The 56,297-nt window shown below is 72.9% G+C and carries 49 protein-coding genes, 1 rRNA gene, 2 pseudogenes and 1 riboswitch (1 of these 53 running past the window's edge); of the genes and pseudogenes, 15 read left to right on the top strand and 37 right to left on the bottom strand.

The annotated features are described in order from the left end of the window. The 5 genes from meaB to ACFPP6_RS34730 form a co-directional block, all read right to left on the bottom strand. Nucleotides 1-515, bottom strand: partial view of a methylmalonyl Co-A mutase-associated GTPase MeaB gene (meaB, locus tag ACFPP6_RS34750; RefSeq protein ID WP_382050744.1) — the 5' portion only. Its footprint begins 481 nt before the window's first position; only the first 515 of its 996 coding nucleotides appear in the window; it begins with the start codon at nt 513-515; the stop codon falls past the left edge of the window. Between the two features lie 16 nt (nt 516-531). Beyond that, nucleotides 532-2,745 (bottom strand): methylmalonyl-CoA mutase, encoded by a 2,214-nt coding sequence (gene scpA / locus ACFPP6_RS34745; protein WP_382050742.1) that lies wholly within the window; start codon nt 2,743-2,745, stop codon nt 532-534. After that, complete coding sequence (mutA, locus tag ACFPP6_RS34740; RefSeq protein ID WP_382050740.1) at nt 2,745-4,634, bottom strand: methylmalonyl-CoA mutase small subunit; 1,890 nt, start codon at nt 4,632-4,634, stop codon at nt 2,745-2,747. The genes scpA and mutA overlap by 1 nt, the downstream gene beginning before the upstream one ends. Nucleotides 4,635-4,772: 138 nt before the next feature. Continuing rightward, entirely contained in the window at nt 4,773-5,771 is a 999-nt protein-coding gene (locus ACFPP6_RS34735) for a CinY protein (protein ID WP_382050738.1), read from the bottom strand. 122 nt (nt 5,772-5,893) lie between these two features. Continuing rightward, nucleotides 5,894-8,005 (bottom strand): SpoIIE family protein phosphatase, encoded by a 2,112-nt coding sequence (locus tag ACFPP6_RS34730; RefSeq protein ID WP_382050736.1) that lies wholly within the window; start codon nt 8,003-8,005, stop codon nt 5,894-5,896. Between the two features lie 70 nt (nt 8,006-8,075). Here ACFPP6_RS34730 and ACFPP6_RS34725 point away from each other — a divergent pair, with 70 nt between their 5' ends. After that, the gene (locus ACFPP6_RS34725; protein ID WP_382050734.1) at nt 8,076-9,512 is read left to right on the top strand and encodes a lipase maturation factor family protein; all 1,437 of its coding nucleotides are present in this window, start codon (nt 8,076-8,078) and stop codon (nt 9,510-9,512) included. 88 nt (nt 9,513-9,600) lie between these two features. Here ACFPP6_RS34725 and ACFPP6_RS34720 read toward each other — a convergent pair whose 3' ends face one another. Further along, nucleotides 9,601-11,058: an FAD-dependent oxidoreductase gene (locus ACFPP6_RS34720; protein ID WP_382050732.1), complete on the bottom strand. Its 1,458-nt coding sequence runs from the start codon at nt 11,056-11,058 to the stop codon at nt 9,601-9,603. 143 nt (nt 11,059-11,201) lie between these two features. Between ACFPP6_RS34720 and ACFPP6_RS34715 the strand changes: the two genes are divergently transcribed. Together ACFPP6_RS34715 and ligD (ACFPP6_RS34710) are read left to right on the top strand one after the other, a co-directional pair. Then, nucleotides 11,202-12,218, top strand: a complete 1,017-nt coding sequence (locus ACFPP6_RS34715) for a PHP domain-containing protein (RefSeq protein WP_382050730.1) — start codon at nt 11,202-11,204, stop codon at nt 12,216-12,218. 10 nt (nt 12,219-12,228) lie between these two features. Then, nucleotides 12,229-13,203: a non-homologous end-joining DNA ligase gene (ligD, locus tag ACFPP6_RS34710; protein WP_382050728.1), complete on the top strand. Its 975-nt coding sequence runs from the start codon at nt 12,229-12,231 to the stop codon at nt 13,201-13,203. Between the two features lie 10 nt (nt 13,204-13,213). Here the strand turns inward: ligD (ACFPP6_RS34710) and ligD (ACFPP6_RS34705) are convergent, their stop codons facing one another. Next, nucleotides 13,214-14,119, bottom strand: coding sequence for a non-homologous end-joining DNA ligase (gene ligD / locus ACFPP6_RS34705; protein ID WP_382050726.1), 906 nt, complete (start codon nt 14,117-14,119; stop codon nt 13,214-13,216). 32 nt (nt 14,120-14,151) lie between these two features. Between ligD (ACFPP6_RS34705) and ku the strand changes: the two are divergent. Beyond that, nucleotides 14,152-14,847 (top strand): annotated as a pseudogene (ku, locus tag ACFPP6_RS34700) (non-homologous end joining protein Ku); the annotation flags it as partial. 333 nt (nt 14,848-15,180) lie between these two features. Here ku and ACFPP6_RS34695 read toward each other — a convergent pair. Further along, the gene (locus ACFPP6_RS34695) at nt 15,181-16,308 is read right to left on the bottom strand and encodes a terpene synthase family protein (protein ID WP_382050724.1); all 1,128 of its coding nucleotides are present in this window, start codon (nt 16,306-16,308) and stop codon (nt 15,181-15,183) included. Nucleotides 16,309-16,718: 410 nt separating this feature from the next. On the opposite strand from ACFPP6_RS34695, the gene lnt reads away from it, so the two are divergent. Next, on the top strand, nt 16,719-18,287 hold the full coding sequence (gene lnt / locus ACFPP6_RS34690) for an apolipoprotein N-acyltransferase (RefSeq protein ID WP_382050722.1): 1,569 nt from the start codon (nt 16,719-16,721) through the stop codon (nt 18,285-18,287). Here the strand turns inward: lnt and ACFPP6_RS34685 are convergent. After that, nucleotides 18,259-19,164, bottom strand: a complete 906-nt coding sequence (locus tag ACFPP6_RS34685) for a Gfo/Idh/MocA family protein (RefSeq protein WP_382050720.1) — start codon at nt 19,162-19,164, stop codon at nt 18,259-18,261. The genes lnt and ACFPP6_RS34685 overlap by 29 nt on opposite strands. Nucleotides 19,165-19,302: 138 nt before the next feature. On the opposite strand from ACFPP6_RS34685, the gene ACFPP6_RS34680 reads away from it, so the two are divergent. Continuing rightward, nucleotides 19,303-19,812, top strand: a complete 510-nt coding sequence (locus ACFPP6_RS34680; RefSeq protein WP_382050718.1) for a DinB family protein — start codon at nt 19,303-19,305, stop codon at nt 19,810-19,812. Between the two features lie 78 nt (nt 19,813-19,890). Further along, nucleotides 19,891-20,595 carry a hypothetical protein gene (locus ACFPP6_RS34675; RefSeq protein ID WP_382050716.1) on the top strand — a complete coding sequence of 235 codons (705 nt, stop codon included), beginning with the start codon at nt 19,891-19,893 and terminating at the stop codon, nt 20,593-20,595. Between the two features lie 79 nt (nt 20,596-20,674). Here the strand turns inward: ACFPP6_RS34675 and ACFPP6_RS34670 are convergent, their stop codons facing one another. The 7 genes from ACFPP6_RS34670 to ACFPP6_RS34640 form a co-directional block, all read right to left on the bottom strand. After that, a complete protein-coding gene (locus tag ACFPP6_RS34670; RefSeq protein ID WP_382050714.1) occupies nt 20,675-21,373 on the bottom strand; it encodes a uracil-DNA glycosylase in 699 nt (232 codons plus the stop codon). 99 nt (nt 21,374-21,472) lie between these two features. Further along, nucleotides 21,473-22,267 carry an SDR family oxidoreductase gene (locus ACFPP6_RS34665; RefSeq protein WP_382050712.1) on the bottom strand — a complete coding sequence of 265 codons (795 nt, stop codon included), beginning with the start codon at nt 22,265-22,267 and terminating at the stop codon, nt 21,473-21,475. A gap of 14 nt (nt 22,268-22,281) precedes the next feature. Next, nucleotides 22,282-23,043, bottom strand: a complete 762-nt coding sequence (gene fabG / locus ACFPP6_RS34660) for a 3-oxoacyl-ACP reductase FabG (protein WP_382050710.1) — start codon at nt 23,041-23,043, stop codon at nt 22,282-22,284. Between the two features lie 141 nt (nt 23,044-23,184). Then, the gene (locus ACFPP6_RS34655) at nt 23,185-23,580 is read right to left on the bottom strand and encodes a DUF3037 domain-containing protein (protein ID WP_058041356.1); all 396 of its coding nucleotides are present in this window, start codon (nt 23,578-23,580) and stop codon (nt 23,185-23,187) included. After that, the gene (locus ACFPP6_RS34650) at nt 23,577-24,401 is read right to left on the bottom strand and encodes a HipA family kinase (RefSeq protein WP_382050707.1); all 825 of its coding nucleotides are present in this window, start codon (nt 24,399-24,401) and stop codon (nt 23,577-23,579) included. Before ACFPP6_RS34650 ends, ACFPP6_RS34655 begins: the two co-directional genes overlap by 4 nt. A 172-nt stretch (nt 24,402-24,573) precedes the next feature. Further along, a complete protein-coding gene (locus tag ACFPP6_RS34645) occupies nt 24,574-25,416 on the bottom strand; it encodes a putative RNA methyltransferase (RefSeq protein ID WP_382050705.1) in 843 nt (280 codons plus the stop codon). Nucleotides 25,417-25,969: 553 nt separating this feature from the next. Further along, a complete protein-coding gene (locus tag ACFPP6_RS34640) occupies nt 25,970-26,575 on the bottom strand; it encodes a TetR/AcrR family transcriptional regulator (protein ID WP_382050703.1) in 606 nt (201 codons plus the stop codon). A 157-nt stretch (nt 26,576-26,732) separates the two neighbouring features. Here ACFPP6_RS34640 and ACFPP6_RS34635 point away from each other — a divergent pair, with 157 nt between their 5' ends. Further along, complete coding sequence (locus tag ACFPP6_RS34635; protein ID WP_382050701.1) at nt 26,733-27,236, top strand: Rieske (2Fe-2S) protein; 504 nt, start codon at nt 26,733-26,735, stop codon at nt 27,234-27,236. Nucleotides 27,237-27,260: 24 nt separating this feature from the next. Here the strand turns inward: ACFPP6_RS34635 and ACFPP6_RS34630 are convergent, their stop codons facing one another. Continuing rightward, nucleotides 27,261-27,905 carry a cysteine hydrolase family protein gene (locus tag ACFPP6_RS34630; RefSeq protein WP_382050699.1) on the bottom strand — a complete coding sequence of 215 codons (645 nt, stop codon included), beginning with the start codon at nt 27,903-27,905 and terminating at the stop codon, nt 27,261-27,263. A 140-nt stretch (nt 27,906-28,045) separates the two neighbouring features. On the opposite strand from ACFPP6_RS34630, the gene ACFPP6_RS34625 reads away from it, so the two are divergent. Next, on the top strand, nt 28,046-28,516 hold the full coding sequence (locus ACFPP6_RS34625) for a pyridoxamine 5'-phosphate oxidase family protein (RefSeq protein WP_382050697.1): 471 nt from the start codon (nt 28,046-28,048) through the stop codon (nt 28,514-28,516). A gap of 23 nt (nt 28,517-28,539) precedes the next feature. Here the strand turns inward: ACFPP6_RS34625 and ACFPP6_RS34620 are convergent, their stop codons facing one another. Then, the gene (locus ACFPP6_RS34620; protein ID WP_168092105.1) at nt 28,540-29,451 is read right to left on the bottom strand and encodes a LysR family transcriptional regulator; all 912 of its coding nucleotides are present in this window, start codon (nt 29,449-29,451) and stop codon (nt 28,540-28,542) included. Nucleotides 29,452-29,526: 75 nt separating this feature from the next. Between ACFPP6_RS34620 and ACFPP6_RS34615 the strand changes: the two genes are divergently transcribed. Then, entirely contained in the window at nt 29,527-30,582 is a 1,056-nt protein-coding gene (locus tag ACFPP6_RS34615; protein WP_382050694.1) for a DMT family transporter, read from the top strand. A gap of 23 nt (nt 30,583-30,605) precedes the next feature. Here the strand turns inward: ACFPP6_RS34615 and ACFPP6_RS34610 are convergent, their stop codons facing one another. Then, nucleotides 30,606-31,937 (bottom strand): aminotransferase class I/II-fold pyridoxal phosphate-dependent enzyme, encoded by a 1,332-nt coding sequence (locus tag ACFPP6_RS34610; protein ID WP_382050692.1) that lies wholly within the window; start codon nt 31,935-31,937, stop codon nt 30,606-30,608. 35 nt (nt 31,938-31,972) lie between these two features. Between ACFPP6_RS34610 and ACFPP6_RS34605 the strand changes: the two genes are divergently transcribed. Continuing rightward, nucleotides 31,973-32,644 (top strand): pyridoxamine 5'-phosphate oxidase family protein, encoded by a 672-nt coding sequence (locus ACFPP6_RS34605; protein WP_382050690.1) that lies wholly within the window; start codon nt 31,973-31,975, stop codon nt 32,642-32,644. Here the strand turns inward: ACFPP6_RS34605 and ACFPP6_RS34600 are convergent. The 4 genes from ACFPP6_RS34600 to ACFPP6_RS34585 form a co-directional block, all read right to left on the bottom strand. After that, nucleotides 32,631-33,629 (bottom strand): DMT family transporter, encoded by a 999-nt coding sequence (locus tag ACFPP6_RS34600; RefSeq protein WP_382050754.1) that lies wholly within the window; start codon nt 33,627-33,629, stop codon nt 32,631-32,633. The two genes, ACFPP6_RS34605 and ACFPP6_RS34600, sit on opposite strands and share 14 nt — an antisense overlap. 265 nt (nt 33,630-33,894) lie before the next feature. After that, entirely contained in the window at nt 33,895-34,905 is a 1,011-nt protein-coding gene (locus ACFPP6_RS34595; RefSeq protein WP_382050688.1) for an EamA family transporter, read from the bottom strand. Nucleotides 34,906-35,027: 122 nt separating this feature from the next. Beyond that, nucleotides 35,028-35,528: a Clp protease N-terminal domain-containing protein gene (locus ACFPP6_RS34590; protein ID WP_382050686.1), complete on the bottom strand. Its 501-nt coding sequence runs from the start codon at nt 35,526-35,528 to the stop codon at nt 35,028-35,030. A gap of 214 nt (nt 35,529-35,742) precedes the next feature. Then, nucleotides 35,743-36,342, bottom strand: a complete 600-nt coding sequence (locus ACFPP6_RS34585; RefSeq protein WP_382050684.1) for a PadR family transcriptional regulator — start codon at nt 36,340-36,342, stop codon at nt 35,743-35,745. Between the two features lie 203 nt (nt 36,343-36,545). Here ACFPP6_RS34585 and ACFPP6_RS34580 point away from each other — a divergent pair, with 203 nt between their 5' ends. Beyond that, nucleotides 36,546-37,364 carry a PhzF family phenazine biosynthesis protein gene (locus tag ACFPP6_RS34580; RefSeq protein ID WP_382050682.1) on the top strand — a complete coding sequence of 273 codons (819 nt, stop codon included), beginning with the start codon at nt 36,546-36,548 and terminating at the stop codon, nt 37,362-37,364. A gap of 43 nt (nt 37,365-37,407) precedes the next feature. Here ACFPP6_RS34580 and ACFPP6_RS34575 read toward each other — a convergent pair whose 3' ends face one another. Continuing rightward, nucleotides 37,408-38,205 (bottom strand): CPBP family intramembrane glutamic endopeptidase, encoded by a 798-nt coding sequence (locus tag ACFPP6_RS34575; protein WP_382050752.1) that lies wholly within the window; start codon nt 38,203-38,205, stop codon nt 37,408-37,410. A gap of 164 nt (nt 38,206-38,369) precedes the next feature. Beyond that, entirely contained in the window at nt 38,370-39,872 is a 1,503-nt protein-coding gene (locus ACFPP6_RS34570; RefSeq protein ID WP_382050680.1) for a glutamate-cysteine ligase family protein, read from the bottom strand. Nucleotides 39,873-40,389: 517 nt separating this feature from the next. On the opposite strand from ACFPP6_RS34570, the gene ACFPP6_RS34565 reads away from it, so the two are divergent. Both ACFPP6_RS34565 and ACFPP6_RS34560 read left to right on the top strand, forming a co-directional pair. Beyond that, on the top strand, nt 40,390-40,977 hold the full coding sequence (locus tag ACFPP6_RS34565; protein WP_382050679.1) for a hypothetical protein: 588 nt from the start codon (nt 40,390-40,392) through the stop codon (nt 40,975-40,977). 321 nt (nt 40,978-41,298) lie between these two features. Further along, nucleotides 41,299-41,505 carry a DUF5999 family protein gene (locus tag ACFPP6_RS34560; RefSeq protein ID WP_058041342.1) on the top strand — a complete coding sequence of 69 codons (207 nt, stop codon included), beginning with the start codon at nt 41,299-41,301 and terminating at the stop codon, nt 41,503-41,505. Between the two features lie 172 nt (nt 41,506-41,677). Here ACFPP6_RS34560 and gcvP read toward each other — a convergent pair whose 3' ends face one another. After that, nucleotides 41,678-44,563: an aminomethyl-transferring glycine dehydrogenase gene (gene gcvP / locus ACFPP6_RS34555; protein WP_382050676.1), complete on the bottom strand. Its 2,886-nt coding sequence runs from the start codon at nt 44,561-44,563 to the stop codon at nt 41,678-41,680. 187 nt (nt 44,564-44,750) lie between these two features. Then, nucleotides 44,751-44,861: riboswitch (glycine riboswitch) on the bottom strand. Nucleotides 44,862-44,948: 87 nt separating this feature from the next. Between gcvP and ACFPP6_RS34550 the strand changes: the two are divergent. Next, a pseudogene (locus ACFPP6_RS34550) lies at nt 44,949-45,083 on the top strand (PRC-barrel domain-containing protein); the annotation flags it as partial. Between the two features lie 179 nt (nt 45,084-45,262). Here ACFPP6_RS34550 and ACFPP6_RS34545 read toward each other — a convergent pair. From ACFPP6_RS34545 to rrf, 11 genes are all read right to left on the bottom strand, one after another. Then, nucleotides 45,263-47,035 carry a DNA polymerase IV gene (locus ACFPP6_RS34545; protein ID WP_382050674.1) on the bottom strand — a complete coding sequence of 591 codons (1,773 nt, stop codon included), beginning with the start codon at nt 47,033-47,035 and terminating at the stop codon, nt 45,263-45,265. A gap of 118 nt (nt 47,036-47,153) precedes the next feature. After that, nucleotides 47,154-47,759 (bottom strand): MerR family transcriptional regulator, encoded by a 606-nt coding sequence (locus tag ACFPP6_RS34540; RefSeq protein ID WP_382050750.1) that lies wholly within the window; start codon nt 47,757-47,759, stop codon nt 47,154-47,156. 187 nt (nt 47,760-47,946) lie between these two features. Continuing rightward, a complete protein-coding gene (locus ACFPP6_RS34535; RefSeq protein WP_014058684.1) occupies nt 47,947-48,420 on the bottom strand; it encodes a bifunctional nuclease family protein in 474 nt (157 codons plus the stop codon). Between the two features lie 52 nt (nt 48,421-48,472). Next, complete coding sequence (ftsR, locus tag ACFPP6_RS34530; RefSeq protein WP_382050671.1) at nt 48,473-49,282, bottom strand: transcriptional regulator FtsR; 810 nt, start codon at nt 49,280-49,282, stop codon at nt 48,473-48,475. A 42-nt stretch (nt 49,283-49,324) separates the two neighbouring features. Further along, the gene (locus ACFPP6_RS34525) at nt 49,325-50,188 is read right to left on the bottom strand and encodes an FHA domain-containing protein (RefSeq protein ID WP_382050669.1); all 864 of its coding nucleotides are present in this window, start codon (nt 50,186-50,188) and stop codon (nt 49,325-49,327) included. A 106-nt stretch (nt 50,189-50,294) separates the two neighbouring features. After that, complete coding sequence (locus ACFPP6_RS34520) at nt 50,295-51,173, bottom strand: DUF881 domain-containing protein (protein WP_382050748.1); 879 nt, start codon at nt 51,171-51,173, stop codon at nt 50,295-50,297. A gap of 350 nt (nt 51,174-51,523) precedes the next feature. Then, on the bottom strand, nt 51,524-51,856 hold the full coding sequence (locus ACFPP6_RS34515; RefSeq protein ID WP_049715989.1) for a small basic family protein: 333 nt from the start codon (nt 51,854-51,856) through the stop codon (nt 51,524-51,526). Then, nucleotides 51,853-52,776, bottom strand: coding sequence for a DUF881 domain-containing protein (locus ACFPP6_RS34510; RefSeq protein ID WP_382050666.1), 924 nt, complete (start codon nt 52,774-52,776; stop codon nt 51,853-51,855). Before ACFPP6_RS34510 ends, ACFPP6_RS34515 begins: the two co-directional genes overlap by 4 nt. A gap of 132 nt (nt 52,777-52,908) precedes the next feature. Continuing rightward, nucleotides 52,909-55,404 carry a sugar phosphate nucleotidyltransferase gene (locus ACFPP6_RS34505; protein ID WP_382050664.1) on the bottom strand — a complete coding sequence of 832 codons (2,496 nt, stop codon included), beginning with the start codon at nt 55,402-55,404 and terminating at the stop codon, nt 52,909-52,911. A gap of 84 nt (nt 55,405-55,488) precedes the next feature. Beyond that, nucleotides 55,489-56,079, bottom strand: a complete 591-nt coding sequence (locus ACFPP6_RS34500; protein ID WP_058041334.1) for a CDP-alcohol phosphatidyltransferase family protein — start codon at nt 56,077-56,079, stop codon at nt 55,489-55,491. A gap of 137 nt (nt 56,080-56,216) precedes the next feature. Next, nucleotides 56,217-56,297: ribosomal RNA gene (gene rrf, locus ACFPP6_RS34495) — 5S ribosomal RNA — on the bottom strand; the annotation flags it as partial.

The following is a 56,297-nucleotide window of genomic DNA, read 5'->3' as shown; positions in this document are numbered from 1 at the left end:
AGGAAGCTGTCGACCATGTCGGCGACGGCGGTCTCGGACTGGCCGACGCCGACGGTCTCCACGAGCACGACATCGTGGCCGGCGGCCTCCATGACGACGATGGTCTCGCGGGTGGCCCGGGCCACGCCGCCGAGGGTGCCGGCCGTGGGCGAGGGCCGGACGAAGGCGGCGGGGTCGACGGCGAGGCGTTCCATGCGGGTCTTGTCGCCCAGGATGCTGCCGCCGGTCCGGCTGGAGGACGGGTCGACGGCGAGGACGGCGACCCGGTGGCCGAGGCCGGTGAGCATCGTGCCGAAGGCGTCGATGAAGGTGGACTTGCCGACGCCCGGCACGCCGGTGATGCCGATCCTCCGGGCCGCCCCCGCGTGCGGGAGCAGCTCGGTCAGCATCCGCTGGGCGAGGGCCCGGTGGTCGGCCCGGGTGGACTCGACGAGGGTGATGGCGCGCGCGACGACCGCGCGCTTGCCGTCGAGCACGCCCTTCACGTAGGCGTCGATGTCGATCGTCCGTGCCATCGTCAGGAGCCCTTGCTCACAGCTCGTGGCCGAGGACCCCGGCGAGGGTCTTCAGCAGGTCGTGGGCGGCGTCCGGGATGACCGTGCCGGGCGGGAAGACCGCGGCGGCGCCCATCTCCAGGAGCGTGGGGACGTCCTGCGGCGGGATGACGCCACCGACGACGATCATGATGTCCTCGCGCCCCTGCTCCGCCAGCTGTTCGCGCAGCGCCGGCACGAGCGTGAGGTGGCCGGCCGCGAGGGAGGAGACGCCGACGATGTGCACGTCGGCCTCCACCGCCTGCCGGGCGACCTCCTCGGGCGTCTGGAAGAGCGGGCCGACGTCGACGTCGAAGCCGAGGTCGGCGAAGGCCGTGGCGATGACCTTCTGGCCGCGGTCGTGGCCGTCCTGGCCCATCTTGGCGACGAGGATGCGCGGGCGGCGGCCGTCCTCCCGCTCGAACGCCTCGACCAGGGCGCGGGTGCGCTCCACGCCGGACGACGGGCCGGCCTCTTCGCGGTACACACCGGAGATCGTACGGATCTGCCCGGCGTGCCGTCCGTAGACCTTCTCGAGTGCGTCGGAGATCTCACCGACGGTCGCCTTGGCGCGGGCGGCGTTCACGGCCAGGGCGAGGAGGTTGCCTTCGAGCCCCTGGCCGGATCCGGCCTCGGCGGCCCGGGTGAGCGCGTGCAGGGCGTCCTGGCAGGCCGCCTCGTCGCGCTCGGCGCGCAGCCGCCGCAGCTTCTCGATCTGCTGGGTGCGCACGGAGGAGTTGTCGACCTTGAGGACCTCGATCTGCTCGTCACTGGCCCCACTTTCGGGCCGGTACTTGTTGACGCCGATGACCGGCTGCCGCCCGGAGTCGATGCGTGCCTGGGTGCGGGCCGCGGCCTCCTCGACGCGCAGCTTGGGGATGCCCGCGTCGATGGCCTGGGCCATGCCGCCGGCGGCCTCGACCTCCTCGATGTGCTGCCAGGCACGCCGCGCGAGGTCGTGGGTGAGCCGCTCGACGTAGGCGCTGCCGCCCCACGGGTCGATGACCCGGCAGGTGCCGGACTCCTGCTGCAGCAGCAGCTGGGTGTTGCGGGCGATGCGGGCGGAGAAGTCGGTGGGCAGGGCGAGGGCCTCGTCCAGGGCGTTGGTGTGCAGCGACTGGGTGTGCCCCTGGGTCGCGGCCATGGCCTCCACGCACGTGCGGGCCACGTTGTTGAAGACGTCCTGCGCGGTCAGCGACCAGCCGGACGTCTGCGAGTGGGTGCGCAGCGACAGCGACTTGGCGTTCTGCGGCTCGAAGCGCTTGACGAGCCGGGCCCACAGCAGCCGGGCGGCGCGCAGCTTGGCGATCTCCATGAAGAAGTTCATGCCGATCGCCCAGAAGAAGGAGAGCCGGGGCGCGAACGCGTCGACGTCCAGGCCCGCTCCGATGCCCGCCTTCAGGTACTCCACCCCGTCGGCGAGGGTGTAGGCGAGCTCCAGGTCGGCCGTGGCCCCGGCCTCCTGGATGTGATAGCCGGAGATGGAGATGGAGTTGTAGCGCGGCATCTTCTGCGAGGTGTACGCGAAGATGTCGGAGATGATCCGCATCGAGGGCCGGGGCGGATAGATGTAGGTGTTGCGGACCATGAACTCCTTGAGGATGTCGTTCTGGATGGTCCCGGCCAGCTTCTCGGGCGGTACGCCCTGCTCCTCGGCGGCGACGATGTAGAGCGCGAGGACGGGCAGGACGGCGCCGTTCATCGTCATCGACACGCTCATCCTGTCCAGCGGGATGCCGTCGAAGAGCTGCCGCATGTCGTAGATGGAGTCGATGGCGACGCCCGCCATGCCCACGTCGCCGGTGACGCGCGGGTGGTCGCTGTCGTAGCCGCGGTGGGTCGGCAGGTCGAAGGCGACGGACAGGCCCTTCTGACCGGCCGCCAGGTTGCGCCGGTAGAAGGCGTTGGACTCCTCGGCGGTGGAGAACCCGGCGTACTGCCGGATGGTCCAGGGCTGGTTGACGTACATCGTCGGGTACGGGCCGCGCAGGTAGGGCGCGATGCCGGGGTACGTGCCGAGGAAGTCGAGCCCGTGCAGGTCGTCGGCAGTGTAGAGCGGCTTGACGCCGATGCCCTCGGGGGTCTCCCAGACCAGGTCCTCGGCGCTCTTGCCGGTGGCCTCCTTCAGGGCCGCGCGCCAGTGCCCGGGGTCGGCCGCCCGGCCGGCGTCCGCCGGGCCCAGCTCGATTCCGGAGAAGTCGGGAACGGGCATCACGCGACTCCGATGCAGTCGAGGACGGAGGAGAGGACGGCGACCGCGTCACCGCCGGCGAAGACGAACTCGTCCACCCCGGCGCGCAGATACGCCTCCCGCTGCTCGCCGGCGGGCTTCCCGGCGAGCAGGATCCGCCCGGCGCCCGCGGCCTTCAGGGCTGCGGCGACCGCTTCGGCCTGCTCGGCGTAGAGCTTGTCGCCGGAGCACAGGCAGGCCACGTCGGCGCCGCTGCGCGCGAACGCCTCGGCGACGGAGTCCGCGTCGACCGTGGCGGGTTCGTGCACGGGCTCGATGCCGCCGGCCTGGAAGAGGTTGGCGGCGAACGTGGCCCGGCCGGTGTGGGCGGCGGCGGGGCCGAGCGCGGCCAGGAAGACGCGCGGGCGGGACCCGGTCGCGGCGAGGCGGGCGTCGGAGCGGGCCCGCAGGGCCTCGTAGGCCTCGTCGCGACGGACCCGGGGCAGGCCGCCGCCGGGGGCCGCGGGTGCGGGCTCGCGCCGCACCGGCTGCTCGCCGAGGTGCGGGAACTCGCTGACGCCGGTGACCGGTTCGCGCCGGGTCGCCAGGTCGGCGGAGCGGCGGGCCCAGGTCGCGGCGAGCCGCTCGGCCACCAGGCCGGAGCGCAGCGCCGCGGCCTGGCCGCCTGCGCGCTCCAGCTCCTGGAACCAGGCCCAGGCGGCGTGCGCGAGCTCGTCGGTGAGGCGCTCGACGTACCAGGAGCCGCCGGCGGGGTCGATGACCCGGGCCAGGTGGGACTCCTCCAGCAGCACCGAGGAGGTGTTGCGGGCGATGCGGCGGGCGAAGGCGTCGGGCAGGCCGATGGCGTCGTCGAAGGGCAGGACGGTGACGGCGTCGGCGCCGCCCACGCCCGCGCCGAGGCAGGCGACGGTGGTGCGCAGCATGTTCACCCACGGGTCCCGGCGGGTCATCATCACCGAGGAGGTGACCGCGTGCTGGCGCTGGGCGGCGCCCGCGGTGACGGCGCCGCTGACCTCGGCGACGCGGGCCCACAGGCGGCGGGCGGCGCGGAGTTTGGCGATGGTGAGGAACTGGTCGGCGGTGGCCGCGTAGCGGAACTCCAGCTGGGCGCAGGCCTGGTCGACGGTCAGCCCGGCGGCGGTGAGCGTACGGAGGTAGGCGACGCCGGTGGCCAGCGAGCAGCCGAGCTCCTGGGCGGCGGACCCGCCGGCCTCGTGATAGGGCAGGGCGTCGACGGTCAGGGCGCGCATGCCCGGCCTGCCGTCGGCGCACAGGGCGGCGAGGGCGGCCGCGGCGGCCAGGGGCGCCCCGGGGTCGGCTCCGGTGCCGGTGCGGGCCAGGGTGCCGAGCGGGTCGGCGCCGAGGTTGCCGAGGGCGGCGCGGGGGGCGAGGCCGCGCTCGTCGTACAGGCGCAGCAGTTCCCGGGCGGCGGCCTCGAAGTCCGCGCCCGCGTCGAGGACGACGGGGGCGAGGTCGAGGTAGACGCCGTCGAGGGCGGTGGCGAGGCCGTCGACGGGGATGCCCGCGGGCCCGGCGGTCAGCCAGAGGGAGGTGACGCCGTTCTCCAGGTCGGCGAGCACCGCGTCGTTGGCCTGCCGCGGGTCCGGGTGGGCGTGGCGCTGGCGCACGTCCCAGCCGGTCGCGGCCGTCCCTTCGGCCCGTCCGCCGCGGACGAACGGGGGGAAGCCCGGGTAGCCGGGCGCGGCGGGGGCGTCGTCGGCGGTGTAGAGCGGGCCGGTTACGAGCCCGTCCTGGAGTTCGGTGGCGAGTGCCGCCTCGGCAGCCGGGCCGGATGCGTCCGCCGCGCCCGCTTTGCGCAGTACACCCTCCACCAGGCGCTGCCACTGCTCGCGGGTGGGGTCCGGGAACTCGGCGGCCAGGGGGAAGCCTTCGTCAGGCAGGACCGTCATGGGGGGAAGGCTAGGGGAGCCGGGGCGCCCTGCAGCAGTGGCAACTGCTGTGACCTTGGCCTCTTCGCCCCGGCCCCCGGGCCACCGGGATCGTGCTGCGCACGCAGGTTCCGGCTGTTCTGTTCCGCCCGGCAGGCGTCAACAGGTGCGGGCCGGGTCGTCGTGCGTCAGTACGCACGCGGCGCGCTCGCCGCGCTCCTTGCCGTAGCGGGTGACGAGGGCGGCGCGGAAGTCGGCCCACTGCCGGCGGGTGTCGGCGATGGCGGCCCGGACGGCCCGGTCGAAGTTGCCGCCGGTCTTGCCGCGCGCGGTGCCGGGGCTGCCGGTGGCGCCGGTGACGGGGTCGACGAGGCCGTTGTCCTTGTTGAGGTCGCCGTGCTGGACGCGGCCGGAGCAGCCGAGGGGCACGAGGGAGAAGCAGCCGGTGGTGAGGCCGTCGGGGACGGCCGAGCCGTGCGGCGGCTGCCCGCTGCCGAGGGCGAACAGCGGGGAGGGCGCGGGGAGGTTCAGCCCGGGCGGGTTGTTCCTGCCGGCGGGCCGGCCGGGGTCGGCCTTGTCGGTCCAGTTGCTGTGCGAGTAGAAGTCCTGGACGCCGTGGAGGACGCGGCCGAAGCCCTCGAGGGCCTCGCACTTGTTGCGGCCGGGCACGCCGAGGGTGAAGGTGCAGTCCTTGGCGAGGTCGGCCTCGCGGGCGGCGACGGTGCCGTCGGCGCCCAGGGTTCCGCCGGCGGCGGTGACGCCTTCGGCGAAGCGGGTCTGCAGGCGGGCGACGCAGGCGAGCAGCTCCTCGGTCGCCTGGTCGCGGGTGCGGGCGTAGCCGGGCTGGGCGAGGTAGTCGGCGTTGTCGCAGTGGGCGGCCGGGCTGAGGACCTCGTCGGTGTCGGGGGCGCCGACGGCGCCGAAGGTGCCTCCGCGGCCCGCTGTCTGGTCGAGGGAGCGCGGCTCGAAGCAGCTGCCGTCGGAGGGGGCGCCGGACGGGCAGGCCAGGGCCGCGCGCGTGATGCGCTCGTGCTCGGCGTGCTGGCCGAGGGTGTTGACGGTGCCGAACGCGCGGGCGGGCGGCGCCTGAACGGTCATCAGCATCGGCGCGGCCAGGGCGGTCGCACCGAGGAGGACGAAGGGGGTGAGTCTTCGCATGCTCTCGGAACCCTTTTCGTGATCTTGGGGGGTGGAGAGCACAGTTGACCCGGATCAGCGCGGAATACGCAATTCTGAGTGACTGGGGCAACGATCGGACGCTCTGTCAGGTGACGTACGGATCAGCCGGATTCCTGCGGCCCCGCCACCGTCCGGGCGCCTTCGTGCCGCCCCGGGACCACGAACTCGCACCACACGCACTTCCCCGAGCCGCGGGACTCGACCCCCCACACGTCGGCGAGCCGGTCGACCAGCAGCAGGCCCCGCCCCGAGACCCCCGACTCCCCCGGCTCCCGCCGGCGCGGCAGCGTGCTGGACTTGTCCTCGACGTCGACGCGCACCCGCCGCTCGGGGCCGGTGATGATGCGGATGGTGACCACGGCCGCGCCGTCGGTGTGGAGCAGCGCGTTGGTCACCAGCTCGTCGGCGACCAGCTCGATCTCGTCGGACCGCTCGCGCGCGCCCCAGGCCCGTACCGCCGCGCGGATCATGTGGCGGGCCGCGGAGAGGGCCTCGGGGTCGGCCGGGGCGATGTGCTGCTGGAGCCGGCCGCCGCCCTGGGTGGCGGCGCCCTGGCGGCGCAGCAGCAGGACGGCCATGTCGTCCTCGCCGACGCGCTCGCCGATCATGTCGCACAGCCGGTCGGCCAGCTGGTGGAGCTCGTAGGGGCCGTCGCGGACGATCGCGGACAGCCGCTGCATGCCTTCGTCGAGGTCGGAGCCGGGCTGTTCGACGAGGCCGTCGGTGAACATCAGCAGGGTCTCGCCGGGGTCGATCTCCACCGTGGTCACGGGGTAGTCGAGCCGGCCGAACTCGGCCGAGAGGCCGAGCGGCAGCCCCCCGGAGACGGGCAGGCGCCGGCAGGTGCCGTCGGTGTGCCGCAGCAGGGGGTCGATGTGGCCCGCGCGCACCAGCTGGACGACGCCGGTGGACAGGTCGGCCTCGGCGTAGGAGCAGGTGGCGAAGCGGTCGGTGTCGAGCTCGTGGAGGAAGGAGGAGGCGCGGGCCATGACGGTCGCCGGGGCGTGCCCCTCGGTGGCGTACGCCCGCAGGACGATGCGCAGCTGGCCCATGACGGCGGCGGCCTGCGTGTCGTGCCCCTGGACGTCGCCGATGACGGCGCCGACCCGCCCGCCGGGCAGCGGGATCACGTCGTACCAGTCGCCGCCGATGTCGCGGCCCATGCGGGCCGAGCGGTAGCGGACGGCGATCTGCGCGCCGGGGACCTCGGGGATGCGGCGCGGCAGCATGGACTGCTGCAGGCCCTCGGCGAGGTCGTGCTCCTGGTCGTAGAGCATGGCGCGGGCGATGGACTGGGAGAGGCTGCTGGAGAGGGCGATGAGCAGGTTGCGCTCCTGCTGGGTGAAGCCGCGGGTCTCCCGGTAGAGCAGCCCGATGGCCCCGACGGGGCGGGCCTGGGCGATCAGCGGGAGGTAGGCGGCGGAGGAGATGCCGGTGTCCCTGATGCGCTCCCACAGCCAGGGGTAGGAGCGGGCGAACTCGTCGCGGGACTCGATGAAGCGCGGGGCCATCGTGCGGATGACCTCGCTCATGGGGAAGTTGTCGTCGATGCGCGTCCAGCGGGTGCCCGGGATGTAGTGCTCGCCGGGCCCCTCGGCGACCATGTGGATCCGGCCGGCCTCGACGATGCCGAGGACGAGGAGGTCGGAGCCCAGGTGCTGGACGGCCCGGTCGTCGCGGAAGAAGTCGACGACGTCCTGGACGGTGCGCGCGTGGGCGAGGGCCGCGGTGAGGGTCTCCACGATGGTGGTGTGCGAGAGCCGGTTCTCGTCGCGCCTGCCGATGGAGTGGCCGAGCTCCTCGGCGGCGTCGCGGACGATGCCGATGATGCGGTGCGGGTGGCCCTCCCCGTCGCGCCGGATCCGGCCCTGGGTGTACGTCCAGTGCAGGCTGCCGTCGGGGGCGCGGATGCGGTAGTAGGCGCTGTAGGTCTCGCGGCCCTCCTTCAGGGCGCGGGTGACCTGGGCGTCGAGGTCGGCGGCGTCGGCGCGCAGCACCTTGCCGGCCAGGCCCGAGAGGCGGCCGTTGAACTCCTCGGGGGACAGGTCGAAGAGCTCCAGGGCGGAGGCGTCCATGTGCAGCACGCCGGTGTCGAGGTCCCAGTCGAAGCCGCCCATGCGGTTGAGGGCGAGGGTCAGCTCCGGGCGAGCGGGCCAGTCGTCCGGCACGGAACCTGCCGGTGCGGTGGCAGGCGTCGCTCCCCGATCAACCATAGAGCTACTCTGACACCTTTTGTCCGTTTCTTCGATGTGACTACGCGCTCCGGAGTGGTACGGATACGCCATGGAGTGGTTCACGGTCTCCGGATACTGGCTGAGCAGGCTGGTGCTGCAGCGTGCGCTCGCCGGCGTCTACCTCGTGGCCTTCCTTGCGGCCGCCCTCCAGTTCCGCGCGCTGATCGGCGAGCGGGGCATGCTGCCGGTGCCGCGCCTCGTCCGCCACGTGCCCCTCCGCAGGGCCCCGGGCGTCTTCCACCTGCACTACTCGGACCGGTTCTTCGCGGCGTGGGCGTGGGCGGGCGCGGCCCTGGCGGCGGCCGTGGCGGCGGGCGCTGCGGACGCGGTGCCGCTGTGGGCGGCGATGGCGATGTGGGCCGCCCTGTGGGTGATGTACCTGTCGATCGTCAACGTGGGCCAGACCTGGTACGGCTTCGGGTGGGAGTCGCTGCTGCTGGAGGCCGGCTTCCTCGCGGTGTTCCTGGGCAACGCCCGCACGGACCCGCCGGTCCTCGTGCTGTGGCTGATGCGCTGGCTGGTCTTCCGCGTCGAGTTCGGCGCGGGGCTGATCAAGATGCGCGGAGACCCCTGCTGGCGCGACCTGACCTGCCTGTACTACCACCACGAGACCCAGCCCATGCCGGGCCCGCTGAGCTGGTACTTCCACCACCTGCCGAGGCCGCTGCACCGCGTGGAGACCGCCGCCAACCACGTCGCCCAGCTCGTCGTGCCGGTCGCGCTCTTCACCCCGCAGCCCGTCGCGAGCTGCGCCGCCGCCGTGATCATCTGCACCCAGCTCTGGCTCGTCGCCTCCGGCAACTTCTCCTGGCTCAACTGGCTGACCATCGTCATGGCCCTCTCCGCGGTCGACGGCGCCGCGGCCGCGGAGCTCCTCGGCCTCCCGGCGCACTCCCCGGCACCCCCTCCCCCCGGCTGGTACGAGGTCCTCGTCCTCGCCGCGACCGCGCTCGTGGCCGTCCTGAGCTGGTGGCCGGTGCGCAACATGCTCTCCCGGCAGCAGCGGATGAACATGTCCTTCAACGCCTTCCACCTGGTCAACACCTACGGCGCGTTCGGCAGCATCAACCGCAGGCGCTACGAGGTGGTGATCGAGGGCACCGACGAGGAGCGGGTCGGGCCGGACACGGTGTGGAAGGAGTACGGCTTCAAGGGCAAGCCCGGCGACCTGCGGCGGCTGCCCCGCCAGTACGCCCCGTACCACCTGCGGCTCGACTGGATGATGTGGTTCGCCGGGATCTCCCCCGCCTACGCCGAGCCGTGGTTCGGCCCCTTCGTGGAGCGGCTGCTGACGGGCGACCGGGACACGCTGCGGCTGCTGCGCCACAACCCCTTCCCCGGTGCCCCGCCGACCCACGTACGGGCGCGGCTCTACCTCTACCGCTTCAGCACGCGGCAGGAGCGGCGGGAATCCGGCGCCTGGTGGCACCGGACGCTGCGGGGCGAGTTCCTGCCGCCGGTGGCGCTGCGCCGCGGCGAGGCGTGACACGCGCCGGGGGCGGTGGCTGCGCATTCCGCCAGGTCATGGCAGCCGGGGGGCCGCCCCGGGAAGACCGCCGCCGCAGCGGCGCCGGTCACCGCGGGCCCAGCCCGCACAGCGCCAGCTCCGCGGCGGTGATCGACGGCTCGTTGCGCACCCCGCGGCCGGGCCCGCGCAGCACGCCGAGCACGACCGGCGGCTTGACCAGCGCCGTCATCGGCGCGGACAGCGTCATCACGTCGAAGAGGGAACGCATGACGACGGGGTTCACCGTGGCGGTGCGCATCAGGCGCTGGACGTAGCCGCGCAGCAGCCGGGCCGCGGCCGGGGGCTGCTCGCCGATCGCCCCGGGGTAGTTGATGTCCTCGCCCGTGGCCAGGTCCCACGGGCTGCCCGCGGCGCGGCCGACCGCGCGCTGGATGCTCCGGGCCAGGCCGGGCGCCCCCAGGCCCCGCTCCGCCAGGAGGCCGCGGATCGCGACCGCGCTGTGGGCGGCCACGGACATGCCCTGCCCGTAGACGGGGTTGAACGTGGCGACGGCGTCCCCCACCACGGCGAAGCCCTCCGGCCAGGCGGGCATGCGCTCGAAGTAGCGGCGGCGGTTGACGGTGCTGCGCGTGAGGTGGACGTCGGTCAGCGGCTCCCGGCCCGCGATCAGGTCGGCGATCAGCGGGTGGCGCAGGCTGCGCACGAACGGCTCGAACTCCCCGGCCTCCCGCGACGGTTCGCCGCCGCGCGTGCCGCAGGCCGTGAGCAGCCAGCGGCCGCCCTCGACGGGAACCATCGTCGCGCCCTGGCCCGGCTGCCGGCCGTGCGGGTCGGCCTGGACGCTGACCACGGGGAAGCGCTCGCTGCCGGCGGGCGCCCGGAAGATGCGGGTCACGTAGACCATGCCGGTGTCGACGGTCTCCTCGTGCGCCGGGTGCAGCCCGAGCTCGGTGAGACGGCGCGCGGCCTGGGAGCCGCGCCCGGAGGCGTCGACCACCAGGTCCGCCTCCAGCACCTCCGCGGAGTGGCCGGAGGCCGTGCGGACCTTCACGCCGGTGACCCGCTGCGCGTTGCCGAGCAGCGCGAGGGCGTCCGTCTCCTCGCGCAGCGTGACGCCGGGCAGGGCCAGCACCTGCTCGCGGACGACCATGTCCAGCAGGTCGCGCGTGCAGGCCATCAGGAACTGCGTGCCCGGCCAGCGCGGGTACCAGCCGTGCGGACCCATCGCGACCAGCCCGGTCCCCAGCGGGATCCGGCGGGCCCCCGCGCGCACCCACCCCTCGATCGTGCCGGGCAGCAGGGACTCCACCGCCCGGGCCCCGCCGGACATCATCAGGTGCGCGTGACGCGCCTGCGGCAGGCCCTTGCGCGGCTCCATCCCCCCGGGCAGCCGGTCCCGCTCCACGATCACGACCTCGCCCGCGTGCCGGGCGAGCGCGGCCGCGGCCAGCATGCCGGCCATGCCCGCGCCGAGGACCACCGCGCGGCCCGTGCGCCCGCCGGAGGAACCCGAGGAAGGAGAGGACGCAGAGGAATGAGAGGGGGACGGTGTAGGGGCGCTCATGCCCCGAACACTCCCCACCGCGCACCGCGCCTACTCACCGGTTCACCCACGTGTGCCCGCGCCCGCGGGCCCCTCGCACGTGCGCGCTCCTCCCGGATCGCGCACGGTAGGGGTACCGGACGGCGAAGGAGGCGGTGGGTGCCATGGACCCGGTGGAGGCACTGGACCGAATCGCCTTCCTGCTGGAGCGCGCGGACGCGCCCACGTACCGGGTCAAGGCCTTCCGTACCGCCTCCGAGGTGATCGCCGGGCTGCCGGAGGAGGAGCTGCGGCGCCGGGCCGCCGCCGGCACGCTCACCGCCGAGAAGGGCATCGGGCCCAAGACCGCCGGCGTGGTGGCCGAGGCCCTGGCCGGGCGCGTGCCGGGGTACCTGGCCAAGCTGGCGGAGGAGGCCGCGAAGCCGCTGGCGGAGGGCGGCGAGACCCTGCGGGCGGCCCTGCGCGGCGACTGCCACATGCACTCGGACTGGTCCGACGGCGGCAGCCCGATCGACGCCATGGCGCGGGCGGCGCGCGACATCGGGCACGAGTGGGCGGTGCTGACCGACCACTCCCCCCGGCTGACCATCGCCCGGGGGCTGACGGCGCAGCGGCTGCGCGCCCAGCTCGACGTGGTCGCCGAGGTGGACGAGAGCCTCGGCGACGGCTTCCGGCTGCTGCGCGGCATCGAGTGCGACATCCTCGACGACGGCTCGCTCGACCAGGAGCCCGGCCTGCTCGACGAGCTCGACATCGTCGTCGCCTCGGTGCACTCCAAGCTGCGCATGGACGCGGACGCCATGACCCGCCGGCTGGTCGGAGCCGTGGCCAACCCCCTGGTGGACGTCCTGGGCCACTGCACCGGACGGCTGCTGGCCGGCCGCGGGCGGCCCGAGTCCGCCTTCGACGCGGCGATGGTCTTCGCCGCGTGCGCCCGCTTCCACACCGCCGTGGAGATCAACTGCCGCCCCGAGCGGCTCGACCCGCCCCGCCGGCTGATCCGCCAAGCGCTGGACGCGGGCGTGCTGTTCTCCCTCGACAGCGACGCGCACGCCCCCGGCCAGCTCGACTGGCAGATCCACGGCTGCGCCCGCGCCGAGGAGTGCGGAGTGCCCGCCGAACGCATCATCACGACGTGGACGGCGCCCCGGCTGCTGGAGTGGGCGCGGGAGAAGGGCTAGGCGGCAGGCGATGCCCCCGACCGCCCGGCGCTCCCCCGCCCCGCCGCCCGCGATCCGGCCGATGCTGGCGACCACCGCGCCCCTGCCGCCCGCCGCCGAGGAGGCGGCGTGGGCCTTCGAGGTCAAGTGGGACGGGATCCGCCTGGTCGTGACCCTCCCCGGGGACGGCACCGCCCGGCCGGTCACCCGCGCCGGCAACGACGCGACCGTGACCTACCCCGAACTCCAAGCCCTGGCGGAGCAGCTGCGCGGCCGGCCCGCGGTCCTCGACGGCGAGGTCGTCGTCCTGGACGGGGCGGGGCGGCCCGACTTCGGACTGCTCCAGCGCCGCATGGGCGTCACCGACCCGCACCGGGCGGCCCGCCTCGCGGCGGAGTACCCCGTACGCCTCATGCTCTTCGACGTCATGCACCTCGACGACCGGTCCCTGCTGGGCCTCCCCTACCGGGAGCGGCGCGCCGTGCTGGAGGGCCTCGGCCTCGCGGGCCCGGCCTGGTCGGTGCCGGCCGCCGTGGAGGGGCACGGGCAGCAGGCCTGGGAAGCCACCCTCGAAGGCGGGTTCGAGGGCGTCGTCGCGAAGAAGCTGACGTCCCTCTACACGCCCGGCATCCGGTCATCCGAATGGCGCAAGACCAAGCACGTCGTCACCCTCGACGTGGTCATCGGCGGCTGGGCCGAGGGCCGCGGCTCCCTCTCCGGGCTGCCCGGGGCGGTCCTCGTCGGCGTGGACGAGCCGGAGGGCCTGCGCTACGCCGGGTCCGTCGGATCGGGGCTCTCCGAGCGCGAGCGCCGGGACCTCGCCCGCTACCTGGCGGTGATCCCGCGCGCGGACCCGCCGTTCGCCGGCCCCGCCGACCTGCCGGGCGCGCACTGGGTCGAGCCCCGGCTCGTCGCCGAGGTCGTCTTCTCGGGCTGGACGGCGTCCGGCCGCCTCCGGCACCCCGTCTGGCACCGGCTGCGCCCCGACCTGACCCGGCTCGGCTGAGGGCGGGAGGTCACGGGAGCCGCGCGCGGGTGACGTCGCCGGTCAGCGGGGCCAGCAGGTCCCCGTACGCCTCCGCCCGGTCCAGCACCTCCTCGGGGGTGAACGCGAGCTCCTCGGGGTCCCGGCACGCGGCGACCTCGTCCCAGGTGACCGGGGCGGCCACCCCGGGACGGCCCTCCCGCAGCCGCACGGTGTAGGGCGCGGCAGTGGTCTTGGCGCTCGCGTTCTGCGACCAGTCGATGAGGACCTTCCCCCGGCGTTCGACGCGCGCCATGGAGACCACGACGAGGCCGGGGTGCTCGCCCATCATGCGGGCGGCCAGCGCCTTGGCATAGCCGCCGGCGTCCCGGCCGGACGCCGCGTGGACCGGCGCGTACAGGTGCAGGCCCTTGGAGCCGGAGACCACGGCATGGGCGGTCAGCCCGTCGTCCTCCAGGAGCTGGCGCAGCCGCTGGGCGACCCGGCAGCAGACCACGAGGTCGGCGCCCGGGCCCGGGTCCAGGTCCAGGACGAGCCGGTCGTGGCCGTCGGGACCGGCCGTCGCCGTCCACTGCGGGACGTGCACCTCGTACGCGCCGAGGTTGGCCATCGCGACCAGGGCGGCCGTGGTGTCGATGACAACCTGCTCGGTGACGCCCTCGCGGTGCTCCACCGGCACCACCCGCACCCACCGGGGCTTTCCGCCGGGCGGGTTCTTGGCCACCCAGCTCTGCCCGCCCGGTCCCTCCGGGGCGCGGACGAAGGAGGCGGGCCGGTCGGCCGTGTGCGCCACCATCACCGGGGCGATGCGGGCGTAGTACTGCAGCACCTGCGCCTTGGTGTGGCCCGATGCGGGGAAGAGCACCCGGTCGAGGTGGGTCAGGGCCAGCCGGTGGCCCTCGATCTCCACCGCCTGCCGCTCCGGGGAGACAGACATAAGGTAGGAATTCCCCGTGGAGGGATAAAACTATGCGGACCATGTGGAAAGGTGCGATCGGCTTCGGACTGGTGTCCGTACCCGTACGGCTGTACGCCGCCACCCAGGAGCACGGCCTCAGACTGCACCAGGTCCACGACGCGGACGGCGGCCGGATCCACCTCAAGCGCATCTGCGAGGCCTGCGGCGAGCCGGTCGACTACGAGCACATCGCCAAGGGCTTCCAGGACGACGAGGGACACACCGCCGTCGTCACCCAGGACGAGCTGGCCGGGCTGCCGCTGCCCAGCAAGAAGCTCATCGACGTGCTCGCCTTCGTCGACGCCGACCGGATCGATCCCCTCCAGCTGTCCAACGGCTACTACCTCGCACCGGAGAGCGCGGCGGCCGACAAGCCCTACGTCCTGCTGCGCGAGACCCTCAAACAGACCGAGCGGGTGGCCGTCACCAAGATCGCACTGCGTACCCGGGAGTCCCTGGCCCTCCTGCGGGTCCACGGCGACCTGCTGACCCTGCACACCATGTACTGGCCGGACGAGATCCGCGACAGCGGCGACCTCGCACCGCCCTCCTCGGTCACCGTGCGGCCGCAGGAGCTGAAGATGGCCACGAGCCTGATGGACACCCTCTCCGAGGAGTTCGACCTCGACGAGCTGGAGGACGAGTACGAGATCGCCCTGAGCGAGCTCATCAACGCCCACCTGTCCGACCGGCCGGTCCCCAAGAAGGAGACGGCACCCGCACCGGACAACGTCATCGACCTGATGGCCGCGCTCCAGGCGTCCATCGACAATGCGGCCGGAAAAGCGGGGGAAGGAACGGAAAGGGGGCCAGCACGAGTGCCCGGGCCAGGACGTGGGCCGGGCCATCGCGGACACGGGCATCGACGCCCTGCTGCTGCGGCTGCCCGACCTCACCCTCTCGGTGGACGAGTCGGAGCTGACCTACCGCTCCACTCTGATGTCCCGTCATCTGACCGGGCTGCCGGTCCGGTTCACGGCGCGGGCGCCGCTTCCCCCGGAGGAGACGCTGACACCCGCGCCGGAGCCGCCCGCGCCCGCTCAGCCCGAGCGGGCCGAGCAGCCGGCCATCCCGGCGCCGCCGGTCCGGGCCGCCGGGGCGGCGGAGACTCCCGGTTCGCGGCGGTCGTGGTGGAGGTCGCTGCGGCGCCTGCTGGGACGCCGGTAGCAGCCGGCCTCCAGCTGGTCCCACCACCAGGCGATGGCGGGGACGGGCAGGGGATCCGGGCTGTCGTCCGACGGGGCCGTTTTCCACCACTCCACGTCGGTGCGGGTCCCGTAGGGGTCCTGGTAGCGGGCGCAGACCGATGCCCAGTCCAGGTGCCCGCGGACGAAGTGGCCCAGCGCCACCAGGTAGCAGCGCAGTTCCACTCCGGCCCGGGGCCAGATCTGCTCGCGTAAGCGCAGGAAGAGCGTCATGACGCGGTCGCGCATCGCCATGGCCTCTTCCTGCGCCCGGGCGGGCTCCCAGTCCCGTTCCTGGGCGAGGACGTCGATCAGGTTGAGGTTGTCGCCGGCACGCTGGATCTCCTTGTTCCGTGAGTAGAAGTCGTTGTCCCAGGCGACGAGCGTCCAGGTCATCTCGGTGAGGGCCCGGACCTCGGGCCGGTCCAGGTCGCGGTCGTCGAGTTCGTATCCTCCTGCGATGTCCATCAGGGCCGTGGAGGGCGCCATGCCGATGGCGCGCATCCACATCGCGGCGTAGTCGTTCACGGACGGCAGGGCCCGGTCGCGGCGGCAGGCGGCCTCCCACACCAGGCCGGTGAGGTAGGTGCGCATGCCCTCGGTCCAGTGGCGCAGCTGGCTCGGCGTCGCGTGCTCGGCCAGCTCCAGGCGGACGGCCCGCAGCGCCGCGGCGTGGGGCGAGTCATCCGGCCACTCCGGCACCGGGGCTTCCAGGACGCGCATGATGCGTGAGGTCGCGTGCGCCAGGCCGTGGGCGGTGGCGGTCGACTCGTCGCACAGGGCGTCGTCCAGGGAGAAGAGCACGGCGTGGAGCTTGGCGACGACGGTGAGCGGTCCGGACCGGCCGTAGGGCATGGTCCGGGCCGTGAGCCCGCCGAAGTCGCACCGGGCGAGGCGCTGCCGCTGGTGGGCCGAGGTGTCGAGCTGTTGCTGCAGCATCCACTCGACCGAGGTGCGGTCGATCTCCCGGATGCTCGGGTGCACCGCCGGCGGTATCGGACAGTAGAAGGGCACGATCTCCAAGGGCTGTACTGATATGCGATCTCGCACGCCCGTCACGGCGCCTCCCCAGGCCGGCTCGCAGCGTTCCTGTCCGCTTTTGCGCGGTACCTGCCCAGGGTGGACCGGGGATAACCCGCAGCGCATACCCGGTCACACCTTTCCAGCGCGGGATGCAAGGCTCACTTCGGATCGTTTCTGACCGAACCCCGCCAAAAGAGCTTTTCTGATGAGTGACGGCGGTGGAATATTGCACCTCGATGTCAGAGTTTTTTCCCCATGATCCTCTGCTGTTCGAAAAGATAAGGGTTGGCCGGATCCCGCTCATACGTCGCGCGGACGGATGATCGACGATCTACGGCGCCGGTGACCCCTCGGGCCCAGGGAGGCACGCCATGACGACGCAACCGCCGGAAGGCTCGTACGCCGGGCTGCTGACCCGGCCCTGGCCGCGGGCGGCTGCGGCGGTGGCGGCGGGAGCGCTGCCCGCGCTCACGTTTCCCACGCCTTCGCTGTGGTGGCTGGCCTACGTGGCCCTCGTGCCCTGGCTGTCCCTGATCCGCACGGCGCCCGGCGCGCGGCGGGCGGCGCTCGACGGCTGGCTCGGCGGTGGCGGATTCCTGCTCGCCGTGCACCACTGGCTGCTGCCGAGTCTGCACGTCTTCATCCTGGTGCTGGCCGCGCTGCTGGGGCTGCTGTGGGCGCCGTGGGGCGTGCTGGTCAAGCGGCTGCTGGGCGGTTCCCCGGGGCCGGCACGGGCCGCCGCGGCCCTCATCGCCGTACCTTCCGGCTGGTTGATGGTCGAACTTGCCCGTTCATGGGAGTATTTGGGCGGACCGTGGGGTCTGTTCGGGGCGAGTCAGTGGCAGGTGCAACCCGCTCTCAAGCTCGCTTCAACGGGCGGGATCTGGCTGGTTAGTTTCCTCCTCGTGGCCCTCAACACCGCCGTTTCCACGGTCATTTGGGCTTCTCGCGCGCGTATCACCGGACTAGTCGGCCTGGTGGGCATTGCAGCCGTCGTCGCCGGAGTGTGGTGGTGGGCGCCGTCGCCGCGCGCCGCGGGCACCGTCCGGATCGCTCTCGTCCAGCCGGGCGTCGTCAACGGGACGGGGAGCGTCCAGCGCCGGTTCGACCGCCAGGAGGAGCTCACGAGGAAGCTGGCCGGGCAGCGGGTGGACCTCGTGGTGTGGGGCGAGAGCGGCGTCGGCGGCGACCTCGCGCAGCACCCCGGCCTCCGGGACCGGCTCACGGCGCTCTCCCGCGCGGTGGGGGCGGACCTCCTCGTCAACGTCGACGCGCGCCGCTCGGACCGGCCCGGCATCTTCAAGAGCTCCGTGCTCGTCGGCCCCGGCGGGCCGACCGGGGACCGCTACGACAAGATGCGGCTCGTGCCGTTCGGGGAGTACGTGCCGGCGCGCTCCCTGCTCGGCTGGGCCACGTCGGTGGGCAAGGCGGCCGGCGAGGACCGCATCCGCGGCGAACGCCCGGTGGTGATGCGGCTCCCCGCCTCCCCCTCCGCGCCGGAGGGACTGCGGATCGGCCCGCTGGTGTGCTTCGAGTCGGCCTTCCCCGACATGAGCCGGCAACTGGCCCGCGACGGCGCCCAGGTGATCGTCGCCCAGTCCTCCACCTCCACGTTCCAGCACAGCTGGGCCCCGTGGCAGCACGCCTCGCTCGCCGCGCTGCGGGCGGCCGAGACCTGGCGCCCGGTGGTGCACTCGACGCTGACGGGCGTGAGCACGGTCGCCGGGCCGCAGGGCCGTGCGGTCGGCGCCCCGCTCGGCACCGACCGCAGCGAGGCCGCCGTCCGCGAGGTGCCGCTGGCCCGCGGCACGAGCCCCTACGTCCGGTACGGGGACTGGGTCGTCCTGGTGTCCCTGGCGGTGGTCGCCTGCACGTGCGCCGCCGAGGGCGTGCGCCTGGTGCGGCGGAACGTCAGGAAGCCTGCTCCGAAGCGGCCCTGACGATGCGCTCGCACAGCTCGTGGGTGGCCAGCGCGTCCTCGGCGTCGAGCAGCTTGCCCGCCCGGACCGCGTCGAGGAAGGCGAGGACGGTCTGCTCGATGCCGCGCTGGCGGGCGACGGGCACCCAGTCGCCACGTCGGCGCACGCTGGGCTGCCCCTTGTGGTCGATCACCTCGGAGAGGTTGAGGACCTGCCGCTTGGTGTCCTGTCCGGAGACCTCGAGGATCTCCTCGGTCGAGCCGCTCATCCGGTTCATGGTGCCGATCGCCGTGAAGCCGTCGCCGGAGAGCTGGAGCACGACGTGGTGCATGAGGCCGTCGCGGACCCGGGCGCGGACGTCCACGTGCTCGACGGGCCCCGGGGCGAGGAAGCGCAGGGTGTCGACGACATGGATGAAGTCGTCGAGCACGAGGGTGCGCGGGTCCTCGGCCAGCCCGATGCGGTTCTTCTGCATCAGGATCAGGTCGCGCGGGTGGTCCAGGCACTGGGTGTAGGACGGTGCGTAGCGGCGGTTGAAGCCGACCATCAGGCTCACGCCCCGCTCCCGGGCGAGGCGGACGAGCCGCTCGCTGGTGGCGAGGTCGTAGGCGAGGGGCTTGTCGACGTAGACCGGCACGCCCGCTTCGAGGAGGCGGGTGACGAGCTCGGGGTGGGCCGCGGTCGCCGCGTGGACGAAGGCCGCGTCGAGGTCCGCGTCGAGCAGCGCGTCGAGGCCGGTGTGGCACTGGGCCTCCGGGATGCGGTGGGCCTCGGCGACGCGCGCGAGCGTGGCGGGGGTGCGGGTGTGGAGGTGCAGTTCGAGACCTGGCCGGGTGGCGAGCACCGGAAGGTACGCCTTCTGTGCGATGTCTCCGAGCCCGATGCAGCCGACCTTCACAGCGCCTCCCTGATGCGTGCCTTTGTTTGGGAAGCATACGGCCGTGCGGAAGGGCGCCGGCCGGTGTTGGCGGCGGCGGTGCGCGGGGCCGGGGAAAAGCTCTGGCGCGGGCGGCACGGGGACGCCAGGATGACCGCCATGATCATTCCTGAGCGTCCCACACCCCCCACCGTCGCCGACGAGCGCACGAGCCTGGAGAGCTGGCTCGACTTCCACCGCGCCACGCTGGCCCTGAAGTGCGCGGGCCTGGACGAGGCGCAGCTGCGCGAGGCGTCCGCACCACCGTCCCCGATGAGCCTGATGGGTCTCGTCCGGCACATGGCCGAGGTCGAGCGCAGCTGGTTCCGCCGGTGCCTGGCCCGCGAGGAGGCCGGGCCGATCTATTACTCCGACGAGGATCCGGACCGGGACATGGAGGTCACGGAGGCGGACAGCTGGGAGGAGGCCTACGCCACGTGGCAGGCGGAGATCGCAGCGGCCCGGGAGGCGGCGCGCGGGCGCTCGCTGGACGACCGCGGCGTCGCCTCGCACCGCAACGAGGAGTTCGACCTGCGGTGGATCTACATCCACATGATCGAGGAGTATGCGCGCCACAACGGCCACGCCGACCTCATCCGCGAGCGGATCGACGGGGCCACCGGGGCCTGAGGGCTCCCGGACGCGTGATCGCACATCACCCGTGCGGGTAATTCCCAACGCCGACGGCCGCACAGCAGAGTTGAGCGAGTGCATCGACTGCCTGCAGTGACGGTCATGGCGGCGGCGGTGGCGCTGGCGGCCGCCGGGTGTGTGTCCGTCTCCCAGCCGCCCGCCTCCCACTCCCCGCCCCGCCCGCCGGGCCACTCCCGGCCGGGCGATCTACTGCCCGGCCCCGCCCGTGAGGATCTGATCACCACGGGGCCCGACGGAGCGCGCTCCCCCACAACTCCCGGGCAGGACCCGAGAGCCGCCACGGTCGGCGGCGCCTCGGGGCCCGAGGGCGCGATCACCCCCTCCGGCCGCTCCGGTGCCCCCGGCCACCGGGAGGGGGCGGATCCTGCGGATCCTTACGACTTCGGCGATCCCCCGGACGCCTCCGACGACGGAGCGGAGCCTTCGCGCTCCTCCGGCTCCCCGCGGCTGTCGCATCCGCCCCGCAGGGCGGGCCGCACCTGGGCCTCGCCGGACCGGCCCGCGTCCCCGGACCTCAGCCCGTCCTACCCGCGGAGCGAGGCGCCCGCCCCGCAGCCGGAGCAGCGAACCGCGGACTCCGCGCCGGCATCGGCCTCCCGCCGGGAGGAGTCGTCGGCGGCGCCGCCCGTGCAGGCACCACCGCCGGCGCCCGCCCCCCGCGCCCGTAACAACAACGTGTGCGCGATGGGCCGGCAGCACGGGCGCTGGCAGCAGGGCGGCGACGCCTCACGGATCTGCGACTCGGTCTACGGGCACTGACGCGCCGCCGCGGTGCGGCCGGGGGCAGGGGCCGGCAGGCGGGCGCGATGCCGGCCCGCGGGCCCCGGCCGGGACCGGGTCAGAGGGCCGGCAGGGCCGCCAGGTCCGGGATGCGCCAGTCGATCGGCTCGTGGCCCTGGGCCGCGACCGCCTCGTTGATCTGGCTGAAGGGGCGGCTGCCGAAGAACTTCTTCGCCGACAGCGGCGAGGGGTGGGCGCCCTTGACCACGACGTGCCGGTTCTCGTCGATCAGGGGCAGCTTCTTCTGGGCGTAGTTGCCCCAGAGGACGAAGACGGCCGGGTCGGGACGGGACGCCACGGCGCGGATGACCGCGTCGGTGAACTTCTCCCAGCCCTTGCCCTTGTGGGAATTGGGCTCCCCGCCGCGGACCGTCAGCACGGCGTTGAGCAGCAGGACGCCCTGCTCGGCCCACGGCTGGAGGTAGCCGTTGTCCGGGACGTCGTAGCCGAGCTCCTCGCGCATCTCCTTGTAGATGTTGCGCAGGGAGGGCGGGGTCTTCACCCCGGGGCGGACCGAGAAGCACAGGCCGTGGCCCTGGCCCGCGCCGTGGTAGGGGTCCTGGCCGAGGATGAGGACCTTGACCTTCTCGTACGGAGTGGCCTCCAGGGCTGCGAAGACCTCCCCGCGCGGCGGGTACACCGGTGCCTTCGTGCGCTCCTCCTCCACGAAGTCGGTGAGCTCCTTGAAGTAGGGCTTGTCCAGCTCCTCGGCGAGGACACCGTGCCAGGACTGGGGCAGCACGTCGGTGACGGTCACGTCAACAACCTCCGGGGTTCGTTCGTTCTCGGGTGAGAACTTACCGGCGACCACTGACAACGGCCGACGCCCGCCCCCGGCGCCCGGTGCCGCCCGGTCTCAGAACCCCGCGTTCAGGAAGATCCCGCCGTCCACGACGAGGGTCTGCCCGGTGATCCACCCGGCCGCGTCCGAGAGCAGGAACGCGGCCGCTCCCCCGATGTCCTCGGGGACGCCGAGGCGGCCGAGCGGGTACGAGGCCACGACCTCCTCCTCGCGTCCCTCGTAGAGGGCGGCGGCGAACTTCGTCTTGACGACGGCCGGCGCGATGGAGTTGACCCGCACCGCCGGGGCGAATTCGTGCGCGAGCTGCAGCGTGAGGTTGACCATCGCGGCCTTGCTCATGCCGTACGCCCCGACGAAGGGCGAGGCGGAGATCCCGGCGACCGACGCGATGTTGACGATCGCGCCGCCGTTGTCCTTCTGCCACGCCCGCCACGTCTGCTGCGCGAAGCCCAGGGCGGAGATCACATTGGTCTCGAAGACCTTGCGGGCGACGCCGAGGTCGAGCTCGGCCATGGGGCCGAACACGGGGTTCGTCCCGGCGTTGTTGACCAGGTAGTCGACGCGGCCGAACTCCTCCATGGCGTGCCGCACGGCGGCGGCCTGGTGGGCCTCGTCGTGGGCCTTGCCCGCGATGCCGATCGCCCGGCCCTGCTGCCCCGCGCCGAGCGACTCGACGGCCTCCTTGAGGGCGTCCTCGTTGCGGCCGGTGATCACGACGCGGTCGCCGCGGGCGACGAGCGCCTGCGCGATGCCGTAGCCGATGCCGCGGCTCGCGCCGGTGACGAGGGCGACCTTGCCGGTGTCCTGGCGGCCGGCCTGCTCCTGCTGCTCCTGCTGCTGTGCAGTCATCTCCGTGCTTCCTGTCAGTTGAGCGGTCCGCCGGCCACGTACAGGACCTGTCCCGAGACGAAGCCCGCCTCCTCGCCGGTGAAGAAGGCGACCGCGTTGGCGATGTCCTCGGGCTCGCCCACGCGCTCCACCGGGATCTGGGTCGCCGCGGCGGCCTTGAAGTCCTCGAAGGTCATGCCGAGGCGGGCCGCGGTGGCGGCCGTCATCTCGGTGGCGATGAAGCCGGGGGCGACGGAGTTGGCGGTGATGCCGAACTTGCCGAGCTCCTTGGCGAGCGACTTGGTCAGCCCCTGCACGCCGGCCTTGGCGGCGGCGTAGTTGGCCTGGCCGCGGTTGCCGAGGGCCGAGCTGCTGGAGAGGTTGACTATGCGGCCGAAGCGCGCGTCGACCATGTGCTTCTGGCAGGCGCGCGACATCAGGAACGCCCCCCGCAGGTGCACGCTCATGACGGTGTCCCAGTCGCTCTCGCTCATCTTGAACAGCAGATTGTCACGGGTCACGCCCGCGTTGTTGACGAGGATGAGCGGCGCGCCCAGCTCGGCGGCGATCCGGGTGACGGCGGCGTCCACCCGGTCGGCGTCGGAGACGTCGCAGCCGACGGCGAGGGCACGGCCGCCCGCAGCGGTGATCTGCTCGACGGTGCCCGCGCAGGCCTCCTCGTCGAGGTCGAGGACGGCGACCGCGCGGCCCTCCCGGGCCAGGCGTACGGCGGTCGCGGCACCGATCCCGCGGGCCGCGCCCGTGACGACGGCCACGCGCTGCTCGGGCTCAGGCATACGGGGAACTCCTCACCTCGAAGGCGGCCCGCCCGCCCGGCACCGGGCCGGGCAGGTGAGCAACCGCTTAGTAGCTTCGGCGGGTCAGACGCTAGAAGCCCCGCCACCCGCTGTCAACGCCTTCCCGCGCCGCCCCGCACCTCACCTCACCAGCAGGTCCAGCAGCCGCTCCGGCTCGCTCTCCGGATCCGCCGTCAGTCCGGCGTGCACGGGGCCCGGCTGTACGACCGTACTGCGGGGCGCGATCAGCCAGCGGAAGCGCCGCCCCGGGTCGTCCCCGGCGGCCTGCCCGGCGCGCTCCCCGCCGAGGCAGACGCCCTCGACGGCGCAGAGCGCGGCGCGCACGCCCGCCACGTCGGCCGTCGGGTCGAGGGCCAGCAGCCGCGCCTCGTCCAGGTGGACGCGGGCGGCGACGTAGCCCTTGGCCTGGCAGTAGACGACGACCCCGGCGTTGATCTGCTCACCGCGCTCGACGCGGGGGACGACCCGCAGCAGTGCGTACTCGAAGACTTCGCGTCCGTTGTGGCGCCCGGTCACTTCCCGGCCCTTCCGTCGAGCCTGACACGCACCCACTCCGGCGCCTGCGAAGGCTTGTCCTTGCTGCGTTCGCCGACCGTGATCCGGTCGCCGATGCTCCGTGCCCGCTCCAGCAGCACCTCGACGTAGGCCCGGCGCACCGCGTCGGGGCCGTCGAAGCCCGGCTCGTCCTCGAGCCACTCGTCGGGCACGTCGGCGGCGACCTCGGTCAGCAGCTCCTCGGTGACGCGCGGCGCGAGCTCGGCCGCGGCAGCGGCGAGGTCCGGGCCGAAGGTGGCGAGGACGTGGTCGGAGGCGTCGTAGGCCTTGCCGGCGGCCGCGGCGGCCCCCGGCCAGTTGTGGTGCCAGATCATGGTGGCGCCGTGGTCGATGAGCCACAGCTCGCCGTGCCACACGAGCAGGTTGGGGTTGCGCCAGGAGCGGTCGACGTTGTTGATGAGCGCGTCGAACCAGATCACGCGGCCGGCCTCGGCCTCCCCGACCTCGAAGGCGAGCGGGTCGAAGCCGAGCGCGCCGGGCAGGAAGTCCATGGCGAGGTTGAGCCCGCCGCTGGCCTTGAGCAGCCCTTGCACCTCCTGGTCCGGCTCGCCCCGGCCGATGACCGGGTCGAGCTGGATGCGGGCCAGGTCCGGGACGCGCAGGCCGAGGGCGCGGCCGAGCTGTCCGCAGATGACCTCGGCGACCAGCGTCTTGCGGCCCTGGCCCGCGCCGGTGAACTTCATGACGTACGTACCGAGATCGTCGGCTTCGACGATGCCGGGGAGCGAGCCGCCCTCACGCAAGGGCGTGACGTAGCGAGTCGCAATGACTTCTGTGAGCATTTGCCCAGGCTATAAGGCCGTTTTGTGTTCGGAACCACGACGGGCCGCCGCCGTTCCCGCCCGGTGACGGCAGCGCGGTCCCGCCGGCCGGTCGTTGCGCGCCGGCGCTCAGGATCCGCCCCTGGCCGCCGCCCACGGCCCGGTGGCTGCGGTGCGGCGTCGGCGCAGCCGGTCACCCCAGCGGCCGGTAGGCCGCCAGCGTGACGGAGAGCGTCACCCGGCACGGGTCCGGCAGCTGCCCGATCCGCTCCTGGACGTCCTGCGCGTCGCTGTGCCAGGCATTGGGGCCCATGCCGACCAGCTGGGCCAGCGCCCGGTGGTCCAGCGTCATGACGCGCGTCAGCTGCTCGGACTCGGCCACCGAGAAGTACGGGGCGAGCTGTTCGGTCAGCCGCGACTCCTTGCGCTCGTCCACCCGCAGCAGGCCGAGCGCGTCGATCAGCTCCTGGAGGTGGCCGGGGCGGGGCGTGACGACCAGCAGGACGCCGCCGGGCGCGAGGATGCGCCGCAGCTCCGGCCCGTTGCGCGGCGCGAAGGTGTTCAGCACCAGGGACGCGGCGCCGTCCTCGATGGGCAGGTCCTGCCAGGCGTCGGCGACCGCGGTGCTGATGCGCGGATGGGCCTTGGCGGCACGCCGGGCGGCGAACTTGGAAATGTCGAGCAGAATTCCCTCGGCATCCGGAAAGGCATCCATGACACGGGCGTGGTAATAACCGGTGCCGCCGCCGATGTCCACCACACAACCCGGAACCGACGGATCGACGGTACGGCGGGCCAGCTCGACCAGCGCCTCCGAAATCGGGGAGTAGTGCCCCGCCGACAGGAATTGGTCCCGGGCGTCCACCATCTCCATGGTGTCGGCACTGTACTTCGTGGCACCCGAGAGCAGGTTCACATAACCCTGCTTCGCGATATCGAAGTTGTGGCCGGCGGTGCAGAGCAGTGCCCGGTCGCGCGGGGTCAGCGCGGCGCCGCAGTGGGGACAGGCAAGGACGTGCACGACTCTGTTCAGCATGGGGCACCGTTCGTTCGCGGGCGGATGGTTCGTCGACGGACGGGTGGCAAGCGTCCGGCAACGGGCCGGACGACCCTATCGCGGGGCCCGCGCAACCCACCCGGGCGAGCCGCGTGGAAAAGCGCCCCGAAGGCGCGCCAAAACAGCCGTTCCCACCGGCTTCCCGAATTCCCTCATTCCCATGGTTCGCCGACCCGGAACTATTCACCCCATCGCTGATCCCTCAGCATCTCGGCCGGGTCCCGAAGACGGCCCCGAACAATGGCGTGCAGCAGCCGAGTTACCTTTCCATTGTCGGTATTCCTGCCGCCTCCCGGCCTCCCTGTGCGCCTCCGGCCACGGTCTGTCGTGCACGCCCGGAGAACAGCGCCGGGTCACGGTCGCGGTCGACGAACAGCGGCCGCGCCACTGGGACTCCACCGCGCACCGCTGGTGACTGGGCGCCGGCGAGCGCACCTCCAGGTGGGCTCCTCGTCCGCGGACCTGAAGGCGTCGAGCACCGTCACCGTACGGTCGCGGTGAGGGACGGCGGGCTGACGGTGCCCCGGGCGGTTCAGGGCCGGGGGTTGCGCAGGCCGTCGAGGACCAGGTCGACGAGGGTGTCGACGAATGCGTAGGTCAGCTCGCCGGTCCGCATCAGCCAGCGCTGCGTGAAGGGGCCGAGGATCAGGTCGGCGGCGATCCTGACGTCGACACCGGCGGCGATCTCGCCGGCTTGCTGGGCGCGTCGCAGCCGGTCGACATAGACCTTGATCCCCGGCTCCAGCAGCCTGCCGGTGAACTCCGCCGCGACCTTGGCGTCGTTCGCCGCCGCCACGGCGAGCGCGCGGTAGGGCGCCTGGAACTCCGGGGTGTTGAACTCGTCCGCCGTGGCGCGCAGGACGAACTTCAGGTCGGCGGCCAGGTCGCCGGTGTCGGGCAGCGCCTGCTCGTGGTCCGCGGCTTCCGCATCGGCGGTGAACGCGTCCAGCAGGACGGCGGCCTTGGACGGCCACCAGCGGTAGATCGTCTGCTTGCCGACCCCGGCCCGGCCGGCGATGCCCTCGATCGTGAGCTTGTCGTAGCCGACCTCGCCGACCAGGGAGAGCGCCGCGTCGAAGATTGCTCGGCGCGAACGCTCGCTGCGTCGCCCGGCGTCGGGGGGAGTCACGTGCACCATGCCACGCAGTGTAATGAAGAGCAGAGACAATACGCTCCGTCTCCCCCTGTCGCCGCAGCTCACCGGGGAGCATTGCCCCGGGCTTCCGCCGCCCTTTGAACGCGGCGGCCGCCGGCTGCGTACGTCTCCCTGAACCTGCACGTTCAGAGGAGCGAACATGAACCACACGTCACGGACCGCTTCCACCGCTTCCACGGACTCCGGAGGATCCCCGGGGTCCGACGGACCCTCCGCCTCCCCGGCCCCGCGCGGCTCGACCCGCCGCAGCGTCGTCGCGGCGGCGGGGGCCGCCGGTCTCGTCACCGCGCTCGCCGCGTGCGGCGGCGGGGGCGACAGCGGTAAGGACGAGGGCGGGGACGGGAAGGCGAAGGGGGACGGGGAGCTCGCGAAGGCCGCGGACATCCCCGAGGGCGGCGGCAAGGTCTTCCCGGACCGGAAGGTCGTGGTGACCCAGCCGGTGAAGGGCGAGTTCAAGGCCTTCTCGGCGGTCTGCCCCCACCAGGGCTGCGTGGTCAAGGACGTCTCCGGGGGCACCATCAACTGCCCGTGCCACGGGAGTAGGTTCCGCGTCGCGGACGGGAGCGTGCAGGCCGGTCCGGCGCAGGGGCCGCTCCCCGAGGAACAGGTCTCGGTCCGCGGCGGCTCGCTGCACCTGGGGTAAGGCCCGGGCACCGCCCCCCGGGCGTCAGCCGCTCCGGGGCGCGCTCCGCCAGCCGCGCAGGACGGCCTCGGCCGTGGTGACGGTGGCGACGAGCGCCAGGGTGTGGCTGACCATGGCCGCGGTGTAGTCCGCGGGCACGCCGGCGATGGCGTCGGCGGGGACGACGGCCGTGTAGCCGAGGTTGACGGCGTCGAAGACGGTGTTGGGGACGGCCACGTTGGCAGAGACGCCGGTGACGACGAGGGTGCGGCAGCCGAGGTTGCGCAGCAGGGCGTCCACGCCCGTGCCCGCCAGGGGCGAGAGCCCGTGCAGCCGCCGGACGACCAGGTCCGCGTCGCCGACCGGGATCGGGTCGGCGACGCGGACCGCGCGGGTGCCGGTCAGCTGCTGCACGGGCAGCCGCTCAGCCGCGCGGAAGAGGCGGGCGTTGCGGCTGGCGCCGCGGCCGTCGGGGCGGCGCTCGGCAATGGCGTGGACGACCTGGACGCCCGCGTCGTGCGCGCCCGCGACCAGGCGGGCGATGTTCAGGAGGGCGCCGGAGGCGCGGGCGGCGGCGGCTAGCTCGGGCAGCGCGCTCTCGGGGCCGACGACGCCGCGCTGGCACTCGACGGTGAGCAGCACGGTCGTCGCGGGGTCGAGCCGCTCGGCGGGCGGGTCCGGCGGCGCCATGCTGGTCGCTCCCTCCTGGGGCCTGCTTCCGGCGGGTGAGGACCGGGCCGCGTGAGGGTAGCGGGCATTGCGCCGGCGGGGGAAGGGGGCCACACTTCCTGACACTCAGCCAGATACCGGGGTGCGGGGAGGGCGCGGGCATGGTCACCACCCAGCGGCGGGGCCGCCGGATCATGATGACGCGACCGGAGCTGGACGCGTTCCTCGCCGGGCAGCGCACCTGCCGGGTGGCCACGGTGGGGCGGGACGGGCGTCCGCACCTCGGCGCGCTGTGGTTCGTCTGGGACGGATCCGCGGTGTGGCTGTACTCGATCGTCCGCAGCCGCCGGTGGGCGGAGCTGCGGCGCGACGCGCGGATCGCGGTGCTCGTGGACGACGGGCGGGAGTACGGGGAGCTGCGCGGAGCGGAGCTGTCGGGCACGGCCGCCTTCGTCGGTGAGGCGCCCCGCACGGGCGAGCCCTGTCCGGAGCTCGCCGCGCCGGAGGCGCTGTTCACTGCCAAGTACTTCGGCGGCCTTCCCTCGATGCCGCACGACGGCCGCCACGCCTGGCTCCGGCTGGCACCGGAGGCGATCGCCTCCTGGGACTTCCGCAAACTGCCCGGCGGCTGAGCACCCCGCTCCCGGTCACGGCACTAGGCGGAGCCCGCCATCTCCTCCCCAGCCGCCCTCAGGGCCTCCACCGCCGCGCGGATGGAGGGCCGCCGGTCCGCGTCCGCGCGCCAGATCGCGTAGACGTGGCGGCGCACGGTGTGCCGTACCGGCACCACGCGCACCCCTTCCGGGACGGGGCCGCGCCCGAGCCGCGGGGCGACGGCGACGCCCAGCCCGGCGGCGATCAGGGCGAGCTGGGTGTGGTGCTCCTCGGCCATGTGGGAGATGCGGGGCTCGATGCCCTTCCCGCGCAGGGTGAGCATCAGCCAGTCGTGGCAGAACTCGCCGCGGGGCCAGGAGACCCAGTCGTCGTCCGCGAACTCCTCCAGGTCGACCTGGTCCCGGCCGGCCAGCGGGTGGTCCACCGGCATCGCCACGTCGGCGATGTCGTCGAGGATCGGCGCCTTGGCCAGTCCGTCGGGCATGGGCAGCGGCTTGTTGTACCAGTCGAGGACGACCGCGACGTCGATGTCGCCGCGGACCACCCGGGGCACGGCCTCCTCGGGCTCCATCTCCTCCAGCCGCGCCCGCAGCTGGGGATGGGCGCCGCGCAGCCCGGCGAGGGCGGCGGGGAAGAGACCGCGGGCGGCCGTGGGGAAGGCGCCGAGGAGCAGCTCGCCGACGGCCTGCCCGCGCTGCGCCTCGAGATCGGCCTGGGCGAGCTCGACCTGCGAGAGGATCCGCGAGGCGTGGTCGGCGAGCAGCCGCCCGGCGTCGGTGAGCCGCACGCCGCGGCCGTGCTTGGCGAGCAGCTGCTGCCCGGTCTCCCGCTCCAGCTTGGCGAGCTGCTGCGAGACGGCGGACGTCGTCACGTGCAGCCCGTCCGCCGCGGCGCTGACGGATCCGTGGCGGGCGACGGCATTGAGGGTGCGCAGACGCTCCAGGTTCAACATGTAAGTAACCCTACGCGATGACCTGCACTTATATTTACTTGTTCTAAAGATGAGTGGGCGGCCATTCTTATGGTCATGCGCACCACTGCAAGCTCCGGCTCCTCCAATTCCCCGGCCCTCTCAGCCTCCCCGGCCTCCACGGCGGCCCCCGCCTCCGCCGCCGCCCCGGTTTCCCCGGCGTCCCCCGCGCCCTCCCAGCGGGGCCGCCCCGCCGTGGACTGGAGGATCCGCTTCGGTGCGCTCGCCCTCATCTGGGGCTGCAGTTTCCTGTTCATCAAGCTCGGCACCGACGGCTTCCCGCCGCTGTACGTCTCCTTCGGCCGGATGTTCTTCGGCGCGGCGGTACTGGTCACGATGCTGGCCGTGAAGCGGGAGCGCCTGCCGCGCGCCGCACGCACCTGGGCGCACCTGGCCGTTGCGGCGTTCCTGCTCAACGCCCTGCCGTTCACGCTCTTCGCCTACGCCGAGCTGCGCATCCCCTCCACCCTCGCCGGCATCTGCAACGCCACGACCCCGCTGTGGGGCATGCTCCTCTCGCTCGTGGCGCTCTCCGAGGACCGGCCGACCCGGCGCCGGTTCGCGGGGCTGGCCATCGGCTTCGCCGGCGTGCTGACCGTGCTCGGCGCCTGGCAGGGCTTCTCGGGGCAGGACGCGGCGGGCACCCTGATGGCCCTCGCCGCCTCCGCCAGCTACGCGGTCGGCTGGATCTACGTCCGGCGCACACTGGCCGACACCGGTGACTCCAACCTCTCGAAGTCCGGCGCGCAGCTGCTGCTGGGCACGGCCCAGCTCGCCGTCGTCGCCCCGGTGTTCGCCCCGGTGCCGACCTCCTTCCCCGCCGTGCCGCTGCTGGCCGTCTTCGCTCTCGGGGCGCTGGGCACGGGCCTGGCCTTCCTCGTGCAGTACGGGCTCGTCGCCGAGGTCGGGCCCACGACGGCGACCATGATCACCTACCTCGTCCCGGTCGTGGCGACCATCGCCGGCGTGGCCTTCCTCGGGGAGGCGCTCAGCTGGAACACCCCCGTGGGCGCACTGATCGTGCTGGCCGGCGCCGCCCTCACCCAGAGCAGGACCCAGAGCAAGAGCCGGAGCACGAGCCGGAGCACGAGCAAGGAACACGGCAAGGCCTAGGAGCGGCCCGAACGGCGGGGCCGTCAGTCGTAGCGCCCCGCCGCCGACGGGCGGGTCGCGGACGCCAGGGCGTCCGCGACCGTCTCTGTCTCGTCCACGGTCAGGCCCGAGACGGTCAGCCGCACCGCCGGCGGTGACGCGAGCCGGAACCGGGCCCCCGGCGCGACCGCCCACCCCGCGTGCAGCAGCCGCGCGACCGCCGCCGTCTCGTCGGGAACGGGCAGCCATACGTTCATCCCGCTGCGCCCGTGCGCCGCGATCCCCCGCTCGCGCAGGGCCCGGACGAGCGGATCCCGGCGGCGCCCGTACGCACCGGCGACCCGCGCCGCGTCCACCGCGCCGCTGCGCCACAGATGGACGACGGCGTCCTGCAGGATGTGGCTGACCCAGCCGGGGCCAAGCCGCTGGCGGCCGCGCACCCGGTCCACGGTGACGGCGTCGCCCGTGAGCACCGCGAGCCGCAGGTCCGGCCCGTACGCCTTGGCCACGGAGCGCACCACGACCCAGTGGCCGGTGCAGCCCGTCAGGGTGTTGAGCGGCAGATCGACGATCCCGTGGCCGTGGTCGTCCTCGATGAGCAGCGCCTGCGGATGGCCGGAGAGCACGGCGCGCAGCTCGCGCGCGCGGGCCTCGCCGACCACCGCCCCGGTGGGATTCTGCGCCCGGCCGGTGACCACGACGGCCCGCGCTCCCTGCCGCAGCACCCGGTCCGCGGCCTCCGGCAGCGGGCCGTCGTCGTCGACGGGCAGGGGAACGGGCCGCAGGCCGAGGGCCGGAACGAGGTCGAGGAGGCTGCCCCAGCCGGGGTCCTCGACCGCGACGGCGTCGCCGGGCCGCAGGTGCACGGCGAGCACGCGCTCGATGGCGTCGAGCGCTCCGGAGGTGACGGCGAGCGGCCCGCCGGGGACGCCGTCCGCGTCGAAGGCCGCTCTGGCGAACCGCTCCAGCTCGGTGTCGACGGCGGGGGCTCCGTACAGCGCGGGCGCTTGGGCGGCGCGCGCGGCGGCAGCGGCGAGCGCCTCGCCCAGCGGGGGCAGCAGCAAGGGATCGGGATTGCCCGCCGAGACGTCCCGGACGCCCTCGGGGGCCTCGACGTGGATGAGCTCGCGGGGCGTGCTGGCCGGGCGGTGGCGCACTCGGCTGCCGCGGCGCCCGGCCGTCTCGATCACCCCGCGCTCGCGCAGCGTGCGGTAGGCGGCGGCCACCGTATTGGGGTTGACCCCCAGCTCGACCGCCAATTCCCTCATAGGGGGCAGCAGTTCGCCCGGGGCGAGCTTGCCCGCGCCCACGGCGCGCTCCACGCTCGCGGAAATCTCTGCTGCGCGACGACCCTCGATCCGATACTCTCCTAGCACAAAACAGATTATGCACTAGTGCAATGGAGTTCGCAATGGCTGTTGCGCCGCCCGCCGCGTACGAGCAGACCGACCGGACCACCCCCACCCGCGTCCGCGAGCGCGCCTCGTACGACCGCGAGGTCGTGCACGCGATCCTCGACGCGGGCTACGTCTGCCACCTGGGCTTCGTGCGCGACGGGGCGCCGGTCGTCCTGCCGACGCTCTACGGGCGCATCGGCGAGCGCCTCTACGTGCACGGCTCGACGGGCTCGCGCCCCCTGCGCGGCGCGGGCCGGGCCGGCGACGCGGGCATGCCGGTCTGCGTGACCGTCACCCACGTCGACGCCCTCGTCCTCGCGCGCTCCGCCTTCCACCACTCCCTCAACTACCGCTCGGTCGTGGTGCACGGGACGGCCCGGCAGGTGACCGAGGAGCAGGAGAAGCGCGCGGCCCTCGACGCCCTGGTGGAGCAGGCCACGCCGGGCCGGTCGGCGGACTGCCGCCCGGCCTCGGCCAAGGAGCTCGCCGCCACGGCCGTGCTCCGCGTCGACCTCGCCGAGGTCTCCGCGAAGATCCGCACCGGGGGCGTCAACGACGAGATCGAGGACCTGCCGCTCCCCCACTGGAGCGGCATCGTCCCCGTGGCCCCCGCGTACGGCACGCCCATACCCGACGAGCACCTCGCTCCCGGCACCCCCGTGCCCGGCTACGTCACCGCTCTCTGACCGGAACCCCGAGCGGGTCACGGAGCGGGTCACCGAGCGGCTCCGCCGGTGCCGGGGCCGCCGGTCCGCGCGTCTCGGCGGCGGCCAGCGCCGCCACGGCGCACAGCAGCACCGCCGTCCCGAGCGCGGTCGCGGCCGTGAGGTGCTCGTCCAGCAGGGCCACGGCGATGACCGCCGCCGTCACCGGCTCCAGCAGGGTGATCACCGACACCGTGGTGGCCCGCACGACCACCAGGCCCGCGAAGAACAGCCCGTAGGCCAGCGCCGTCGGCACCGTCACGAGGTAGGCCCCCAGCGCCAGCGTGCGGCCCAGCTGCCGGTCCTGCGGCCACAGGCCCTCGGCGGCCGCCAGGGGCAGCAGGCACACCGTGCCGACCACGAAGGAGGACACGGTCGTGGTGAAGGGGTCCGTGGCCCGCTTCTCGCGCTCCAGGATGCGCGCGTGGACGGTCACGACGGCGTATCCGGCGGCGGAGAGCAGCGCGAGCGCCACCCCCGCGGGGCGCACCGTGCCCGTGCCGTCGTTGCCGAGCATCAGCACGGCGAGTCCGGCGCACGCGCCGCCGACGGCCGTGACGCCTCCGGCGCCGAGCCGTTCCCCCATGAGCAGCCGGCCGCCGAGGGCGACGAGGACGGGCGAGGCGCCCAGGGTGACCACGGTGCCGACGGCGATCCCGGTCGCCTCCACGGCCGCGAAGTAGGCCGTCTGGAAGACCGTCAGGCCGATGCCCGTGACGAGGACGCGTGCCGTTCTGCGCGGCCACGTCTCGTAGGGCCGGACGGCGCGGTCGCGCGTACGGGCGGCGCGGCGGCGCGTCAGGAACCGGGCGGCCAGCAGCAGGAGGAGGCCGCCCGCCGTGCGCCAGAAGGTCAGCGCAGCCGGGCCGAGGCCGCTGCTGTCCATCAGGAGGTCGGCGGTGGCGCCCGTGGTGCCCCACGAGGCGGCCGCGACGGCCACGTAGAGCAGACCGCGGCCGACGGACATGCCGTGCGCCGGGGCCTGCGAGGACGAGGGAGCCGGGTGGGCCGGCCGGGCCGGCAGGTGCTCGGGGCGCCCGGTGGCCGGGCAGGACGAAGGAGCGGAACGGGGCATGACTGTTCTCCCGCGGAAGACGTGAAGTGATCGCTGGTCCCTCGTGCGGGCAGCGGCGATCCGCCCGGGGGCTCCACCCCGGGCCCGGTCTTCCGGGTGCGGCCGCCCGCGCTAGGCGGCGGGAGGCGGCAGAACGGTCTTGTGCATGATCGTCACCCTAGGCCGGGCGGGTTCCGGCGGGCAACTCCCCCTGGCCACCGGCGTCCGCCGCGGAGTCCGCCGCCGCGCCCTCGCCCTGCGCCACGAGCATCGCGGCGGCCTTCTTGGGCGTGGAGGACTGGGCGATGAAGGCGCCCACCAGCACCAGGGCGCCGCCGGCGATCTGCGGCAGCGAGAGGTGCTCGCCGAGCAGCACCCAGGCCAGCACCGTGGCGACCACCGCCTCCAGGCAGGCGACCACCCCGGCCACCTGCGGCGAGAGCCTGCGCACGGCGAGCACGCCGGTGGCGTAGGCGGCCACCGTGGCGATCAGCACGACCCAGGCGAGGAGGAGGACGGCGGGCACCTCGGTCCCGCTGATCCCGGCGCTTCCGGCGAGGACGGACCAGTCCATGCCCCAGGGGCGCGCGACGACCGTGAGGACCAGGGCCCCGATCAGCAGCCCGTAGGCGATGACGCCGATGGGGTCGGCGGGCTCCTCGCCCTCGGTCCCGTGGTCGGACAGCACGAAGTAGCCGACCTGGCAGCAGGCGGCGCCGAGGGCCAGCGTCAGGCCCACGGCGTCGAAGCCCATGCCCGACCAGACTTCGACGACGCAGGCGAGTCCGGCGACGGCGAGCGCCACGCCCACGGCCGCGGCACGGCTCACCGGACGGCGCTGCACGAAGCGCACCCAGCCGAGCAGGAGCGCCGGGCCGAGGTACTCGACGAGCAGGGCCACGCCGACCGGGATCCGGGATATCGCGCCGAAGTAGCACGCCTGGACACCGGCGACGGCCAGCAGGCCGAAGCCGGCGAGGAGCGCGGGGCGGCGGGTGAGGAGGGCGCGGTGGCGCCAGGCGACCGGCAGCAGGACCAGGGCGGCACCGGCCGCCCGCAGCCACACCACGTGGAGCGGGTCGAGACCCGCCTGGATCAGCGGCTTGGCCGCGACACCGGAACCACCGAACGCGAGCGCGGAGACCAGGGCAAGACCCAGACCTGCGCTTCTCTCCTGAGAGGCATGCATCGGGTCATCATGCCAGCAGATGACAGGAGCGTCACCCCCGGACACTCCTGACAGGTTTCGGTCCCCGTCGCACCGACGGATCGCCGCGCCCCCCGGCGCAACTCATGCGGAACCCGCGGGGCTCACGAGGCGTCGAGCCGGGCGGCGAGCGCCTCCGTGTCCACTCCGGCCCGGCGCATGACCTCCGCCGCGCGGCACCGGTGGTCGAGGGCGAGCATCGCCAGGAGGTCCGTCCCTTCCGCCCGGGCGTCGCCCCGCGCACGGGCCCGGGTGAACGCGCCGTCCATGGCGGCGGCCGCCGCGGGCGACCAGCCGGGCGCCCGGCAACCGAGAAGGACGGGCAAGGAGCCGGAGTCCTCGACGGTGCCGCTCCAGCGCAGCCCGTAGCCGATGGTGCGCTGGACGAGGTAGCCGAGCAGCCGCACGGACCGGCCGGGGTTCCCGCCGTCCACGGCGCGGCACACCTCGGGGTCCGACTCCATCAGGGTGTGGAGCAGGTGGGCGGTGTCGGTCTGCCGGTCGCCGTCCCGCACGGCGCGCCTGCGGGCACCCGCGACCGCCGCGGCCAGTTCGGCGCTGAACAGGCTCTCCCGGGCGACGTCCGTCGCCCCCGTATCTCCCACGCGGCTTTGCACCCTCCCACCCCATCAGTCACGAACCGCCGGGTCATCCCCGTGGGGAAGCATTCGCGCATCCCACGGGGGTTGGGTACGGGCCGCCGTTTCCTCCTCCTTGAGGAGGACGGAAGCGGATTCGTTCTCAGGGGTGTTCCCGGCCGCCGGGCGTTCCCTGCGGGGCCGCGGGAGGGAACACCCCTGCCCCGTCCGCGCGGTCGGCTCAGCCCTCGTCGGCGAGGATGAGGTAGAGCTTCCTGCGCGATTCGTTGATCACGTCCAGGGCCTTCTGCCGCTGCTCGGGGGTGCCGGACTTCCAGACCTGCCCGAAGGCCTCCAGCAGCCCGGAACCCGCCTGCCGGGCCTCCTGCATCGCCTCCCAGTCGACGCCGCGGCCGGCGTCCTCCCAGGGGGCTTCGGGGCCGGCCTCGGCCTCGGCGCGACCCGCCTCGGTGAGGCTGAACAGCTTCTTGCCGCCCTCGCTCGCGCTCTCGATCAGACTCTCGTCCTCCAGCATCTGCAGCGTCGGATAGACCGACCCCGGGCTGGGCTTCCAGGCGCCGCCGCTGCGCTCGGCGATCTCCTGGATCATCTCGTAGCCGTGCATGGGGCGTTCCTTCAGCAGGGTCAGGATCGAGGCCCGCACGTCCCCCCGGCGCGCCCGCCCCCCGCGACCGCCCCGGCCGCGCCCCCACGGCCCGCCGAACGGAGGCCCCCCGAACCCGGGCGGGCCGAAGGGGCCGAAGGCCGCCCGCCGCCCGTCGAAGTCGCCCGGACCGTGATGGCCGGGCCCATGGTGCTCATGTCCACGAGAACGCCACATGGCGCTCCTCCCATCGTCGATCTGCCTGACGCCGATCACCAACAGTGTCGTTGATCGGTCGCATATCGGTCGCGACACGTCAACGATATATCGGTATCGAAGTCATGGCAATGCCCCTCCCACGCCCCGCCGGCGCCCCGGCCGGGCCACATTTCGTGAATTGGCTCTGGCCTGCGGGTTCTTCACGCCCGTAGCGTCCGGCCATGCGCATTCGAATCGTCGACGCCTTCACCGACCGACCCTTCGCCGGCAACCCGGCCGGGGTCGTCCTCTTCGACTCCGGGGAGTTCCCCGACGACGACCGGCTCCAGCGGATCGCCGCCGAGGTCAACCTCTCCGAGACCGCCTTCGCCCGCCCGCTCGCCGACGCCTCGCAGGGCGCGGACTGGGCGCTGCGCTGGTTCACGCCCCTCACCGAGGTCGACATGTGCGGCCACGCCACGCTCGCCACCGCGCACGTCCTGCACATCACGGGCGCCGCCACCGGCACCGTCCGCTTCGCCGCCCGCTGCGGCGTCCTCACCGCCACGGCGCACGAGGACGGTTCGATCACGCTGGACTTCCCGACCGCGCCGATCACCCCGGTCGCCCTCCCCGACGGGGTGACGGAGGCCCTGGGCGCCGAGGTCCTCAGCACCTACGACACCGGTCCGCACATCGGAGACCTGATGGTCGAGCTGGCCGACGAGAAGACCGTACGGTCCCTGGCACCCGACGTCCGCGCCCTCGGCCGGCACTCGCGCCGGGGCATCATCGCCACCGCCCCGGCCGAGGATCCCTCCCGCGGCTACGACTACGTCTCGCGCTGCTTCTTCCCGAACGTCGGCATCGACGAGGACCCCGTGACCGGCAGCGCGCACACCGCGCTCGCCCCCTTCTGGTCCGGGCGGCTGGGCCGCGACGACCTGACGGGCCTCCAGGCCTCCGCCCGGACCGGCCTGGTACGGACCGGCCTGCGCGGCGACCGCACGCTGCTGACCGGCTCCGCCGTCACCGTCATCGAGGGCGACCTGCTCGCGTAGGAAGGCGACCCGCTTACCCGAGCGGCCGGGAGCGGGAACGGCGTCAGGCCGTGGGCAGCCAGCCCACCTTGCCCGCGAGCAGCGCGTAGCCGACGAACGCCACGATGTCGATCAGCGCGTGCGCGGCCACCAGCGGCCCGACCCGCCCCCACCGCCGGTAGAGCAGGACGAAGACCACGCCCATCACCATGTTCCCGATGAACCCGCCGACGCCCTGATAGAGGTGGTACGAACCGCGCAGCACGGCGCTCGCCGCCAGCGCCGCCACCGGGGTCCAGCCCTGCTGCCCCAGGCGGCGCAGCAGGTACCCGACGACCACGACCTCCTCCAGCACCGCGTTCTGCACGGCGGAGGCCACGAGGACGGGGATCTTCCACCACACGTCGGGCAGCGACTCCGGCACCACCGTCAGGTTGAAGCCCGCGGCCCGGGCGCCGAGGTAGAACAGCAGGCCGGTGCCGCCGATGGCGGCCGCCACCCCGGTGCCGCGGGTCAGGTCGAAGCCGGGGCGGTCCCGGTCGAGACCGACCGCGCGCAGGCCCGGCGCGCCCTCGCGCAGCAGCAGGTGCGCCACCAGGAACACGGGCACCAGCGCCGTCGCGATGCCGAACACCTGCCAGGACAGGTCGAGCCAGGGGCGCCCGGGGGCGTGCGAGGCGTTGAGGTTGGCGGCCTGGTCCCTGAGCCCGCCCGGCCTGGTGAGCGCGCCGACGAAGCTGATCAGGGACGACACCGCGCTGGCCCCGAGCGACAGCGCCAGGACCAGGAGCGTCTCGCTGCGCAGGGTGCGGCGCCAGGTGGCCTCGCCGGGCGCGGGGCCGGTCCGGGCTCCGGGCAGGATGCCGTCCTCGCCCTGCGCGTTCTGCCGCACCTGTGCCTCCGCTTCCTCCCGCCCCGGCGGCGGGGCGACGCTCCGCCGGCCGCCGCCCGTACCGGCGGCCGCCGTCACAGCTTGCCCGACGCCCCGCGGCCGGTGGGCCAGGGGGTACGGGAGGGGAGGACGTGTCAGTCGCCGGGGCCGGCCGGCCAGGTGTGCACCGGCGCACCGGTGCGCATCAGCTCGCAGTAGCGCCGGGTGGTGACGGCCAGCGCCTTGTGCCGGTCCATGCCGTGCTCCAGCGCCCGGTGGTAGGCCGCGGCCTGCCAGGACGCCCCGTTGGTGCGGCTCCGGCAGCGGCCCTCGATGACCCCGAGGTAGCGGTCGCGGTCGGAGGGCTCCACGCCCCAGGCGTCCAGCCCGGCCGCCGCGAGCGGCAGCAGTTCCTCCTGGACGAGCCGGACGGCCGGCCTGCGTTCCAGCGTGCCCGCCCGGCCCGCCTTCGGCCAGCGCAGCCAGGCGTCGATGCCGTGCCGGCAGGCCGCGTCGAAGTTCTCCGCGGCGACGCGGAACGGCAGCCTGGTCCACACCGGCCGCGGCTCCTCGGCGAGCGCCCTGACCAGCCCGTAGTAGAAGGCGGTGTTGGCGATGACGTCGGTGACGGTGGGGCCGGCGGGCAGCACGCGGTTCTCCACCCGCAGGTGCGGTACGCCGTCGGCGACCCCGTAGACCGGCCGGTTCCAGCGGTAGACCGTCCCGTTGTGGAGCGTCAGCTCGTGCAGCATCGGCACGCCGCCCTCCTCCACGACGCGCACCGGCTCCTCGTCGTCGGAGATCGGCAGCACCGGCGGGAAGAAGCGCAGGTTCTCCTCGAACAGCTCATACGCGGAATCGATCCAGCGCTCCCCGAACCAGGTGCGCGGCCGCACCCCCTGAGCCGTGAGCTCGGGCGGGCGGGTGTCGGTGGACTGGACGAACAGCGGCGGACGGGACTCGCGCCACAGCTCCCGGCCGAAGAGGAAGGGGGAGTTGGCCCCGACGGCGATCTGCGCCGCCGCCACCGCCTGCGCGGAGTTCCACACGGCGGCGAACCGCCCGGGCGTCACCTGCAGGTGCAACTGCACGGACGTGCACGCGGCTTCGGGAGCGATCGACTCCGCGGTGCAGGTGAGCCGTTCGACGCCCTCGATGTCGATCGTGAAGTGCTCGCCCCGGGCGGCCACCACCTGCGCGTTCAGCATCGCGTAGCGCTCGTCCGCGGAGAGGTTCGCCGAGACCAGGTGACGGTCCTCCAGGGTCGGCAGAATACCGATCATCACGATCCCGGAATCGACCTCCATGGCCTTGCGGTCGGCATAGGAGAGAGTGGTCCGCAACTCCTCGGCAAGCTGGTCCAGCACGCTCCCGGACAGCCGGTGCGGAACAATATTCACTTCCAGGTTGAACCGGCCGAGTTCGGTCTGGAAATCACCGCTCGCGATACGCTCGAGCACTTCGGCGTTCACCATGCTCGGCATCCCGTCGGCCCCCGCGAGATTCAGCTCGATCTCCAGGCCCATGAGATTCCTGGGACGGTCGAAACGCTTCTCTTCCAGCAGTCTCCCCAGCGCTTCCAGGCACTGCCGGAGCTTTGCCCGGTGGCGCTGTCGGTCGGCGAGGTCGACGCCCCCGGCCACGGCCTTGTCCCCCATCGCAGGGTCCCTCCTCACGTGGGTCGTCGCGGCGCGGGCCGCTCGCGTCACGGTCGATGATGCCCAGCCAATGTGATCGATAACGCCCCGCCGGGACCACATACCCGCTACGCTCTCGGCAACGCATCCGGTGGCACATTCCGTCGGCATGATGGATCACCGCGCTTTGCCTATAGCGCAGGTGCGGCGCCGGTGATAGCGCTGGTGATAAACACCGACGAGATTCGGCCTACCCTGCCGGGGGCACAATACGAGGTGGCGTGCCCGCACTCGGCACAGAATCACCGAAATCACCCTCGGACGAGGCCCTGATATCCCCTTGCCGGAAATACCGGCGACAGCTAGCCGAAACACCATGTGAACACGTGTCGTATAAACTTCGGGGACGAGGCGGAGAGTAGGCGCCACGGCCCCGGCAGCCGGTAAGGTCCCGGCCCCCCTCTGACCCCGCACGCCGACAGCGTCGTCCGCACCCTGCCCAAGCACCACGTGTCTCCGAAGTGAGAGGCGACCCACCATGCCGCTGCATGTCCCCCCTGCCCCTGCGCCTGCCCTGCGCAGTGTTCTGAGCGCCCTCGGTTCCCCCTCCGCCGTCCGCGAGGCCCGTACTCCGTCCCTGAAGGCCGCGCAAGGGCCGCTGACCCCCGAACTCCCGCTGCCCGTCCACGTCCTGGAGCAGACGGCGGGCCGCGGCGGCGCACCGCGCAGCCGGCTCACCGGCTGGCGGTTCCCGATCCGCGGCTCCGAGCGCGTGGTGGCCGCGGGCGAGACGGTGCGGACCGCGGACGGCTGGGCGTTCTCGCACTTCTGCGAGGGCCCCTACCTCGTCTCCACGGAACGCGCACTGCGGCAGGCGGAGGCGCTTCCGACGCCGTACCAGCCCCGGCTGCTGTCCGTGCCCGGGCTCTACATGCTCACGCTCTGGCTGCACGGGGACATCGCCGCCGACCCCGCCTCGGGCCTGCCCGGCCCGGGTGACCTGCTCGTGCCGCTCGCACCGGCGCCCCCGGGTATCGCCGCGCACCGCCCGCACCGCTTCGCCGAGTTGATGCCGGTCCTCACGCTCCGCCTGACCCCCGCCCCGCTGCTGAAGACCCCCGCTTGAGGAGCCGCTCCGGCGGTCTGACACCCCCTCCCTTCCCCGGCGCCCCGCGGCCTTCCGCCGCGGGGCGCACACGTGTACTCACCCTCCCGGACTAGCCCACTCCGACCACCGGTAACCACCCGGCCGGACGGTCATGTTGGAAGCAACCGCCCGCATGGGTGATGCGTCTCCAACGAGTGAGGAGCGCTGCCGGGAAATCCCTGCGGAATCACGCCCGTGGGGCAACACTGGTATCGACCAACCGATTCGCCAACGGGGGGCGGCATGAACACCGAATCGAGCCGCAGGACAGCCACCACATCACAGCGAAAGAACCTTCCCATGTGCCAGCACCAGCCCACGTGCCCCTCAGCCGACTCCGCCGACCGGGAAGCCGCGCACCTCGTGGCGCACCACCCCGAGCAGGGCTGGAGTCTGCTGTGCAACGGAGTCCTGCACTTCGAGGACACCGGTGAGCTGCTGCCGGACGGCCAGATCATCGCGCCGCACCGGCCGCTGGACACGGGAAACGTGGTGACTGCCGCCTGAGCTCACGCACCACCGCGCTCAGCGCCAGAGCACCACGGCGCTCGCACACCGCACCACGGGAGCGCCGCACCACAGGAAACACCGCACCACCCGCACGCAAAGGGGCCGGCCCGGCGAAATCGCCGAACCGGCCCCGACTCGTGCCGGGCCTCGGCCGAGGCCCACGGCTGCGTCAGCCGTCGTAGTCCTCCAGCGGCGGGCAGGAGCACACGAGGTTGCGGTCGCCGTACGCACCGTCGACGCGGCGCACCGGCGGCCAGTACTTGTCGGCGGCCGAGACCCCGGCGGGGAAGACGGCCTCCTCACGGCTGTAGGGGTGCTCCCACTCGCCCGCCACGGACGCGGCGGTGTGCGGGGCGTTCCGCAGCGGGTTGTCGTCCTTGCTCCACTCCCCCGAGCCGACCTTCTCGATCTCGGCGCGGATCGCGATCATCGCCTCGCAGAAGCGGTCCAGCTCGGCGATGTCCTCGCTCTCCGTGGGCTCGATCATCAGGGTGCCGGCCACCGGGAAGGACATCGTCGGCGCGTGGAAGCCGTAGTCGATGAGCCGCTTGGCGACGTCGTCGACGCTCACCCCGGTCGCCTTGGTCAGCGGCCGCAGGTCGACGATGCACTCGTGGGCCACCAGGCCGTTGGGGCCGGTGTAGAGCACGGGGTAGTGCGGCTCCAGGCGCTTGGCGATGTAGTTGGCGCCGAGCACCGCCACCTGCGTGGCGCGCTTGAGGCCCTCGCCGCCCATCAGCCGGACGTACGCCCAGGAGATCGGCAGGATGCCGGCCGAGCCCCACGGCGCCGCGGAGATCGGGCCGACGCCCGTCGCCGGGCCGGCGGTGGGCTGCAGCGGGTGGTTGGGGAGGTACGGCGCGAGGTGCGCGCGGACGGCGACCGGGCCGACGCCGGGACCGCCGCCGCCGTGCGGGATGCAGAAGGTCTTGTGCAGGTTCAGGTGCGAGACGTCGCCGCCGAACTTGCCCGGCTCCGCCAGGCCCACCAGGGCGTTGAGGTTGGCGCCGTCCACGTAGACCTGGCCGCCCGCCTCGTGCACGGCCGCGCAGATGTCGGCGACGTGCTCCTCGAAGACGCCGTGCGTCGACGGGTAGGTGATCATCAGTACGGCCAGCTCGTCGCGGTACTGCTCGATCTTGGCGTGCAGGTCCTGGGCGTCGACCTCGCCGTCGTCCGCCGTCTTGACCACGACGACCTTCATGCCGGCCATCACGGCGCTGGCGGCGTTGGTGCCGTGCGCGGAGGACGGGATCAGACAGACGGTGCGCTGCTCGTCGCCGTTGGCGCGGTGGTAGGCGCGGACGGCCAGCAGGCCGGCGAGCTCGCCCTGGGACCCGGCGTTCGGCTGGATGGAGACCTTGTCGTAGCCGGTGACCGCGGCGAGCCGCTCCTCCAGCTCCGTGATGAGCGTGACGTAGCCCTCGGCCTGCTCGACCGGCGCGAAGGGGTGCAGCGCGCCGAACTCGGGCCAGGTGACCGGCTCCATCTCGGTCGTGGCGTTGAGCTTCATGGTGCACGAGCCGAGCGGGATCATGCCGCGGTCCAGGGCGTAGTCCCGGTCGGCGAGGCGGCGCAGGTAGCGCAGCATGGCCGTCTCGGAGCGGTGCTCGTGGAAGACCGGGTGCGTGAGGTAGTCGCCGGTGCGCAGGAGGGCCTCGGGGAGCGCCTCGGCGGCCACCGCGTCGAGCGCCTCGATGTCGCCGGCCACCCCGAACGCGGCCCAGACGGAGTCCAGGTGGGCGCGGGTGGTGGTCTCGTCGCAGGCGATGCCGACGTGGTCGGCGTCGGTCAGGCGCAGGTTGACACCGCGCTCGCGGGCGGCCTCGACGACCTCGGCGGCCCGGCCCGGGACGCGCGCGGTCAGGGTGTCGAAGTAGGCGCCGTGCACGAGCTCCACGCCCCCGGCACGCAGGCCCTCGGCGAGGATCGCGGCGTAGCGGTGGGTGCGGCGGCCGATGGCGGCCAGGCCCTCGGGGCCGTGGTAGACGGCGTACATGCCGGCCATGACGGCGAGGAGCACCTGGGCGGTGCAGATGTTGCTGGTGGCCTTCTCGCGGCGGATGTGCTGCTCGCGGGTCTGCAGGGCCAGGCGGTAGGCCTTGTTGCCGTCGGCGTCGACGGAGACGCCGACGAGGCGGCCGGGGAGGCTGCGGGCGAACTGCTCGCGCACGGCCATGAACCCGGCGTGCGGGCCGCCGAAGCCCATCGGGACGCCGAAGCGCTGGGTGGTGCCGACCGCGATGTCCGCGCCGAGCTCGCCGGGCGAGGTCAGCAGGGTCAGGGCGAGCAGGTCGGCGGCGACGGTGACGATCGCGCCGAGCTCGTGGGCGCGCTCGATGACCGGGCGGAGATCGCGCACGGCGCCGGAGGCACCGGGGTACTGCAGGAGGACGCCGAAGACACCGCGCTCGGCGATCTCGTCCGGGATGCCCGCGCTCAGGTCGGCGACGACGACCTCGACGCCCGTCGGCTCGGCGCGCGTCTCGATCACGGCGATCGTCTGCGGCAGCGTGTCGGCGTCGATGAGGAAGACGCCCTTCTTGACCTTGCCGACACGGCGGGACAGGGCCATGGCCTCGGCGGCCGCGGTGCCCTCGTCGAGGAGGGAGGCGCCGGAGGTGGGCAGCCCGGTGAGGTCGGCGACGACGGTCTGGAAGTTGAGCAGCGCCTCCAGGCGGCCCTGGGAGATCTCCGGCTGGTACGGCGTGTACGCCGTGTACCAGGCGGGGTTCTCCATGACGTTGCGCAGGATCACCGGCGGGGTGAACGTGCCGTGGTAGCCGAGGCCGATCATCGGGGCGAGGACCTGGTTGCGGTCGGCGAGCGTCCGCAGTTCGGCGAGGACCTCGGCCTCGCTGCGGGCCTCCGGCAGGGCCAGGGCGCCCACGCTCTTGATCACTTCCGGCACGGCGGCGGCAGTGAGCTCGTCCAGCGAACCGAAGCCGACCTGGGCCAGCATCTTGGCCTGGGCCTCGCCGTCGGGACCTATGTGGCGGCGCTCGAACGGGGTGTCCCGCTCCAGGTCGGAAAGGGCGATGCGGTGGGCAGTCATCTGCGGAGGCCTCCTGGTCGTTGCGACCTGCGAGGGGTACCACGGCGCGGGTACCCGGACGGCCTCCCCCTCTGTCATCTCAACCTGAGAGCTTCACCGGACCGCAGCGCACGGCCCGGCTTTCACCGTCGGTGAGGAAGGGCTTCGGCGCTTGACTGACCGGGCCCGCCCTGCTTTCCAGAGTGACCTCGTCCGTGCGGTACGGGTGCCTGAGAGATTCCGGGGAGGATTTGCTCCTTCGGCGCCTCCGTCGGCCCCACTGGGGTGGGCTTCCGGAGGACTCTCCCGCACGGATTCTGCGGCCATTCGCCAGCCTACCAGCGCGGCTTTCCCGGCGGATCTCCCGAGTGGCCGCTTCTCGCTTTGTGTTTTTACGTGGAGGGAGGTGCCGATACAGGGAGGAACCGTGCAGAGCGACATCGATCCCCGGAGCCTGATCGGACGGAAGGTCTTCGACCGCGACGGGGCGAAGATCGGCACGGTGGACGAGGTCTATCTCGACGACGCCACGGGGGAGCCGCTGTGGGCGGCCGTGCGCACCGGCTTCTTCCGGCGGGACGCCTTCATCCCCCTGGCGACCAGCGAGGTCTCCGGAGAGAGCATGCGCACGGCGTACGACCGGGCACTGATCAAGGAAGCCCCCGACTTCGGCGTCGGCCGCCACCTCTCCCCCGAACAGGAACTGCAGCTCTACCACCACTACCGACTGGACATCCCGGGCTCGGGCCGAGTGGCAGGCTCGGACCCGGGCCCGGGAACGGCATCCGCGCCGGAACCGGGATCGGGTCCGGGACCGGAATCCGGCCCGGGGCCGGGCCCGACCTCGAACCCGGGACCGCGGTCCGGCCCGGGAACGGGATCCGGATCGGGATCGGGACCGGAATCCGAGCCGGGCCCGAGCCCGGCATCAAACCCGGGACCGTGGTCCGGACCGGGACCAGGAACGGGATCCGGCTCGGGTCCGGAGCCGGACCCCGGGCCCGAGCCGGGCCCGGGATCGGGCCCGGCGTCCGCCGCCCCCCGCGGCCCCGGCCGGTCCCGGTCCGGCCCGTCCGTCGGCGGATCGGCAAGCTGATCCGCGCCCGGTGGCCGGCGTACGAGAGGGAGCGGCTCCCCCGGCTCCAGCGCGGGGTCATCGACGGCGAACGTCCGCACCCGGCCCGGCTCCGACCAGGGCTGTTCGAACCGCACGGTGACCCGGCCGACGCCGCTGCCCTGCACCCACCCCGCCCCGTACTCGGCATGCCGCACATCCAGCCCCGGCAGCCAGCGCCGCGGCTTCACCTCCGCGCCGGCCGTCTCCCCCTGCGCCTCTCCCGGCCCCTGCGGCGCCTCCGCCGCACAGGCCGCACCTGCCGCACCCATGGCGGCGGCCGCGGCGGCCGCGGCCGCCGCCTCGCTCGCGGCCTGCGCGAAGAGGTCCTCCTGGGTGTAGTCGGCGAGCCCGCTGACCCCGACGCCCAGCAGCCGGACCCCGGCCGTGGTGTCCACGCCGTCGATCAGCCGGGCCGCCGCCTCCTTGACCACGGCGGGGTCGTCCGTCGGGCCGCGCAGCGTCTCCGAGCGGGTCAGCGTCGAGAAGTCGTAGCTGCGCACCTTGATGACCACGGTCCGGCCGGAGCGGCCCGCGGCCCGCAGCCGCTGCACGCACCGCTCGGCGAGCCGGGAGATCTCCATCTGCACCCGCGACCGGTCGGTCAGGTCCTCCTCGAAGGTGTCCTCCACGGAGACGGACTTGGCATCCCGGTCGGCGACGACGGGACGGTCGTCGTGCCCGGTGGCCAGGGCGTACAGCCCGGCGCCGTGGGCCTTGCCCAGGAGCCGGACGAGCTCTGCCTCGCCCGCCTCGCCCGTCTCGGCGACGGTGGTGATGCCGGCCCGGCGCAGCGTCTCGGCGGTGGCCGGGCCGACGCCCGGGATGACGCGCACGGACATGGGGCCCAGCAGCTCCAGCTCGGTGCCCGGCTCGATGAGCACGAGGCCGTCGGGCTTGGCCTCCTCGGAGGCGATCTTCGCGAGCATCTTGGAGCCGGCGAGCCCCACCGAGCCGCTGAGGCCCGTGGCCGCGCGGATGTCGCGCCGCAGGCGCTCCCCCACGGCCCGCACGGCCGCCGAGGTGGGCTCGACGCCCCCGGCTTCCAGGTCCACGAACGCCTCGTCGAGACTCAGCGGCTCCACCAGCGGCGACAGCTCGCCGAGCAGGCCCATGACCACTTCGCTGATGTCGCGGTAGAGCGAGAACCGCGGGGTGAGGTAGGCGGCGTTGGGGCACAGCCTGCGGGCCTGGGCCGTGGCCATCGCGGAGCGGACGCCGAAGACCCTGGCCTCGTACGACGCGGTGGCCACCACACCGCGCGGGCCGATCCCGCCCACCACGACGGGCTTCCCGCGCAGGCTGGGCTTGGCCGCCTGCTCGGCCGAAGCGTAGAAAGCATCCATGTCGAGATGCAGGATGGTCGGCGCGCCTCTCACGACACCGATGCTGCCGCATACCACTGACAATCGCACGCACGTGCGACCGGCTGAACGTCCACGTACGCCCGGCCGGAGCCGTCCCGCACGGCGGGCCGCAGGCCTGCGGCGGCGACGGTCAGCCGACGCGGTTGCGGCGGCGGGCCAGCTCGTCGGAGGGGTTGGGGCGGATCAGCGTCTCGCCCGTGTCGACCCGCTCGCCGTGCAGCTGGGACAGCGCGCTCTCGACATCGCGCCACACGACGCCCACGGCGATCCCGAAGACGCCCTGCCCGCCCTGGAGGAGATCGACGACCTCGTCGGGCGAGGTGCACTCGTACACCGTGGCGCCGTCGCTCATCAGCGTCATCCGGGGCAGGTCGGCCATGCCGCGCGAGCGCAGGTGCTGGACGGCCGTGCGGATGTTCTGCAGGGACACCCCGGTGTCCAGCAACCGCTTCACGATCTTGAGGACCACCACGTCCCGGAAGCTGTAGAGCCGCTGGGTGCCGGAGCTGTGCGCGGGGCGCACGCTCGGCTCCACCAGACCCGTGCGCGCCCAGTAGTCGAGCTGGCGGTAGGTGATGCCCGCCGCTGCGCACGCCGTCGGTCCGCGGTAGCCGATCAGATCGGCCTCCGGGCCCCGCGGTGCGGTGACCTCCACCGGAGTGGCATGACGGGGTGCCGGTTCGACCGCTCCCCCGAACAGCGGATACGGACTGCCGACCGCCGTCCCGTCGCCCATGCTTCTCACGCCGACCTCCGTCCTTGACCTGCCCTCTCGACGGTAGGCAGTCACCCGGGGTGCGTCAACGATCGCCACACTCGGCACGCCGAGTGATAATCACCCAGAGAGTGGTTTTGCGTGCCTCTGTGCCGGGAAGGGCTAATCGGATGCGCTGCGGCAAGCCGTCACACAGCGCCCCGGCGGCTCACTGACTGCTGGTGCCGAAGTCCTCCGGCGAGATCTGGTCGAGGAACTCGCGGAACTTCTCGACCTCGTCCTCCTGCTCGTCCGGGATGGCGATCCCGGCGTCGTCCAGCACCCCGTCGCTGCCGTAGATCGGCGTGCCGGTGCGCAGGGCGAGCGCTATGGCGTCGGACGGCCGGGCGCTGACCTCCACGCCGCTGGCGAAGACAAGCTCCGCATAGAAGACACCCTCGCGCAGGTCCGTGATGCGGACCTCCGTGAGCTGCTGGCCGACCGCTTCCAGCACGTCCTTGAAAAGGTCGTGGGTCAGCGGACGGGCCGGGGCCATGCCCTGCTGGGCGAAGGCGATGGCCGTCGCCTCTCCCGGTCCGATCCAGATCGGGAGGTAGCGGTCGCCTCCCACTTCACGCAGGAGCACGATCGGCTGGTTGGAGGGCATTTCCACCCGGACACCCACGACATCGAGCTCGTTCACACAGCAACCCTAGGACGTGCCCGGCAGGTTTGGGTAGTCGGGCACTCGCCGGTCAGTGCGAGCCCGCGTGCAGGGCGGCCTGCACGAGCGCCGCGTGCAGGCGCACGGAGAGCGTGGCCAGCTCGCGCGTGGTGGCCTCGGCATGGGCCCTGGTCTGCGGATTACGGTGCCGCCGCAGTGGTGCGACCACCTGTTCGACCAGGCCGGCCTGACGGTCGGCGGCGGCCTTCATGGCGCGAAGGTGCCGTGGCTCCAGACCGAAACGGCCCAGGTCGGCGACGAGGCGCGCCACGGCGACCGCGTCGGCGTCGAATCCGCCGTCCGGGTGCGGAGTGACCAGCCCGTACGACTCCCACTCCACCAGCTCACTCTCCGTGACGCCGGTGGCACTCAGCATCTCCTCCCGGCCGATCCGGGCGGCCGGGGAGGGCACGGGCGCCCCGAGCTCACCGCCCGCGAGCACGGCGGCCTCGCCGATCACGGCGTCCGGACCGGCCTCCTGACCCTGGTCGGCCAGGAGGGCGGCGTCACGGGGCTTCGCGGGGGCGGGCAGCTGCGGAGCCTCGCCCCGGGCACGCGCCTCGAGGTGCTCCTTGATGACCCGCAGCGGAAGGTAGTGATCGCGCTGCATGCGCAGCACGCAGCCGAGCCGCTCCACGTCCTCCGTACTGAACTTGCGGTACCCGGACGGCGTGCGCTGCGGCTCCACCAGGCCCTCCGCCTCCAGGAAACGAATCTTGGAGATGGTGACCTCGGGGAACTCCTCACGCAGCAGGTTGAGCACCGTACCGATGCTCACCAGCCGTCCCTCCGCGCCGGCGGCACCGGGTGACCCGGTGCCACCTGACGGTGTTCGAAGCATGGCCCTTCCTAGCGTCCCCCCGGACGGAGCCCGGGGGGAAGGTCAGATGCCCCGCTGGCTGCCGTAGAAGACCAGCCGGTACTTGCCGATCTGGACCTCGTCGCCGCTGTTCAGGGGCACCGAGTCGATCCGCTCGCGGTTGACGTAGGTGCCGTTGAGGCTGCCGACGTCGGAAACGGTGAAGCTGCCGTCCTGGGCTCTGCGGAACTCCACGTGCCGGCGGGAGACCGTCACGTCGTCCAGGAAGATGTCGCTCTGCGGGTGCCGGCCCGCCGTGGTGATCTCGCCGTCCAGCAGGAAGCGACTGCCGGAGTTCGGGCCGCGCCGGACGACCAGCAGCGCCGAACCGAGCGGCAGGGCGTCGACGGCCGCCTGCGCCTCCGGAGAGAGCGACGGGATCGGCGTCTGACCCGTGGCCTCGGAGTCGTAGGCCTCGAGACCGGAGATCGAGATGGTCGACGTGGTCTCCGAGGCGCGCTCGGCCACGGCACCGGGCCTCAGCGGGGCACCGCAGTTGGAGCAGAACCGGCTCGCCTCGGCGTTCCGGTGGCCGCACCTCGTACATACCGGCAAGGCAGACCCTCCGTGCGCGCTCGAGGTCGCTGGTGCCCCGAAACCTATGCGCCCGGTGGCGGCAGGGTCAACAGCCGACCCGCCCGGAATGTCTCCTCCCGGAGCTCCGACCTGATCCCGGAACAGCGGACGCCCCTCCTGGGCGCCCTCCCGGCCCTCGCCGCCCTCCACCGGGCGCGACGCGCGGTGGCGGGCGCTGCCACCGTCCTGGCGTGCGCTCTTGCCGAACAACTTCGCAAACAACTTCACGGGCGATTCCCCTTGACCGAAACAGACCCGCCCGTGGGGCAGGACAAAACCTCGATGCACACACCGTCCGACCTGGACATCCATACAACGTCCGTGGTCAACAGACAGTTTCCACCACGCACCCTCGACTTGGTGCGCCGACCCCCCGCAACCTCATGGCCTCCCTCTGAAGCCCGCATGACCGCCCGCCTCACTGCGATGACGACCGAGCGTAGTCAGGCCGCTTCGCCGGGCGCAAGGCGTCCACAATGATCTTCTCAGACCGCCGGACCGTGACGCCCGCCTGCTCCTTCTCCAGCGTCTGCACGACACCTCCGGGGATGTTGAGCGCGGGCTCCAGATCCTGCGGCTTGCCGATCACCTTGAAGCGGTAAGGCTGCGAGACCTTCTTGCCATCGATCTCCACCTTCCCCGCCGCGCCCGAAAAATAGGTGTCGGCCGCGATCCGTACGTCATTGATCTGGATGGCCTCCGCACCCGCGGCCCTCAGCTCCTGGAGGGTGTCCAGCAGCTTGTCGGACTCGACGGCGTTCCTGGGGTCGCTCACCGTGAGCTCGATGCCCGGTCCCTGCGCCCCCACCGTGCCCGCCAGGACCGCCAGCTGCTGCTCCTTCTGCGCGGTCTGCTTACGGGCCTCCGCGGCCTGGTTGGAGCTGCTCTCGAGCTCGGTGCGCTGGTTCTCCAGCCGCCGCTTCTCGTCCTCCAGCCGCTTCGTGCGGTTGTCCAGCTCGTCCAGGATCCGTACGAGATCCTCCTGCCGGGCGCCGCGCAGCGCGCTGTTGTCGCTGGTCGACCGGACCTGGATGGCCAGGCCCAGGCCGAGGACGCACAGCAGCACCGCGACGGTGAGCTGTGCCCGCGTCAGCCGCGGCGGCCAGAAGGCCTTGGCCAGGCGCTGACGGCCCGTCACGGGCTCGGCGGGGGCACCGGCCCCGGGGGCGGCGGCGGAGGCCGCAGCGGCCCCCTCGGGCCCGGGCTCCGGCTCGGAGACCGCTTCGGGCCCCGGCTCGGGCGCCGGCTTCCCTTCGGCCTTCCCTTCGGCTCCGGACCCGGCTTCGGGCCCGGGCACGGCTCCCCTTCCGGGAGCCGGCTCGCCTTCCGGAGCAGGCCCCGGACCGGACTTGACGGACTTTTCCGGCTTCCCCGGCTCTCCAGCCTTGCCAGGCTTGTCAGTCTTGCGACCGCTATCAGCCTTACCCGCCTTGGCGGTCTTGCCTGCCTTGCCGGTCTTGTCGCCCTCTGCGGTCGGAATGCCGGGCTCGGCGGGCTCGCCGGCCCTACCGGGCTTGCCGGGCTCGCCGGCCTTGCCGTCCGTAGCCGGCTTCGCCGGCTCCCCGGCCGGAACGTCCTTCTTCTCCGGCTCCCCCGCGGAACCGGACCCCGGCTCGTCGGGCATGTTGTCGTCGGTGCTCATCGGCCTCACGCCCGGAAGACGTGCCGGCGGATCGCGGCCGCGTTGGAGAAGATGCGGATGCCCAGGACGACCACGACGCCGGTCGACAGCTGGGCCCCCACGCCGAGCTTGTCGCCCAGGAAGACGATCAGCGCCGCCACGACCACGTTCGACAGGAAGGACACGACGAACACCTTGTCGTCGAAGATCCCGTCCAGCATCGCCCGGAGGCCGCCGAACACCGCGTCGAGCGCCGCCACGACGGCGATGGGAAGGTAGGGCTCGACCGCCGTCGGCACCACAGGACGGACGACCAGTCCGACCACGACTCCCACGACGAGGCCCAATACGGCGATCACGATGTGCCCTTCCCTGTGTCGGTGGCGCGGCCGGCCGCGCCACCCCCCTGCGGCTGTGCGATACGTACGATCAGGCTCGGTGCGGCGGGCAGCCGGACGTCTCCCTGAGCGGAAATGCTGTAGCGGACCCCGTAACTCTGCTGCAGAACACGCAGATACTGCCCGTCGACGCTGCGCTGGAAGGCATTCGCCAACTGCTGTCCGTCACCGACCGCCAGCACCGTGTACGGCGGCACCAGCGGTTTGTTGTCCACCAGTATGGCGTCACCCGCGGCCCTGATCGCCGACAGCGCCGTCAGCCGCTGCCCGTTGACCGCGACGGCCTCCGCCCCGGACTGCCACAGGCCGTTGACGATGCGCTGCATGTCACGGTCGCGCACCCGGCCCGTATCGGCGAAACCGGTGCTCTCGCGCGGACCGCCGCCACCGCCCTGCTTCGTCTGCTTGGCGTCGTCCACGACGAGCTTGACCCCGGGCCCCTGTACGGCGGTCGCGCCCGCGAGCAGCGACACCAGGTCGGCCTTGCCGCCGCCGTGCTCCTCCAGGACGTCACGCTGCTTGGTGCCGACGGCGTTCCGCAGGGTGTCGACGTTCTTCTGCAGCGCGTCGGCCGCCGCGGTCTCCCGCTCGATGCGGTCGATGAGCTGCTGGCGCTCCTTGGCCAGCGTCGGTGCCGATATCTGCGCCTGCGCCGCCCCCAGCGTCACCACCACCGCGGCGAGCAGCAGGGCCGCGGCGAGGCCCAGCTTCGCACGCAGCGGGCTCGGCAGCTTGCTGCCGCCCTCCTCCTTGCGCCTGGCCGCCGCCTCCGCGTAACCGTCGTCGAGGCTGTGGTCCATCACGTTGGTCAGCAGCGACATGGAGGCATCGGGGCGCGGAGCAGGCGGGACCGTGCTCCGAACGGGGGGCTGCTGCGACATGCCGCACATCGTCGCACGTCGGGGGCGTCGTCTCCCAATGGCCCCACCGGCGCGCCGGACGCGGGATCACTCCGGCACCGGTGCCGGTTCCAAGGAGACGACGCCCGCCGGGTCCTGACCCGGCGTCCGCGGTCAGCGCCCGGCGCCGTCCACGACCGCCGACCACTCGTCGAGCAGGGCCTGCGCCGAGGAGTCGTCCGGCCCCTCGGCCCACAGGTGGGTCACCGCCTCCGCCGGGTCGGGCAGCACCATGACCCAGCGCCCGTCGGCCTCGACCACCCGTACGCCGTCCGTGGTGTCCACGTGCCGGTCCCCGGCCGCCTCGACCACGGACCGCATCACGAGCCCCTTGACCGCCCACGGTGTCGCGAGGTCACGGCGGAGCACGTGGGCACGCGGGATGCGTGCGTCTATCTGGCTGAGCGTGAGCTGAGTGCGCGCCACCAGACCGATGAGACGGACGAATGCGGCAGTCCCGTCGAAAACGCTGGTGGACTCCGGCACGATGAAGCCGCCGCGCCCGTCCCCGCCGAAGATCGTGGTGTCCGCGCGGCCGACCCTGGTCAGGTCGTCGGGCGAGGTCGTCGTCCACTCGACCTGGGTGCCGTGGTACGCCGCCACCTGCTCGGCGATGCGCGTAGTGGTCACCGGCAGCGCCACCTTGCCGCTGCGCCGCTCGGCGGCCACCAGGTCGAGCAGAACGAGCAGGGCCCGGTCGTCCTCCACGATCCGGCCGCGCTCGTCGACGAGGGAGATCCGCTCGCCCACCGGGTCGAACCGCACGCCGAACGCGGCGCGCGCCGAGGCCACGATCTCCCCGAGCCGGACGAGGCCGGAGCGGCGGTCGTCCGCGGTCTCGGTGGGACGGGACTCGTCGAGCCCGGGGTTGATGGTGAACGCCTCCACCCCGAGCCGGCCGAGCAGGCTGGGCAGGACGAGGCCGGCGCTGCCGTGCGCGGCGTCCACCACGACCTTCAGCCCCGCCTCGGCGACCCCGCTGGTGTCCACGGACCGCAGCAGCGAGCCCGCGTAGGAGTCGTAGACGCTGGAGGGGAAGGAGAGGTCGCCGATCTCCCCGGGGAAGGCCCTCCGGTATTCCTGCCGGGCGTAGACGCGATCGAGCTTGCGCTGCCCGGCCTGGGAGAGGTCGGCGCCGCGCTCGTCGAAGAACATGATGTCCACGGAGTCGGGCACGCCCGGCGTCGTCCGGATCATGATGCCGCCGGCGCTGCCGCGCGCCGTCTGCTGGCGCGCCACCGGCAGCGGGACGTTCTCCAGGTCGCGGACGTCTATGGCGCTGGCCTGCAGAGCGGAGATCACGGCGCGCTTGAGCGCTCGCGCACCGCGGGAGTGGTCACGGGCCGTGGTGACGGTCGAGCCCTTCTTCAGCGTCGTGGCGTACGCGCCGGCGAGCCGTACCGCGAGCTCGGGCGTGATCTCCACGTTGAGGACGCCGGACACTCCGCGCGCGCCGAAGAGATGGGCCTGGCCCCGGGACTCCCAGATCACCGAGGTGTTGACGAACGCACCCGCCTCGATGGTCTTGAAAGGATAGACCCGGACGTTGCCCTGAATAATCGATTCCTCACCGACGAGGCACTCGTCGCCGATGACCGCGCCGTCCTCGATCCTGGCGGCGCGCATGATGTCGGTGTTCTTGCCGATGACGCAGCCGCGCAGGTTGCTCTGCTGGCCGATGTAGACGTTGTCGTGGACGACGGCCTTGTGCAGAAAGGCTCCGCTCTTGACGACGACGTTGGAGCCGACGACGGTGTGCTCGCGGATCTCGGCGCCGGCTTCGACCTTGGCGTAGTCGCCGATGTAGAGCGGGCCGCGGAGGGTGGCGTCGGGGTGGACCTCGGCGCCTTCGGCGACCCAGACGCCCGGGGAGATCTCGAAACCGTCTATGTCGACGTCGACTCTGCTCTCGAGGACGTCGGCCTGGGCCTTGACGTAGCTCTCGTGGGTGCCGACGTCCTCCCAGTAGCCCTCGGCGATATAGCCGTAGACCGGCTTGCCCTCCTTCATCAGCTGCGGGAAGACATCGCCGGACCAGTCGACGGGGACGTCGGCCTCGACGTAGTCGAAGACCTCGGGCTCCATGACGTAGATGCCCGTGTTCACCGTGTCGGAGAAGACCTGGCCCCAGGTGGGCTTCTCCAGGAAGCGGTCCACCTTGCCGTTCTCGTCGACGATGGTGATGCCGAATTCGAGGGGATTGGGAACACGGGTGAGGCAGACGGTGACCAGTGCGCCCTTCTCCTTGTGGAAACGGATCAGGTCGGTGAGGTCGAAATCGGTGAGGGCGTCTCCGGAGATCACCAGGAAGGCATCGTCCTTGAGCGCCTCCTCGGCGTTCTTGACGCTGCCCGCGGTGCCGAGTGGCTTTTCCTCATTGGCGTAGGTGAGCTCCATGCCGAGCTCCTCGCCGTCCCCGAAGTAGTTCCTGACGAGGGAGGCGAGGAACTGCACCGTCACCACGGTCTCGGTGAGCCCGTGCCGTTTGAGCAGTCGCAGCACATGCTCCATGATCGGCCGGTTGGCGACCGGCAGGAGCGGCTTGGGCATGCTCGAGGTCATGGGGCGAAGGCGCGTGCCTTCGCCGCCGGCCATCACGACGGCCTTCATGTCGGAAGCGTCCTCCTTGGGAGACGACGGTCAGCCGACTTCACGCCGGGGATGGCCGGAGTAGGGCCGGAGTCTGCGGCGAGATCAGTCGGCCGTGGCGTCCGCCTTGACCAGGCGGCGGACCTGGACCACATAGAGGATCCCTGCCCACCAATAGAGGGTTGTACCCCATCCGGCGAACGCCCATCCGAAAATCGCGGCAAGTGACGGCAACCAGCCCTCACCGTCACTGAGAAGCAGCAACGGGAACGCGTACATCAGGTTGAAGGTCGCGGCCTTGCCGAGGAAGTTCACCTGCGGCGGCGGATAGCCGTGGCGCCTCAGAATCCACACCATGACCAGCAGCATCGCCTCGCGGGCGATCAGGGCGGCGGTCATCCAGAGCGGAAGGATCTCACGCCACGTCAGACCGAAGAGCGTGGAGAGGATGTAGAGCCGGTCGGCGGCCGGGTCGAGCAGCCGGCCGAGGCTGCTGATCTGGTTCCAGCGCCGGGCGAGCTTTCCGTCGAGGTAGTCGCTGACGCCGCTGAGGGCCAGGACGAGCAGCGCCCACCCGTCGTGCTTCTGAAGAATCAGCCACAGGAAGAGAGGGACGCCGACCAGACGCGCCATGCTGAGGATGTTCGGGATGGTGAGGACGCGGTCGGTCTGGACTCGCGTCTCCTGGACCTCCACCCGGGGGCCTCCTGTGGGAAATATGCGAACGATACCCCCCGACCTTACCCTTCGGCACGACCGGCCCGCGGGGAGGGTGGTCCCGGAAATGCGAAAAAGCCCCGGTGGTAACCCACCAGGGCTTTTTCTCAAAAATTGTTCGGCGGCGTCCTACTCTCCCACACGGTCCCCCATGCAGTACCATCGGCGCTGAAAGGCTTAGCTTCCGGGTTCGGAAT

Origin of the sequence: Streptomyces aureoversilis (genome assembly GCF_042657885.1) — a bacterium.
GTDB lineage: Bacteria > Actinomycetota > Actinomycetes > Streptomycetales > Streptomycetaceae > Streptomyces > Streptomyces aureoversilis.
Note: the sequence above shows the minus strand (reverse complement) of the source record. Positions and strands in the feature narration are given on the sequence as shown.

Bases quoted from the DNA above. Each gene is read 5' to 3' on its own strand.
- scpA (WP_382050742.1), bottom strand. From the start codon at position 2,745: ATGCCCGTTCCCGACTTCTCCGGAATCGAGCTGGGCCCGGCGGACGCC.
- mutA (WP_382050740.1), bottom strand. From the start codon at position 4,634: ATGACGGTCCTGCCTGACGAAGGCTTCCCCCTGGCCGCCGAGTTCCCG.
- ACFPP6_RS34735 (WP_382050738.1), bottom strand. From the start codon at position 5,771: ATGCGAAGACTCACCCCCTTCGTCCTCCTCGGTGCGACCGCCCTGGCC.
- ACFPP6_RS34730 (WP_382050736.1), bottom strand. From the start codon at position 8,005: ATGGTTGATCGGGGAGCGACGCCTGCCACCGCACCGGCAGGTTCCGTG.
- ACFPP6_RS34725 (WP_382050734.1), top strand. From the start codon at position 8,076: ATGGAGTGGTTCACGGTCTCCGGATACTGGCTGAGCAGGCTGGTGCTG.
- ACFPP6_RS34720 (WP_382050732.1), bottom strand. From the start codon at position 11,058: ATGAGCGCCCCTACACCGTCCCCCTCTCATTCCTCTGCGTCCTCTCCT.
- ACFPP6_RS34715 (WP_382050730.1), top strand. From the start codon at position 11,202: ATGGACCCGGTGGAGGCACTGGACCGAATCGCCTTCCTGCTGGAGCGC.
- ligD (WP_382050728.1), top strand. From the start codon at position 12,229: ATGCCCCCGACCGCCCGGCGCTCCCCCGCCCCGCCGCCCGCGATCCGG.
- ligD (WP_382050726.1), bottom strand. From the start codon at position 14,119: ATGTCTGTCTCCCCGGAGCGGCAGGCGGTGGAGATCGAGGGCCACCGG.
- lnt (WP_382050722.1), top strand. From the start codon at position 16,719: ATGACGACGCAACCGCCGGAAGGCTCGTACGCCGGGCTGCTGACCCGG.
- ACFPP6_RS34680 (WP_382050718.1), top strand. From the start codon at position 19,303: ATGATCATTCCTGAGCGTCCCACACCCCCCACCGTCGCCGACGAGCGC.
- ACFPP6_RS34665 (WP_382050712.1), bottom strand. From the start codon at position 22,267: ATGACTGCACAGCAGCAGGAGCAGCAGGAGCAGGCCGGCCGCCAGGAC.
- fabG (WP_382050710.1), bottom strand. From the start codon at position 23,043: ATGCCTGAGCCCGAGCAGCGCGTGGCCGTCGTCACGGGCGCGGCCCGC.
- ACFPP6_RS34650 (WP_382050707.1), bottom strand. From the start codon at position 24,401: ATGCTCACAGAAGTCATTGCGACTCGCTACGTCACGCCCTTGCGTGAG.
- ACFPP6_RS34645 (WP_382050705.1), bottom strand. From the start codon at position 25,416: ATGCTGAACAGAGTCGTGCACGTCCTTGCCTGTCCCCACTGCGGCGCC.
- ACFPP6_RS34640 (WP_382050703.1), bottom strand. From the start codon at position 26,575: ATGGTGCACGTGACTCCCCCCGACGCCGGGCGACGCAGCGAGCGTTCG.
- ACFPP6_RS34635 (WP_382050701.1), top strand. From the start codon at position 26,733: ATGAACCACACGTCACGGACCGCTTCCACCGCTTCCACGGACTCCGGA.
- ACFPP6_RS34630 (WP_382050699.1), bottom strand. From the start codon at position 27,905: ATGGCGCCGCCGGACCCGCCCGCCGAGCGGCTCGACCCCGCGACGACC.
- ACFPP6_RS34625 (WP_382050697.1), top strand. From the start codon at position 28,046: ATGGTCACCACCCAGCGGCGGGGCCGCCGGATCATGATGACGCGACCG.
- ACFPP6_RS34620 (WP_168092105.1), bottom strand. From the start codon at position 29,451: ATGTTGAACCTGGAGCGTCTGCGCACCCTCAATGCCGTCGCCCGCCAC.
- ACFPP6_RS34615 (WP_382050694.1), top strand. From the start codon at position 29,527: ATGCGCACCACTGCAAGCTCCGGCTCCTCCAATTCCCCGGCCCTCTCA.
- ACFPP6_RS34605 (WP_382050690.1), top strand. From the start codon at position 31,973: ATGGCTGTTGCGCCGCCCGCCGCGTACGAGCAGACCGACCGGACCACC.
- ACFPP6_RS34600 (WP_382050754.1), bottom strand. From the start codon at position 33,629: ATGTCCGTCGGCCGCGGTCTGCTCTACGTGGCCGTCGCGGCCGCCTCG.
- ACFPP6_RS34595 (WP_382050688.1), bottom strand. From the start codon at position 34,905: ATGCATGCCTCTCAGGAGAGAAGCGCAGGTCTGGGTCTTGCCCTGGTC.
- ACFPP6_RS34585 (WP_382050684.1), bottom strand. From the start codon at position 36,342: ATGTGGCGTTCTCGTGGACATGAGCACCATGGGCCCGGCCATCACGGT.
- ACFPP6_RS34580 (WP_382050682.1), top strand. From the start codon at position 36,546: ATGCGCATTCGAATCGTCGACGCCTTCACCGACCGACCCTTCGCCGGC.
- ACFPP6_RS34570 (WP_382050680.1), bottom strand. From the start codon at position 39,872: ATGGGGGACAAGGCCGTGGCCGGGGGCGTCGACCTCGCCGACCGACAG.
- ACFPP6_RS34565 (WP_382050679.1), top strand. From the start codon at position 40,390: ATGCCGCTGCATGTCCCCCCTGCCCCTGCGCCTGCCCTGCGCAGTGTT.
- ACFPP6_RS34560 (WP_058041342.1), top strand. From the start codon at position 41,299: ATGTGCCAGCACCAGCCCACGTGCCCCTCAGCCGACTCCGCCGACCGG.
- gcvP (WP_382050676.1), bottom strand. From the start codon at position 44,563: ATGACTGCCCACCGCATCGCCCTTTCCGACCTGGAGCGGGACACCCCG.
- ACFPP6_RS34540 (WP_382050750.1), bottom strand. From the start codon at position 47,759: ATGGGCGACGGGACGGCGGTCGGCAGTCCGTATCCGCTGTTCGGGGGA.
- ftsR (WP_382050671.1), bottom strand. From the start codon at position 49,282: ATGCTTCGAACACCGTCAGGTGGCACCGGGTCACCCGGTGCCGCCGGC.
- ACFPP6_RS34525 (WP_382050669.1), bottom strand. From the start codon at position 50,188: ATGGATGTCCAGGTCGGACGGTGTGTGCATCGAGGTTTTGTCCTGCCC.
- ACFPP6_RS34510 (WP_382050666.1), bottom strand. From the start codon at position 52,776: ATGTCGCAGCAGCCCCCCGTTCGGAGCACGGTCCCGCCTGCTCCGCGC.
- ACFPP6_RS34505 (WP_382050664.1), bottom strand. From the start codon at position 55,404: ATGAAGGCCGTCGTGATGGCCGGCGGCGAAGGCACGCGCCTTCGCCCC.